Here is a 57,671-nt window from a genome sequence, read left to right as displayed (position 1 = left end):
CCTGCGAGCCGGATCAGCTCGGCGTGGCGACTATTTGTCTATCATCGGACGCAGCGTCTCGTTCAGCTCGACATCGGGTAACTCTGCGAGGGCAGCAACGAACGCGACGAACGCTACGATAGCTGCAAGTATAAGGGAGGTTGCGAGTATCGCTGGTCCAGCGTGCTGAGACCATCTCATCGTCCGTGTCAGTTTGGGCTTGGAGAGGTGGTTTTGACGCCAATCATTTCTGCTCGACAGTTTCAACACGGCCGTCGCGCCAGCCGGAAACCAGAAACCCAGGAACCGCATTGTCTTTCTTTGTATCGAACCGGACTGGCCCAATCACGGTTTTCGATCGCCGGTGAACGAAGTGCGCTAGCGGCGCGCGCAGCATTGAGGGAGCCGGTCCGGTTCATCTCGTCTGCCCGTGCTTGCACGGCGGCATAAGCGTAAAGCATGTTGCCTTCAGCGGACAGGCTGTACCGCTCCTGCTTCTGATGGCTGACGTGCAAACAAGCGATTTCGGTATGACAGCCGGCAATATAGACGACGCGCACCCCATCCTTCTCCATTCTTGTGATGAGCGCTGTGAAATCCTTTTCGCCGGCTACATAGCTCTCCCGAATCACTTGTTGACCGAACCTCTCAAGCTGTGCCTCAACCCGGTCGGCGATACCCTTGCCCGCGGTGCTCTTGTCGTCGAGCACTGCGATCTTGTCGTTGGGGTAATTCCTGTGAATGTACTCAGCGGCAGCGGTGCCATGTTGGTCGTCGCGGCCGCAGATCTGAAAGACGATTTGAAGGCCGGGTTCTGTTGGCTGAGGATTTGTCGAGCTAGGTGAAACCTGAACGATGCCTGCGTCGGCATAGATGTCGGAGGCCGGGATCGGCGAAGAGGAACAAAAATGGCCAATGACCAACCGGACCCGCTCTGTTGTGCGCATTTTCGCGACCGCGACAACTTGGCTCGGCTCGCACGGGTCGTCGGCGACACTCAACATCATCCTGGTATCGGGAAGTAGGCCTGAAGCGTTCAACGCGACGAGCGCCGCAGCCGCACCATCACGCATGTGCAAGCCGAAAGCAGCGCTGCTTCCGCTCATTGGCCCAGCCACGGCGATATTCACTTCGGAGCCGCGCGCAGCCGAGGCGATGGCGCAGAAGAGAAGCGCAGCACTCGCAGCAGAAGCGTAACTTTTATTCAACATTGTTGAGCCCCCAATGCTCATTTTAAGCGACACGCCAGCAGCTGTGATCAGGCGAGCCTGTAGGACGAGGCCGCCTGTCAAACGAAGCGTGCGTTAGGTCGACCAGATTGCGACCACGGTAGAGCCTACAATTTGACGTTACGTGCGGTTCAAGCCCGTTTGTAGGGAGGCTCGATCAAGGCGTCAGGGAGCCCGGATCGGCGAGGCCATTAGAACCGTCCGGTTGAATCCGGAAATCTGTCGGCCGCATCAGAGACGCCGATCAGCCAAAGTACGGCTGATCCTCCAACCCTCCAAGGGCGAGATCGAGATATTGCATGAGGCGGGGATCCCAACCAGCCAGACTGCGGGGGGCACTCAATCGTGCAAGTACCTTCAAGATGATCGAAACGCGTGAATCAGCGCCGGCGATTTCGCTGATCAGCAGGCGCGCCGCAATCGCGACAGCCTTTGCCCGCTCGCCGCAAGGGTGCTCGCCCCGATCCATACAATCACGCAAGTCGTCGCGGATCCGCCGCCACCGTTCCTCGCGATCTGCAGCCAGCTTGCAGGTGCATCGGGATGTCTGACTGCGCGTCTCGACTCGCGACATGGCACTCAGGGTGGCAGGCAGCTCATCCACACTGACCTGGATCTCACTGTCGATGGTCATGTTGCGAAGGCGATCTCGCAACAGAGTTGCTCGAGCAACTTGAAGTTCTATCCGCTCTAGATGTTTGCGCAGCAGGTCGGTGAGTGATGTCGTGCCCTCCATCGCTTTACGGATCTCGACAAGGGAGAAGCCAAGCTCTCGTAGCGCCCGAATCTGGTGAACCCGTTGAACGCTTTCACGGTCGTACATCCGGTGGCCGCCGTCAGTACGCTCTGAGGCGGCTAGGAGCCCCGTGTGTTCATAGTGATGCAGCGTGCGTACCGTTACTCCGGTCGCCTCCGCAAGTTCGCCAATGCGCCATCGACGCCTTCGTGGTGTAGCTTTGCTCATGTTGTTCAATTTCAAAGCCTACAACCTGACGTCACGTGTGATTCAAGCGATTTCAAAGCTCTAGCTGGATCGTCTTCCATTCCAGCGCAAGAGTGGTGACTATCCTCAGAATGGCGGGGGATCAACCCTTGGGGGAAATGGCGATCAACAAGTTCGTCAGGCATGCCAGTTGAGCCTCGCCAGCCGCTGTACGCTCCAGGATGAGTTTGGCGATTGCTGTGCGATTTTCCGGATTTCGCATCGATGGAGGTAGCGCGGTGACCGCGCCATCATAAAGGCTTCCCAGCACGGAAAGCTCTTCCGGATCGTACACCGCGCTACATTGCTGCAACTGTGAGCTCCTTGTTTGTCGTTGCGTCAGGGCAGCGCACGTCGTCAAGACGTTTGGCCGCGGTAGGGCCAAAAGAAGTCAGACCCGCGGCACAGAGCGAGGAAGATGCGATGTACCCCAGAGCGATGCGATAGGGCAACACGCGTGCGCAATGCTTGCTTCGACAGCGCAAAAGAGTCTTCGTTCATATGCTTGGTCGATGACCAGCACGCTCACTGTGGTGGTACTTCTCCGAAGAATCCAAACTGTCTCCGCTCATCGGGAGCCACTACTGATTCGGAGAGGTGACGGCGACAGCCCCGTGGTTGATCCTGCTGTATCGAGACAGGTGCGCCCGGCGGCCTGGTTGGGGCGTGCCTCCCTGTCTCTAAAACCAAGCCAATAGTCCAGTCGGCGCTCGCACATCGGGCCTAATGCGAACGTGCGAAGGAGCCACACAAAGCCGTCGTGTTAGCCGCCGGCGGCGACCTCTCTATCGAGCGACAATGTGTTCGAGCGAAGCGAGCCTAAATTGTGCGGCGTCGAAACATTCGTTGGGATAAGACGTTCGCGGAGTTTGCGAACGTGCTTACGACAACGGCGAACCAGGTGGTGCGAAAACGTTGGCAGTGTCCGCTCGTTCCGAAGTGCGGATGATGGACGACTATTGTGCGGCTGCCATGCGGGTCGCCTCCTGCAACAATATCTCTCGCATCCAGAGGCTTTCTGGGTCGCTGTTGTGAAGCACGGGCCATTGGACCGCCTCCGTGAAGGCGGGGAATGGCTGCGGAAGCTCGGCAATCCGAAGGGGCATCGTGCTTTGGAAATGCTTTGCGAGCCTTAGTGGCATCGTTCCTATGCGGTTCGTGCCTACCAGCAGCGGCGGGATCATGCTGAAGCTCTGCACGAGAACGTCGATGCGCCGATTGAGGCCGAAATCCAGCAAAAGGGATTCGTCGACCGAGATCTTGCGTGCACCTCCGAGCTTAACCGCTACGTGACCCATCGACATATACCGATCCAATGTAAGCCGCCGTAGTAGTTGGCTATTCATGCAGCAGCCTACGCACACGAGTCTCTCCTCGAACAGGGTGGCTCTGGGATGCGCGCTAGACAAGAAGAATTCCGGCAGGATAACAAAATCGACTTCGCCGCGGCGGAGAAGCTCATCGTGCTGATCTGTGAGCGGCACCAGTTCGAAGCTGACGGCGGGTGCTTCTCGCGCGGCGCGGTCCACAACGTTTCGGAAGAATACGATTGTTGTAAAATCAGAAAGGCCGATCCTGAATCTCCGTTTCGATTGAGCCGGGTCGAACACGGTTCGTTCGATGATAGAGAGTTCAATGTGCATCATGGCCTCGCGGACAGGAGCTGCGAGTCCTTCCGCGCGTGAGGTTGGGACAAGTTCCCGGCCCCTCATTGCAAACAGCTCATCGCGAAAATAGGTGCGCAGCCGGGCAACGGCCGCGCTCATCGCCGGCTGACTAAGGTTAATCTTGCGCGCCGCCGCCGTCAGGTTGCGCTCAGTCATTAGAGCGTCCAGCGCGACGAGTAGATTTAGATCCAAACCTTTGAAACGCATGTCTTGATATCCAACACAAACCATGCTTGCGGTGCATACATCGAGCGGCCACGTCTGCGTCTGAAGCGGTTTTATTGTTTCGCCCGAATCGACATCGAATCCACCGTGCGATCGCGGAGAAGACGCTCGCGAAATGATCGCAAGAACGGCAAACAAGCGGTAGGCGGACCCCCAGTGGCCGGAAACCGCCAGGAAATCCGAAGCGGATCGGTCTCGCCGCTTCCGGCGAGCCACGCAACAGCACCTGATCAGTTCGTTAGTGTTCGGCCAGCGCCGTGAGTTCGCCAAAGCGCCCTGTAGACGGGAGTCGTAGCGCAACGTTAGTCGCGACGGCCAACCTACAACCTGACGCAGTGTGGGGTTCAAGCGATTTTATTGGGCGAGCCAAACATTATTGCACTGTAACAAGCGTGCGCGACATTGCCGGGTGTCTCGGGTTTGCAGTGCAAGCGCGTCAAACGACAACTCCGACATCAGAACGCTGACAGCCGGCAAGTCTTCGCAATCGATCGCCGCCCTGCCGCGGCCTCTAGCAGCTTCGCGCCCGAGACGTTGAAATGAGAAAGCCGGCGAGCATACTGAAGGACTTAGCAGCGTATTTGGAATGTCGCGAGAGCGGATTTCTGGTGAGCCTAGCAGCGCCTGCGAGTTTGCGGCTTCTGAAGCCCAGATGCCATGTTGGATGCCTCCTCCAGCAATATCCGCCTCATCCAAATGCTCGCCGGGTCAGTATTGTGGGACGCGGGCCACTGCACCGCCTCGGTGAATTTGGGCAGGGCGAGCGGTGGTTCGACGATCCGCAGTGGCATCCGCTTCTCGAAGTGTCTGGCGAGCCGCAATGGCATCGTGCCGATACGGCTCGTGTCCAACAATATCGGCGGAATTAGGCTAAAGCCCTGCACAACGACCTCAATGCGTCGCTTGAGGCCGTGCTCAAGCAAAAACCATTCTTCCAGGTTTGGTCTCAGCGCCCGTCCGAACTTGGCCGTAACGTGCCCCATCGAAATGTATTTCTCGAACGTAAGCTGCCGCGATAGCTGCTTGTTCGCGGGGCATGCCACGCACACCAGGGTCTCGTCAAACAGCGTCGCCTTAGGGTGCGCGCTCGACATGAACAATTCCGGCAGTATGAGGAAGTCCACCTCGCCCCGGCGGAGCAGCTCATCGGGTTCATCCGAGAATGGCAGCAATTCGAAGCGTACCGCGGGGGCTTCTTGTGCAATACGGTCCATGATTCTTCGAAAAAAAACGATTGTCATGAAATCGGAGAGAATGACCCTGAAGCGTCGGCTCGACAGAGTCGGGTCGAACGCGTCCCGTGATATGATCGAGAGTTGGATGTGGAGCAGGGCCTCGCGAATCGGACCTGCAAGCGCCTCCGCGCCAGGTGTCGGGACGAGCTCCCGACCTCTCATGGTAAACAGTTCATCGCGGAAATAGGTGCGCAGCCGCCCGATCGCGGCGCTCATAGCGGGCTGGCTCAGGTTAATCTTGCGCGCCGCCGCCGTGAGGTTGCGCTCAGTCATCAGAGCATCGAGCGCAACGAGAAGATTTAGATCAAGTCCCTTGAACCGCATGTCGTGAGTCTATCCATCGTGTGGATGTGTTCTATCGAAACAATCGATTTTACCAGATTGCGGGATGTTGGATAGCAAACATCAGTTTGGAAAAGTAATCAGGCATACCACGATGGCTGCTGGTCGCTCGCTGGCTCAGAGAGAAACTCCTGGACGTGCGAGCATCCGCCGCATTCTTTGCAAGAACGGCTTTGCCCGTGCTGTGCGGGCCGCGTTGGGTCTTCTTGGTGCGAAGCGCGCTCGATCGGACGCCAAGCCGGTCCCCATAAACGTTTGTATGCGTATCTCATCCGTTTCCATATCGGTCGTTTACCGGCGTACACTTGAGAGCGCGTTCAACCTCAGTCTACGTTCGCGAAATAGCGGCAGGCGCGGGTTGCGGATGCCAAGTAGTGTCGGCGACTCTCTAAATGGTTCGCCTATCCACCGCATTCGGGGCGTGTCGAAGATGCATAAGAACCAGATTGATCTGATGCCACTCCGACACGCCATTATGGCTCCTCGCATCGATAGCCTGCCCTCAGACGTCAAAGCGTCGACAGCGATGTGGGACGAGGCGGAAAAGCTCCATGCCGCAGACAGGCTCTGGGTTGTCCAATCGCCTCGTCGGCATCTTCCGGCATATCTCGCGCGGGGCACTGGCCGGATGACGATCGCGAACTGTGCGATCGCTCCGTCGGGAACGAAGGCGCACGGCGCGCTACGAGCTAGAAGTGCCGAGCTCCGACGGGGCATGGCGGGGCATTTCAGCATTGATCGGCGGGTCGCCGAGTAGCGAGTTCACGTGACCATCTCCGCTCTAATTCCACTGGCGCAAGGAAGCCCGCCATGAACATTGCCGTATCCCCGACTGCTCCTTCTTCGCGCCCTCAAGTGCAGTGGACCCGTCGCTGGGAGAACGACCTAGGGCTCGCCGATCATGCCGAGCTTGCCGAGTTCTTCCGCAACAGTTACGGGCCGACCGGAGCGTTCAATGCGCAGCCATTTGAGGGCAACCGAAGTTGGGCCGGTGCAAGACCTGAGCTCCGCGCCATCGGTTACGACTCGCGCGGGGTAGCTGCTCACCTCGGGCTACTACGCCGCTTCATCAAGATTGGTGGGGTCGATCTCCTCGTGGCCGAACTGGGGTTGTATGCGGTGCGTCCGGATCTCGAAGGGCTGGGAATCAGCCACGCAATGCGCGTGATGTATCCCGCCCTGCAGGAGCTTGGGATTCCATTCGGCTTTGGCACGGTTCGGCCCGCGCTTGAGAAGCATATGACCCGACTCGTCGGAAGGCAGGGGCTGGCCACCCTCATGTCCGGCATTCGCGTCCGCTCCACGCATGCGGATGTCTATCCCAACTTGTCGCCGATCCGGATCGAAGACGTGATCGTGGTGGTTTTCCCGGTTGGACGCTCGATAAGCGAGTGGCCGACGGGGACGATCATCGATCGGAACGGGCCTGAGCTGTGAACGAGCTTGTCCCCGTATCCGCTGTGCGTTGCGACTACGCTGACGTGAGCGGAAGTCGGCCTATCTATCTGACCTTCGACGATGGGCCAAATCCATTTTGCACGCCAGAGGTGCTCGACGTGCTGGCGCAACATGGCGCTCCAGCGACATTCTTCGTGATTGGCACGTACGCGGCCGAGCAACCTGAACTCATTCGACGAATGATCGCGGAAGGGCACGAGGTCGCGAACCACACGATGACGCATCCGGATCTATCCAGATGCGGACCTGCGGAGGTGCTCGATGAAGTGCTGACGGCGAGCGAGGCGATCCGTTCGGCGTGCCCGCAGGCCTTGCCCAGGCACATGCGAGCACCTTACGGCATATGGACACGAGAGGTGCTCGCTATGGCAGCGAGCGCTGGTCTCACAGCTGTGCACTGGTCGGTTGATCCGCGAGATTGGTCCCGCCCTGGGGTCGATAGAATTGTGAATTCAGTGCTGGCCAGCGTGCGCCCGGGTGCGATTGTGCTCCTGCACGACGGATATCCTCCTGATGAGGGGAGGCTGTGCACTGATGCCACGCTGCGTGATCAGACCACGACGGCGCTGTCATATCTGATTCCGGCATTACAACGGCGCGGGTTTGTAATCCGTCCGCTCCCTCAACTTCACTGAAAAAAAACTGAGCACCTATGGACCTTCTCGCTACAACCAGTGCTGTCGCCGTTTCGTCGTATGCGCTGCTCTCGACTATCTACAAGAGCGCGCAAGCGCTTTATGCCCAGCCGGTGAGTAACTTATCGCTGCAGGACAACGCTGAGGTGGTTCTTCCCAGCGTAGACGTCATCGTGCCGTGCTTCAATGAGGATCCAAACACGCTGGCCGAATGTCTGGAGTCGCTTGCGAGTCAAGACTACGCCGGAAAGCTACAGGTCTATGTGGTCGACGACGGGTCCGCAAACCGCGACCTGGTCGCGCCTGTACATAAAATCTATGCGAACGATCCAAGATTCAGCGTCATCTTGCTGGCAAACAACCTTGGAAAGCGCAAGGCGCAGATCGCTGCAATACGCAGCTCATCCGGGGACCTGGTGCTCAACGTCGACTCGGACACCATACTTGCTGCTGACGTCGTCACGAAGCTTGTATTGAAGATGCGTGACCCGGAGATCGGTGCGGCCATGGGTCAATTGATAGCGAGCAATCGCGGCCAAACCTGGCTGACAAGGCTGATCGATATGGAATACTGGTTGGCATGCAACGAGGAGCGCGCGGCACAGGCTCGCTTCGGTGCGGTCATGTGTTGCTGCGGCCCATGTGCTATGTATCGTCGCTCCGCACTCGCTCTGCTGCTTGATCAATACGAAGCGCAATTCTTTCGTGGGAAGCCGAGCGATTTCGGCGAGGATCGCCATCTAACGATCCTCATGCTCAAGGCGGGGTTTCGAACCGAATATGTCCCTGACGCGATCGCAGCAACAGTCGTCCCGGACAGTCTTGCGCCATATCTCCGTCAGCAACTCCGCTGGGCGCGCAGTACCTTTCGGGACACGTTTCTTGCATTACGTCTGCTGCCCGAGCTCGATGGCTATCTGACGCTAGACGTGATCGGGCAAAATCTCGGCCCGTTGCTTCTCGCCCTTTCATCACTGGCTGCGCTCGCGCAGCTGTTAATAGCCGGATCGGTACCCTGGTGGACCGTGTTGACGATCGCAGCAATGACGATGGTCCGGTGCAGTGTGGCAGCCGTTCGTGCTCGCGATGTGCGGTTTCTCGGCTTCTCGCTCCATACACCGATCAATATTTGTCTCCTACTTCCTTTGAAGGCCTATGCGCTTTGTACATTGGGCAACAGCGATTGGCTATCGCGCAAGGTCGCCAATGTGCCGATCGTAGGGGAAAAGCAGCCTGTCGGCCCGCACCCGAGCACTGGACGAAGTTCTGCAAACATAGGAGGGCTGTGTGGTACGTTCTCGCACCATCCATCCAGCCTGGCGGCGACGGAGAGTGTTCGCGGCCGCGATCGCTCGACTGCCTGACAACAGGTGGTTGGCTCATGACCCTCGACACAAACCGTCAGCTGCTAGAGCGAGAGTTGGCCGTCGACGATCCGTGGCGCCTCGACAGTAGCTCGTTCGAGCAGGAGCGATACGCGCAAATGCTCAGGATGTCCCGTCGCGGCGGAGATGTTGCGTGCGCGCTCGAAGTAGGATGTGCAGCCGGTGCATTCACGGAGATGCTGGCGCCGCTTTGCGAGCGACTCACGGTGGTCGATATCATGCCGCAGGCGATCGAGCGAGCGCAACGACGGACCAGGAAGTGGTCACATATCAAGTGGGTGACCCGCGACATTCAACGGTTCTCGACGACTGAGAAGTTCGACTTGATTGTAGTGGCCGAGGTTCTCTACTACCTCAAGGACATTGTTGAGATGCATGCGGCCATCCGCAACCTGGTGAGTATGCTTGCGCCAAATGGAGCTCTGATTTTCGGGTCCGCACGTGATGCCGCGTGTCAACGCTGGGGCCGTGCTGCTGGCGCCGAGACGGTGATCGCTCTCTTCAACGAGAGTCTATCCGAGGTGGAGCGTATGCACTGCCACACTGAGTCGGCCAACGAAGACTGCTTGATCGTCCGGTTCCGGAAGCAGGGTCGCTCGTCAGAACAATCGAATGTCGGTCACTAGGTTAGGGGGTCGTATGCGCATCTGCGGCATCAAGTTAACACATGACGGCGCGATCGCGGTCGTCGAGGACGGGCGGCTTCTCTTTTGCACGGAGCAGGAGAAGCGCGGCAACAGTCCACGCTATCAATCAGTCGAGAATCTCGATGCAGTCGTCCTCGCCTTGGCGGAGCACGGCCTGGATCCGCGAGATATCGATCAGTTCGTCATCGACGGCTGGGATGGCGAGATCGAGTCGCAGTTCCAGGTCCTCAGTGGAGCTGTGCCGATCGCGCTGACGGGGGCGCCATACGTCGAGCGCCATGCTGAGGGGCTTCTTGATTCCGTCGACGGCTTTGGCCTGATCCTCGGCGACAAGGTGTTTCCATATGAGAGCTACCCGCACGTCACGGGCCACGTCGCGTCAGCATATTGCACCAGTCCTTTCGCCAGCGCGGGAAAACCGGCGTTCTGTCTGGTATGGGACGGCTGCATCTTTCCACGTCTTTACTATGTCGAACCTCGGGGCGCGCGGCTCATTGCATCCCTGTTTCCAATCATCGGCCACGCCTATGCCGCCGCGGGCCTTCACTTCGGGCCTTACAAGCAGCCGAACCGCTCCAGTTGGGATCTGGGCATCGCCGGCAAGCTGATGGCATACGTCGCCCTGGGCGCTGTCGACGAAAGCATCGTGGCAGTTTTTCAGGAGCTCTATGAAAAGCGCTTCGCGGCCGACACGGAGCAGGCTCGTCGCTACCGCGCGGACATTAACAATGCGGAATCGTCTCTTGCAGCTCTGCACGATTTCTTCGAGTCAAGCGCATGGCGCCTGACGGACAAGCGAGCCGAGGACGTTCTCGCGTCGTTTCATGTGTTCCTGGAACGTCTTCTTGTCAAGGAAATGGCGATGGTTCTGCTGCGACATTCGTCGCTTCCGGGAGCGCGAAATCTATGTATCGCCGGAGGTTGCGGTCTCAATATCAAGTGGAACAGCGCGCTTCGTGCGACGGGATTGTTCGATGATGTCTGGGTGCCGCCGTTTCCGAATGACAGCGGCTCGGCAATCGGCGCTGCTTGCGGTGCGATGGCGGCGCAGAATGGCTTCGGGGCGTTGGAATGGTCAGTCTACAGTGGTCCGTCCCTGCAGGACAGCGAGCTTCCTTCGGACTGGGAAGCCGCGCCGTGCAGTCTGCCTGAACTTGCGGCGATTCTCGCCGACAACAAGCCGGTCATCTTCCTTTCCGGGCGCGCCGAACTTGGGCCGCGGGCGTTGGGCGGCAGAAGCATTCTTGCAGCCCCGACATCCCCTGCAATGAAGGATCATCTCAACGACATCAAGCGTCGCGAGCACTTCCGACCGGTGGCGCCGATCTGTCTGGAGGATCGGGCGCCGGAGATCTTCAGCCCAGGTACCCCAGATCCTTACATGCTGTTCGATCACCAGACCCGGACGGAATGGCGTGACAAGGTCCCCGCTGTGGTCCATCTTGACGGCTCGGCGCGGCTGCAGACAATCTCGCGCAACTCTCCGCACGAAATTGCCGCGCTTCTCGTGGAATTTGAGCAACTCACGGGCATTCCGCTGCTCTGCAACACGAGCGCTAACCTCCACGGACGGGGATTCTTTCCGGATGCTGCGGCGGCCTGCCAATGGGGGCGTGTCGAGCATGTGTGGTGCGACGGCCTGCTCTGGACCAAAACGGCCGTTCAGAAGCCATCGTCGGCGGAACGACTTCTGTCAGCCTGAGATGAACATGTCCACGGTAGCGATCGACCTTGTCGGCGTGAAAAAGTCATTTGGCGACAAGGTCATCGTCAATGAACTGTCGTTCTCGGTTGCGCGCGGAGAGTGCTTCGGTCTGCTTGGGCCAAATGGAGCTGGCAAGAGTACGATTGCGCGTATGCTTCTCGGCATGATCTCGCCGGACGGAGGCGAGATTGCGGTCCTTAATGAGCCTGTGCCTTCCCGCGCTCGTGTGGCGCGTGCGCGCATCGGCGTAGTCCCGCAGTTCGATAACCTCGAACTCGAGTTCACCGTGCGAGAGAACCTGTTTGTTTTTGGCCGCTATTTCGGCATGAGCACTCGCGCGATCGAGGCTGTTGCGCCCTCGCTACTCGAGTTTGCGCGCCTCGAAAGCAAGGCGGACGTGCGCGTCTCCGAGTTGTCCGGTGGCATGAAGCGGCGGCTGACGTTGGCGCGCGCCCTGATTAATGATCCACATCTACTCGTGATGGACGAGCCCACGACTGGTCTGGATCCGCATGCGCGCCACTTGATTTGGGAACGCCTGCGAGTTCTGCTCTCGCGTGGCAAGACGATCCTGTTGACCACTCACTTCATGGAAGAGGCCGAACGCCTGTGCGATCGGCTGTGCGTGCTTGAGAGCGGATGCAAGATCGCCGAGGGCAAACCCGACGCCTTGATCAACGAGCATATCGGCTGCAACGTGATCGAAATCTACGGCGGTGATCCACATCAGCTCCGAGATCTGATCAGGCCTTATGCTCGGCACATCGAAGTAAGTGGAGAGACACTTTTCTGTTATGCGCCACGTCCGGAGCAGGTACGCGTGCATCTGCGCGGGCGAGCGGACCTTCGTATTCTGCAGCGCCCGCCCAATCTCGAAGACGTGTTTTTGCGATTGACCGGGCGCGAGATGGAGAAATGAGCGATGGGTGAAGGTTATGCGGCGGCAATGCCCGCTAATGCGTACAACTGGACCGCGGTATGGCGTCGAAATTTCCTAGCATGGAGGAAAGTCGCGCTTGCGTCGATTCTCGGCAACCTCGCAGATCCGTTAACCAATCTGTTTGGCCTCGGCTTTGGCCTTGGACTGATGGTGGGGCCCGTTGAGGGAACGCCTTACATCGCGTTCCTAGCAGCAGGCATGGTCGCGACCAGCGCCATGTCGTCCGCCACGTTTGAAACCATGTATGCAGCCTTTGCACGCATGGACGCCAAGCGCACCTGGGAAGCAATCCTCTCTACTCAGCTCACGCTGGGCGATATCGTTCTGGGTGAACTGGTGTGGGCGGCCAGTAAGTCCGTTCTGGCCGGAACAGCGATCGGGATCGTCGCCGCCACGCTGGGTTATGCATCATGGCCATCCATCCTCTATGCGATGCCAACAATCGCCCTTACTGGCCTTGTCTTCGCCAGCCTGGCGATGGTCGTCATATCTCTTGCACCAAGTTACGATTACTTCGTGTTTTACCAGACACTTATCATCACTCCTATGGTGTTTTTGTGTGGTGTTGTCTTTCCGACAAGCCAGCTGCCCGGCTCATTTCAGCACTTCGCCAGCTTGTTGCCGCTCGCACATTCGGTCGACCTCGTGCGCTTAGCCATGCTTGAGCGCGGCGCCGAAAGTGCAGCCCTGCACGTAGGTGCGCTCTGCGTCTATGCGATCTTGCCCTTTTTCGCATCGACAGCACTATTTCAGCGCCGCCTGCTGCGTTGACGTGAGTTGAGCGAAATGGGGAAGTCAAATCTATGCAGTGTCTCGGTGCTTTCTACCGTAACTCGGGAATGACCTGGTCTGTTACAGCAGCTTCGGCAATGGTCTCAAGAGGCCGCGATCGCGCCAGGGTCTACGGCCGGCTGTTCGGTCGATCAGGCCTGACGCCTGCACCCCTATTTCTGAGCGCCTGTCGTTAGGTGCGGAGACGGACCTGGTAAAGTTGTGTTGTGCTGTCTGGGCCGCGCACCCGGCGGTACGGATTAGATCGGCGCGATGGCCGTTGGCCTTCCCGTCATGATGAATGGAGAACGGAATGTTGTGCCTGGGAGTGAGTGGCGGTCTTGACAGAATCTATGAAAGCTCTCCGGAGCTGCCGACTACATTTCTTCACGATGGCGCTGCGGTTCTTGTGCAGGATGGCCGCGTGGTTGCTGCTGTCGAAGAGGAGCGCCTCAACCGCGTCAAGCATTCCAACAAATTCCCGAGCAATTCGATCCGATACTGCCTTTCTACCGCAGGAGTTGAGCTCGGTGAGATCGACCGTATCGCGTTCTACGCGACTGAAGCCTACTGCAAAACCATGCTCGAGCGTCTTTCTGTTTCGCAGCCCGTTCCGTTGGACGCCAAACTGATGCTGCGGCAGCTGCTGGCACGGGAGTTCGGGACCGAGATCGATCCGTCCCGGGTGTCCTTCGTGAATCACCACGAAGCGCATGCCGTGAGCGCGTTTGCCATGTCCGGCTTCGAGCAAAGTCTCGTTCTTGCGATTGACGGCGGTGGCGATTTTCTCTCAGGCTTATTGGCCGTGGGGTCTGGCACCGAGATTGCGCAACTTGTAAGCTTCCCGGAACAAAACTCCCTGGGGCTATTCTATCTCGAGACGATCCGATACCTTGGCTACGGGTTGTTCGACGAGTACAAAGTGATGGGGCTTGCACCGTATGGTGATCCCGATCGCTATCGCGAGCTCTTCGCGCAGTTCTACGAGTTGTTGGACAGCGGTGGCTATCGCGTTCACCTGGATCGAATCGGTCCGGCCCTGGTCCGCAACATCCAGGTTCGGCGAAGAGGAATGCCATTCACCCAACAGCATCGAGATGTCAGCGCTTCTCTGCAGGAAGCGCTGGAGCGGATCGTGTTTCACATCCTGCGGCACTATCGTGAAACGACGGGCATGACACGCTTGTGCCTGGCTGGGGGGGTAGCCCATAATTGCACGCTGAACGGTAAGCTGCTTTATTCCGGCCTGTTTGACGACATCTTTGTTCAACCCGCGGCGCACGACGCCGGTTGTGCACTCGGCGCTGCATTGATAGCATCAAGCGAGCTGGGCAGGCCAGCGCCGCGCGAGCGACTGCCGGACGTTTATTGGGGGCCCGATCTCGGGAACGAGCAAGCCGTAGAGCATGAGCTCAACGCATGGTCAGGCCACCTCGACATTCAACGAAGTGATGACATAGCATCCAGTGCGGCAGACTGGATGGCAAATGGCGCTGTAATCGGCTGGGTTCAGGGCCGCTCTGAGTTCGGCCCACGTGCGCTTGGTAACCGCAGCATCCTTGCGGACCCGCGGCCTGCGGAAAACAAAGACCGCATCAACGCGATGGTTAAGAAGCGCGAGAGCTATCGCCCCTTCGCGCCATCTGTACTGGAGGAGGATGCGAGCGAGTTCTTTGAGCTCCCGGATGGCACGCGGCAGCTCCCCTTCATGAACTTCGTGGTTCGTGTGCGCGAAGCCAAGTGTAACGTGCTCGGTGCGGTCACGCACGTTGATGGGACTGCTCGGCTGCAGACAGTATCGCGCAAGACAAATCCCACCTATTGGGATCTAATTAGTGCGTTCAAGAGGCGAACGGGCATCCCAATTCTTCTAAATACCTCATTTAACAACAATGCCGAACCGATCGTGCAGTCCGTGTCAGATGCGATCACGACGTTCTTGACGACTGACCTGGACGGACTTGTCATTGGGCCGTTCCTCGTCAGGAAGCGACCAGCATCACTGCAGGATTGGAGTGCCCTGGGCGTGTCATTGCCGCCATATGCATCCCTTCATCGTGTTCGCTCCCACACAGCGCCAGATCGTCAGGAAACGGTCTGCGAGATCCGCATGGGACATTCCACCCACTCTAGTATCCGTATCTCACACGAGCTTTTCGAGATATTGATGCGGATCGAGGGCGAAGCGTCGCTAGGCTGGCTTTTCGACGCCACCATGCAGGACGAGCCCAAGCGTGAAGATCTCGTGAAGGAATTGCGGCTTGTATGGGAGCTGCGGGGCGTTCGCCTGCATCCGCCGGGAGCGGCTTGCGGACACAATAGGGTGCAAAGCGAAACTTAGCCGGAGCTCATGAGCAGGGCCATGCCTATGCCTGCATGTGAGAGGCCAGGCCATTCGACGCACAGGGGGGCCATTGGGCATCCGACTTCGGGCACCTCGACGCAACACCGCTGAAGAAGAAACGGAAGAGTGTTGAGAGAACGCGGCAGATCAGGGACAGCGTTGCGATGAAGTTCTACCGACGCAGCTCGCCGGCACCGAGACTTCAGACGGTGGCGTCGGAGGAGATGATACGCGAGATGTCTGCAACGACGTCTCCTGTCCAACCAGGAGCCCGGGAAGAGGCAATGCAGATGCTTAGCGGTTCGAGAAATGACCGGTTTGTGGTTGCCCGGCGACGTACAGGATTCGGCGACTGCCTGTGGTCACTGGCCGCAGCCTGGCGTTTTGCAAAGCAGACAGGACGGACGCTGGTCATTGATTGGCGCGGGTCGTGTTATCTCGATGAGCCTTTCACTAATGCTTTTCCAGTCTTCTTCGAACCGGTCCAAGACATTGCCGGTGTGCGGGTGATTTGTGACGACGGAATCAATCAGTGTTCGTTTCCGGGGCCATTCTTCCCGGCATGGTGGAACAAGCCATCGATCGATTGCGTCTATCGTCCGGACGAGCAGATTTTCCGGGAACGCGACGAACTCGATCAACTGTTCCAAAGTGGAAAGGATAGTGAGGCCAACACGGTTGTGTGTGACGCCTGCCTGATGTGGCGCTGCGATCAGGACGCCGAACGAGAAATCTTTCGGAGCATCAAGCCACGACCTGAAATTCAGGCTCGGATCGATGCTATTTACCGCGAGCACTTTGAGCCGTACAGCGTCATCGGCATTCATGTCCGGCATGGCAACGGCGAGGATATTATGGGGCATGCTCCCTACTGGACCGACCCGGAGGGCGCCTTGCGACAGGTCTGTGATGCCATTGATGAGGCCAGGGGGTTGCCCCACGCAAAACCCGTGCTGGCTTTCCTGTGCACGGACAGCCCGCTCGTGCTTGAGAGGGTTTCGGCGATATTTCCTGATGTTTTCACGATCCCAAAAAGGTTCCAGGCGCCTCAGGCCGGCCCATTGCACAGCGCCAGACTCGGAGCCGAAGGCGGCTTTTCCGCCCTCATCGAAATGTATCTCCTTGCGCGCTGCGACACCGTGATCCGTTTTCCCCCGACAAGCGCGTTCACGCGCTATGCGCGTCTCTTTGCCCCACGCGTTATAGAATTCGATCTGAACGATCCGAGCCGATTGATCCTGATTGAAGAAACCTCGCAAGAGCTGGTGGTTTCATGAAAGCCGTAGCTCGCTTGATCGATCTCATTGTCGCTCTTTGCATCCAGCAGTATTGGCAGTGTTTTTCACGCAGGCAATTGCTGGCCAAAGGCGAAGCCGATGGTGTCCGAGCCGTCATGGGCGGTTCTGCCCGAATTTCCACGGGAGAACAGAACGATCCGGCGGCCGAATGCCTTCCGCTTAGGCTCGAGAACAATCGCCTTGACGTGCTGCCGCTCCGTTAAATTGGTGGAAACGTGTTCGTCTTCGCCTCGGGCGGACGGCAAGTCGAAGCTAACTGTTGGCTGATGGCGGATGAACATATCGTAGGTTCTCCATTCAGCCAGCGAGTTCCGTCGCCGCGGCCGGGCACTTGATGCGGACGGGCGCACTCGATATCCACGATTCTTGACTAAATCAGTCCCCCAAGCGGCGGTCCGCAATCAATCCACCGGGGAGTCGCCATTGCTGGACACAGCAGAGCAGGGCGCGATCGAGTCAGCATCAGTTGCCGACGAATCCTAACGTACGAAGCTGGTGACGTCAGTTTTCGAGTTGGCGCGGCGACTGGCCGCCGCACTATCCCGATCGATCGTTGGTCCAACGATAGGCGCTCTCCCATCGGCGCTCTTCCGATGGTGCGATCTGCGAGAGAGCGAGGATCGCATCCTCGTCTTGACGCAGGGCGAGTGTGCTCGCGACACGAGGTAGGTGATGCACCATCGCTGTCACAAAGCACACGCATGTTGTCTCGAACCCGCCAAGCATTCCGTGTGCGCGACATTAGGACGCAAAACCTGAGCGGATTTACGTGCATCGTATTGGCGCAAATCCTGCTACGCGTGCGCCGGCGCAACAGGAGAGGAGGCGCGCGTGGGTCTCGATCTGCCAAATGACGATCTGATCAGAGGGTCGCTGCCCGAAACGCAATTGGGTTGCCTCTTCCAGGCCTATAAAGCCCGTGTTCATCGCGGGAAACGGAAGACCATGTTGCTGACCGGCGCATCGCGCGGAATTGGCCATGCCACTGCCAAGTTGTTCTCGGAGGCGGGCTGGCGCATCATTTCTTGCGCGCGCCAACCGTTCGACAGCGAGCGATGCCCCTGGGAGGCAGCAAACGAGGATTATGTCCAGGTCGATCTCAGCGACCATCGAATGCTGCCCCGCGCGATCACCGAGGTCAAGAAACGCTTGGCCGGTGCTCCTTTGCACGCACTGGTAAATAATGCCGGTGTCTCGCCGAAAACGTCCACTGGCGATCGGATGACGTCGTTGACGACATCAACCGACACCTGGATGAGGGTGTTCCATCTCAATCTGGTGGCGCCGATCCTGCTTGCGCAGGGTTTGTTTGAGGAGCTAAGAGCCGCGTCAGGATCGATCGTGAACGTGACTTCGATCGCGGGCTCGCGGGTGCACCCGTTTGCGGGAAGCGCCTATGCGACCTCGAAAGCTGCGCTTGCGAGCCTCACACGCGAAATGGCGCATGATTATGCGCCGCATGGCGTTCGCGTGAATGCGATCGCGCCCGGCGAAATCAGGACGGACATGTTGTCGCCGGACACAGAAGCGCGTCTGGTGCCAACTATCCCGCTCCGCAGAGTGGGAACGCCGGACGAAGTGGCCAAGGTCATCTTCTTCCTGTGCTCGGACGCGGCGAGCTATGTCACCGGGGCCGAGGTGCCGATCAATGGTGGGCAACATCTTTGAATCGGCCAGGCTTGGCGACGCGGCTGACTTGAGCTGCAGCAGCGGTGCTCATCCTCTCCGCTGACGAGGCGCACACAACCCGCATAAAAATGAAATGAAGGCACACTGTAAGTTTACCGTGGTGCCATCAAAATATGTCACGGTTCTATGTCATCTCGGCAACACTTGGCGCTACACCCGAGAATGACACGCCAAACGAAGGTCGCCAACCCGAACAAGGTAGCAGGGAGGATGATCAAGACAACGGAGACCGCCTGATGCTGGACATCCCTTCCTCACGTGAAAGGCTTGCCGCGGAACCTGAGTCGGAGCGCAAGCTCTCGGACGAGCCGTTGCGTGAGAGCGCGCTGACCGGGATCTTCGAAATATCAAAAATACTGACCGCCCCTTGTCCGCTCGAAGTCACGTTGGCAAACGTTGTTGGTCTCCTGCAATCGTTTGTGCAGATGCGACACGGCATCGTCTCGCTGTTTGACGATGACGGCATGCCGGACATTACAGTGGGCGCCGGCCTGAGCGAAGGCAGCGATGATCGTTACCGGATGCGCCTGGCCCGGGGGCCAATCGACCGGATCGTCGCGACAGACAGGCCTCTTGTCGCCGAGAACGTGGCCGCCGAGCCGGCATTCAGCGCTGCCGACCGGGAAGTGCTCGGCGCCTCCGATGATGTCCCGGTGTCGTTTATCGGGGTTCCGATTCGCATTGATTCGAAGGTCGTAGGTACGCTGACCATCGACCGTATCCGGGACGATAGCTCAAGCCTCCGGCTCGATTACGATGCGCGGCTGCTCGCCATGATCGCCAACCTGGTGGGACACACAGTGAAGTTACATCGCTGGTTCGCCTGCGACCGCGAACGGTTGATGGCAGAGAAAGAGCGTCTACAAAACCAGATTGTTGAGCTAAGGCCGCCCGCTCGGGAGCGGAAGAAGCCAAACGTCCATGGGATCATTGGCAACAGCCCGGCGCTGCGCGGGCTCCTCGAGAAGATCGCGGTGATAGCTAAATCGAACAGCACGGTTCTGCTGCGTGGCGAATCCGGCACCGGAAAGGAACTCGTAGCCAAGGCCATCCACGAATCGTCGTCCCGCGCCAAGCGGCCGTTCGTTAAGCTGAATTGCGCGGCGCTTCCTGAGACCGTCCTGGAATCGGAATTATTTGGCCACGAGAAAGGTGCCTTTACCGGTGCGTTCAGCTCGCGCAAGGGACGCTTCGAACTTGCTGACAAAGGAACGCTATTTCTCGACGAGATCGGCGAGATCTCGGCTCAGTTTCAAGCAAAGTTGCTGCGCGTCCTGCAAGAGCAGGAGTTCGAGCGCGTCGGCAGCAACCAGACCATTAAGGTCGATGTTCGAGTGATAGCTGCGACTAACAAGAACCTTGAAGAAGCCGTGGCAAAGAGCGAGTTTCGCGCGGACCTGTACTATCGCATCAGCGTAGTTCCCTTGCTGTTACCAGCGCTGCGTGAGAGACGCAGTGATATTCCGCTGCTTGCCGGCGAGTTTCTCAAAAATTTCAACAACCAGAACGGCCGTACGCTGACGTTCGAGGCGAGTGCGATCGATGTACTGATGAACTGCGACTTTCCAGGAAATGTCCGCGAACTCGAAAACTGCATCGAGCGGACAGCGACGCTGTGCGCCGGATCGTCAATCGTGCGAAGTGACTTTGCCTGCTGCCAGGGCCAGTGTCTTTCGGCGAGGCTATGGAGAAGTACATCGGACGAAAGGAACCGTCCGGCACCTATCCCGCCGGTGCCCGCAAAGTCCATCACTCCGCTAGCTGAAGCGACCCCACCGCTCGCGTCCATCGACAACGAAGTGGGCCCACTGGCGCCTCCCGGCACTGTTCTCGTAAGTGGCGCGAAGACGGCCGATCGCGAACGGGTCATTGCGGCCATGGAGAAATCAGGCTGGGTGCAGGCAAAGGCAGCTCGCCTGCTCGGACTCACGCCGCGCCAGATCGGCTACGCGCTGAGGAAATATGGAGTCGAGATAAAGCGGTTCTGAACCACCAATCGGCAGGAACTGCCGCTATTAGACTTGAGCCAAGTAGCTATTTGCCGATCTCCGGTGACACTCTCATTGCAATTCGAAGGGAGTGGGTCCACCCTCGGCGGCGACTTGGCCATGGGCGAAACCAGCCGCGCTGCTTGCGAGCCTTCTGTTCAGACAGGCTCACCCGCTTCGGTGAGAGATGGACTTGGGCGCAGTGATATACAGAGCGTCACCTGCGCGCCATGCAAACGCGAACCGTCAGTTGCTCGATATCTCACCAGCTATCTTGCCTATCCGTAGATCCAGCTCGGGATAGTGACCGGCAATGCTCATCGACCGTCAACCGGTCGGCCGCCCGCTCGTGATTGGCGGCGGTAATCTGTCGCAAGCTGACCTGGCACCATTCAGCTGGCGCGCCTTTCGGAACAGCGCTGTCGCAGCCCCGACCTGTGTCGGCATTCGTTCGTCAGGAAGAGCCAGCTAGAGGGGCGCATCAACGGCCTAAGCCTTTGTGGGGGCCACATGATTGTAAAAGGGCGGCGATGGTACAACACTTGCTGTTGTCTTGGCAGCTGTCGCCACTTTTGGAGCAACACCGTGCACAATGTCGTCTGCATCAAACAGGTTCCGGACTCGGCCCAGATCCGCGTGCACCCCGTGACAAATACAATCATGCGCCAGGGAGTGCCGACTATCATCAACCCATATGACCTCTTCGCGCTCGAGGCCGCACTGGAGCTACGCGATCGGTTCGGCGGCGAAATTACCGTGCTTACAATGGGACCGCCATCGGCGGAAGATTCCTTGCGAAAGGCGCTTACTTATGGCGCCGATCGCGCCGTACTACTCACCGATCGCTGCTTTGCGGGATCGGACACCCTGGCCACAACATATGCACTTGCAACAGCCATCCGAAAAATTGGCAAGGAATATGGCCCGACAAACCTCATCTTCACAGGAAAGCAGACCATCGACGGCGATACCGCGCAGGTTGGGCCCGGCATCGCAAAGCGGCTGGGCGTACTGCAGCTAACCTACGTTGCCAAGGTCAGATCCTTAGATCTCGCCGCCCATACAATTGAAGCGGAGCGACGCTCCGAGGGTGGTGTCCAGGTGCTGCGCACGAGGTTGCCGTGTCTAATCACCATGCTGGAGGCAACCAATCAAATCCGGCGGGGCGCGATGGCAGATGCTTTGCGTGCCGCGCGGGCCCAAATCGTGAAATGGAGCGCGCACGATGCCGGTGTCGAAGACGTTTCAAAATGCGGCCTCAAGGGCTCGCCGACGGTTGTCAAGCGAGTGTTCGCTCCCTCTGCGCGGGCTGAGAAGGCGGCGCTGGTTGAGGCGGCCGAGCAACCGGCGCAGGCATTGATAGACGCGATCTTCAAGCGTCAGCCGAAGCTCGAAGCCGATCTTGCCGCGCTAGTCCGTGAGGCTTGATCTGTAGAGTCTTGGCAACGATAGATCGAAACAGTCAAAGGATGTACGAACGCCACGAGGCAACGGCGTCCAGTGAGCGCGCAACATGTAGCTACGCATCTCAGCCGGCGACCTGCGCATTCCGGTCCATGACCTTCTTAGATTGCTTGCGATCACCTCGGCACGCATCTTTCCATCGACTACATTGGCGTCGACCGGGGCCCGGAGCTCGCCGCGATTGTCAAGCGCATCGACAAGGGGCTACGCATGCATCCAGATTCAACTGTATGATCGTGTTCGACAGCGTTGAGGCCACGGAGTGGCGCGTAGTTGTTATGAATGAATACGGAATACGTCGGCGACAGCATCGCCATGCTAGTCCACCGCTTGCACGCCCAAAGCGCTGTCGCGCTGTTCCGGGCGCGAAGCCCACCTACGTGGCAGCTTTGAAGCAATCTCCGCGCTTCGACAGCGCCCTCTACCCGGCTGCGCACTGTTTGGTTTTCGACCGCGGTGCAATGCCTGTCAAGTTCAATACACTTTCCATGAGGGCGCGGCCGCGAGCACTTTTTCAACGTACTCAGAATGTTATGAGGGAGTGCACGAGTTGGCATGCTGATTGCTGTAAGCGTCCAAGAACACAGCCTGGTGGTGGTGCTCGCGAACGCGAAAACGAGCGGCGCTCTCTTTGGGACGCTTGTGCCGGCCAGCAGCCGGCTTTTCGCGCAGCTTGCGGCCGAAGGCCTCAACAGCCCGATAGATGCAGATTGGTTCTTGCAATGCTGTACCGAGCTCACAGCGATTCGATAAACCTGCAGGAGCAGCAACCGCAGGGCGTGGTCCATCAGGACAGATCGCGAAAGCTGGAAGCGCCCGGGCGACCAGACGCGCCACTCGGGGGATGTGAAGTTAACCTCCCGATGGCGTGCGCGGCGCAATATCTCACCATGTCTCTGCAAGCGAATGCTGGCCGTGCCGGGCATTCGCGCTATCGCACTACTAGTGGACCGGAATCCGACTGGATCGCCGCCGTTTCAAACTGATGAAAGCGTTCCCTTGATGCGCCTGAGCAGGAGTGAGACATGCCGCTGTCTGATACCGCGGCGTAACCACCAAGAATTCGCCTGGATGGCGAACGCTGATCATAGGCCTATCGAACCAATGAACTCCTCGAGCGTGCGGCGGCCAATAGTTGGCCCGGACGTGAGCTTGCTTCGCCAAGGGCCGTTCTCTCTTCATCGCCAGGGGTCAAATGACATCTCAAGCGTCTCGATTTACACACAATCAGCCTCCGCTTATATGCTGCGAGTATTTGACTGAACAAGCGCGGGCTCTGTTCGGCCCGCATCCGTTCGCCGCGGAGATGTCCGAAGACCAGGTCGCGAGCCTGCTGCCTGAATATCTGGCGATGTCACAGGCCTTTCCGTACCTCCAAGCCGGGTCGCAAAGGGATCTCGTATTCGACGCAATGCATCACAATCGGGATCTTGCGAGGGACATTGAACTGACCAGCGTGGTCGCGAATTTCATCTGTTGGGATGAAACGGGTGGGTATGGCCGAATTCTCCACGGCGGCAAGGCGGCGCTACCCGATATTCTGGCAACTGAAAACTTCCACTCAAACCTGTTTAGAAAGGATGCGTCGCGGCTACTCGGCAGAGCAATACGGCCCAACTACAGCTTCAGGACGAAACGTTACCTGCATTCTCTCTATGCCGGATTGTCATCGAATGACCCCTTAGTGCGTTGCGCCTACATGGTCGCGTTTGAGCTACATGCCGCGGACATGATCCAGTCGCTATGGACCACTCTGGTCAAAACCTTTAAGGCGCGGTCTGACGATCTTGAGTACTTCCGCAGTCACGTCGGCGGAGAAGATCCGGCGGAGAAGTATCACGGAGAAATGACAAGTCGTCTGATTGGTGAACTTGTCCCAGCGAGCCGCAATGGTCGGTTTCTGGATGAGTTCGATCGAGCCTATCGGCTCAGCTTACAATGGTGCCGCGATCTGCTCCGTATCGTCTCACTTGGGGGAGATGGTCACTCGGAGATCGAGCACCATGGCCGTTGTCATTGTGGTTCTGTCAAGTTCTGCGTCCGAGCGCCGCGTGAGCTCTCTGCGGTTCGATGCAATTGCTCAATCTGTCAAATGTCTGGATTTCTGCACTTGCTCGTACGTGAGGATAAGCTCGGCATTGAGTGCGGCGAAGAATTCCTCTCGACGTACCAATTTAACAAGAACATAGCTCGGCACAGGTTTTGCCGGGTTTGTGGCGTAAAGCCGTTCTATAGGCCGCGATCGAATCCCTCCGGATTCAGCGTAAATATTCGATGCCTGGATAAAGGGACCATCGAAGGCATAAGAATAAGCGAGTTCGATGGCGAGCATTGGGAGGAAGCATTCTGCTCGATGCACCAGGGCCTGGAGTCCTGCGTCGAGGATCAAAACGGTGGAGTGGACTCGAATGGCACGTGCAATGAATGATAAATCCCGTCTGCTTTCAGAAGAAGCTTTGACAAAGTACCGCATAGAGCTGTTGGTGAAGGGGACGGTCGTGATCGGCCCGCAGTTATTGTTCACCCAAGCTGACTTGGCCAAGATCGATCAGCTGCAGGCTGAGATTCCCGAAGAAGAAGTGCGGGAGGGAGATGCCGGCGACTCGCACAATGTCTTCGTCAAACGGGTGAGGGTCGACCCGCCCGGCCGCGCTCCTCGCAACGTGAGTGGTGCAGTTCCAGGGCAGATCATGGGGCTACTTGAAAGAGAAGACCGCAGCTTCGCGCTAAAAAAGATCTTGGGAGCCACCTCAGATTACATGATTCGCCGATGCCAAATGCATCGGATGCCTCCCGGTTCCTTTGTTGGCATCCATCTGGATGCCGCGAGCGACCCGGATTTCGAGTACTCGGTAATTGTGCAGCTCGCGAGAGACTTCGAGGGGGGCGAGTTCGTGGTATACCCAACCAGGTACGAACAGCAGTTATTCCGACCGCCACTTGGTGCAGTGCTTGTCACCACATGTAAGCTTCGGCATGAGGTGAAGCCCGTGCTGACCGGGGAGCGCCGATCGCTAGTCTACTTCTGTTCAAAGCGCAGCGGCCCGAACCGCCGGATCATCGAAAGCTCGATCGGGGACCTTTGAGCTGGCTGAAATGGCTTTCGAATGACTTGGCTAAGCTGAGCTCTCAGGAGACGTTCCTAAGCGTGGCCATCCCGGTCAGACTGGAGAGCTGCCACAATGCTGGTCGGGGGCGACTTCCCCCCCCCCCGCGGTGGAAGGGCATGCGGGCTTTGACGTAATCCGAGCAAAGGTTCCTCAGAGTCGTTGCGGCAAGCCATCCTCGTTGCTTCGAACCCGGAGGTGTGTCGGCGCGTGGCCCATGTTCTGTTTGCCAACGGCCTGCACCTGACGCTCAATCGTCAGAGCGACGTCTACCAGCGTGAAGGCATCGACCTCGACGTATCGACGCTCGCGGACTGGGTAGGTGCCTCCACGCAACCCCGATTGGTAGACGCGATCCGGAGCCACGTCTTCGCAGCCGAGCGTATCCACGCGGATGACACTACGGTGCCGGTCCTGGCCAAGGGCAAGACCCGGACCGGCTCTGGACCTACGTGTGCGACGACTGTCCGTTTGCCGGTCCAGATCCGGCGGCGGCCGTGTTCTTTTACTCGCCCGATCGTGGCGGTGCGCATCCGGAGCAGCATTTGGCGGGCTATGCCGGACTGATGCAGGCCGACGCCTACACCGGCTTTGGCAGGCTCTACGAGGTCAACCGCAAGGGCGGCCCGATCATCGAGGTCGCGTGCTGGGCGCACGGCAGGCGCAAGTTCTTTGATCTGGCGCGGCGCAGCAAGGCGCCGATCGCGGCCGAGCCGGTCAAGCGCGTCGATGTTCTGTTCGCCATCGAGCGCGAGATCAACGCTCTTACTGCGCAGGAGCGCTTGCGTGTGCGCCAGGAGCCTAGCCGCCACCTGATCGTCCAGCTGGAGGCGTGGTTGCGCGAGCAGCGCGCCAAGCTCTCCAGGGACAACGACACGACCAAGGCGATCAATTACTGCCTCAACCGCTGGGATGCACTTAGCCGCTTTCTTGATGACGGACGGCTTTGCATGTCGAACAATGCTGCTGAGCGTGAGGTACGGGCGGTTGCCGTGGGGCGAAAAAATTGGACTTTCGCCGGGGCCGATGAGGGCGGCCTGCGTGCGGCTGCCATCTACAGCCTCATCGTCACCGCCAAGCTCAATGACATCGACCCACAGGCTTGGCTTGCCGACGTGTTGGCGCGCCTACCGGATCACCCTGCCAAGCGCGGTGACGAACTGTTGGCTTGGAATTGGCGGCCTCAGAGCATCGCTCAAGCCGCTTAAGCCCGATGCGCCGCCGGGGGCCCGTATCCACCACCTCAAGTGCAGGCGATGCTGCGTGCCGAGCGAGCGGCCCGCTTGCCCGCGGAGCGGAGGCCCAGGCGGAGACATTGCTGATCGAGAAGCTCAAGCTCACGATCAAGAAGCTCAGGCACGAGCTGTTAGGACAATCCTCCGCGCGAGGCGCGTTGCTGGACCAGCTCGAGCTAAAGTTCGCCGACTTGGAGGCCGGCATGTGGCTGCGATCTACATCGCCACCGCCAAGCTCAATGACCTCGATTCACAGGCGTGGCTCGCTGACGTGCTAGCCCGCCTGCCGGATTATCCCGTCAAGCGCATCCACGGCCTCATGCCCCAGAATTGGCGCGCTCTAGAGCGCCGCACAGCATCGGTCCGGCGACGACTGCCTAGCGAGGTTTTATGGAGGATGAGGACATAGGCGTATGACTCACCTTATGCCTAGGCCGAAGGTTTCCCGACTTGAAGTCGTCTCGACGGGGGCACGGGGCCAATGGATGTTGCGAAAAGCAGCAGATCGTCCCGGAGAGCTATGACATGCCACTTCTGCTGTTGGCGATGGCCCGACGTGGCAGGCTACGTCTGAACTGCGACGACACAATGGGCGATTCCACACGTTCTGGCTTAGGCTTTGCGTTTGGTCCGGCCTAGGCCGCCCGGACCGCATTTTTGTAGGCACGTAAATTGCTGGATAAGGAGCAGGAGCTGGCGCAAAGAACGCAGGCAGCAGCGACTATCTTCGGAGTCCTAATGAGGCTGATCCAATTCATCTTCTTCGACTTGGCTTTGATGCTGCTTGCACCTGAACTTTCAGACGCAACGAGCGCTGCCGCTGGCGCAAGTCCTGCGCGCGTGAAAGCCGTGGCGACATTCAAGCAGAATGGTCCCCGAGAGGTGGTACCAAGCTCCAGGAATAGCGGCCCCTACGACAGCTCAACGACGCTAACCATACCCGGTCAACCGACGAACAACTTCCGCCGGGTCAAGCTGGCTGGCAATTCCGCGGGGCTGGAACCTAACTTTGCATGTCTGATCCGTACGCCCCAACGCCCGACTAGCAATATCCCCGATGCCGCTGATAGGCCGAACATCCCCCTTGTGACGCACGGGATGTGCAATCCTGCCGCCCCGCCATGTAACCTCCTGGCTGCAGAGACGCCGCGCTCAAGCGATACAGCTATGGTCCGCGGGATGCTGATCGTCGCCTTTCTGACTGTTCTTGTCGTTATTGTGGTGGAAATAAACGGCCCAGGTGCCGGCACGTGAGAGAAGCAGAGCTGGGTTATATCGCCTCGTCGCCGTTCAGCTGGTCTCCCGCGACTGTCCGCTAGTTGCGAATCAGCGCTCACGCCAAAAGGAATGACAGGAATTTGTCCTCGACGGTGCGGCAAGAGCACACTCCTACGCTGGATTGCCGGCATCCAGCGTCTGACGGGTGGAGTTTGCCGGGTCGACGGCGAGATTTGGTAGGATGAGGCGATCTCCCAGCCGCTTCATCTACGTCCCATCACGTGTGTATTTCAGCGGTCGGTTTTTCTGATTTGTCTATCAAGCCTATTCTCCTGTAGAACGCGCCAAGCCGGAGGCGGTACTAATCGAGGTGTGGTCGAAGGCTAGGCTTGGGGCCACTGCCTGACGGCGCGCGCGTCATATCTTTCTTTGGGCGCAGCAACAGCGAATTGCCCTATGCAGCGCGCCGTTGATCCCGACCTCGGCTACTTTTATCAAGGCCCAGCTCATTGGGCTCGACGGCGCCGCCAACAGCAAGCTCTGCCATGACCTTAAGGCGGGGCCAAGCTCCGGCACGATCTTCCTAAAGCTCGACGAGACCCATCAGGACGGGCGCTGCAGACATCCCTCAAGAGTCGCACGTATTTGATTGGGACCGACTAGGAAGACATCAGACCAAGCCGACATTCACGTCACGTTCTCAGGTGCGAGTTTCAAGCGCGTGATCGAAAGTAGGGGCAAAGTCGAAGTGGCCCTCACTATGTCAGCTCCAATGGCGATTATCCTTCGTCGGTCCTGAAGTTCCTGCCGATCGGCGATGAAGTGTCGATGAGCAAATTGAGCGGCCTAAGATATCGTCATACCAATCAGACTATTCTCAGTAGCCGGTGCTGCAGATCGCGGGCCGCGGGCCTGTCGCGCGCAATCACAAGGCACTCCACCGTGCCAGCCTCTTCGTCGGCGGCAAGCGGAATCACGCCCTCCTTGCGTGTGCGGTCGAACAGAAATCCTTCCTTGCGGAAACGATCATGCGCCGTTTGGACGGACGGGGATCGAACGTCTCTGACTGACGAAATAACGTTGCAACCGGAATAGTCGAAACCCAGCAGCCGGACGGCAATACTGTGCAACACCGAGCCGCCACCCCAGCGGCCGTTCGCCTCATTAAACAGCAACCGTCCATCGTTCGCGAAAATCGCGTCAATGTTGATCATTCCGCGATAACCCAGGTCTCGCGCAAGCGCCACAAATCGGTAGGCGTGCGCCTGGGCAGCCAACCATTGTTCGTTTCTCAGGCTGCTTGGAAGCTCAAGTCCTGTCCAGATCAGAGCTCTTTCGGTTCGATCTGTGCTTTTACGCAGACGTATGTTTCCACTGTTGATAAAAACGATTGAACCATCATCCTCGATTTCGTACTCAAGATAGAACAGAGACCGCGCCAGGTGGTACGACTCCACGACCAGCGTCTTACACGACGCTGTTGTTATCTCAGACCAAAGCGCGTCAGGATCAAAAGACCCCCATGAAATTCGTCGGGTTTCTCTTGCCCCAGGTAGTGGATCGCTTTCATTGCTGGTCAGGATGACATTTCCGACTCCACCGGCTCCATTGTCGAGCTTTACAATCACTCTACCTGTCTCGAGTCTGAGGGAAGTGACCGCTCTCAATAGTTCGTTTGAGTCCGTCGTGACAGATCCATTGGGCAGCGGAAGTGCGACACTTGTCGCCAATTGACGGAAGTGGCTCTTGCGGTTCAACAGATCAGGCCCTCGCTGCAGAGCGAAGCCGTCGCCGGTCTGCGGTATGCCCAGCATGGCCGCCAGGCGTGCAACACCTTCACTAGAGTAGCATGGATACAATCGCCAGTTTAATTTCTGACGAATATGTCTCTTGATCCGCTCAACGACAGTCTTAGACAGCAGTGTGCAGTCATCAAGCACCGGCGATTGGCGGCCGCCTTTAGGTACGAGCAGGAAAAGGCTCGATGCGTCGAAATTGAGTGTCGCTCCAATGGAGGATAACAGATCCGCGGGGATGACTACGGGGGAGACTATCACGTCGCCGTGCTGAGCAAACCACGCTGAACGGTGTGCCGAGTGGGCGGCCAGCGAAAGTTGATCGGGTGTCAGATCAGCGCCCGACATTTGAGCCGTACCGGCGTTCATGATCAAGATCCGCGGCATGTGCGACCTCCGGGTATCTAGACGCGATCAGGCAGGGATCGTCATGCCAACAATGATGAACTTGCTGCGCCGTGGCGCGGCGCCGCGAGAAGGTTGATTTCGCACCGTCTCGATGTCGCCTGCGATGTAGCGGGAGAGCACGGCCCGCCTCCAATCCGCCGATCTCAATTGATAGCTCCTCTCATGCTGATCGCGTGGCGATTGCCTTCAGAAACATAGGATCACAAGGCCTTGCAAACCGGTTCTTGATGGATGTCATGGGTTGCGAATAGTGAATGTTGCTCGAGTGATTTTGGGCGATTGATCACTCACTCTGTTTTGCTCGGCGGTGGTCGTGTGCATCTGTCGGTAGTGATAGGCACACCACGAAGACAGTTTCTTGTCGCGTTTTTGATATACAGGCTCACCGCACATATAGGGCGCTCTGGCATCTCCATCCTTGAAGCCGATGATGCAACGGCATTGACCTTCCATATGGTCGACTAGCAGGACCTTTTTGACGCCGTCGGGCTCTTTCAACTTGCTGCTCCAGAATGCCAAGCAATTATCTTCGATGCCGCGTGTTGGGCAGAGCGGCACTTGCAGCTCAGGCACTTTTAAAAGCTGCGCAGACCCGCGGTTTGTCGTACCAAATGCCTTTCAGCCTCGTGAAAGCAGGTTGAACAGAGCGGAAAGCCGGTTCGGCCAACTGATTTTGGCGCGCTGTCGCGCCGCAGGAGGGCTTTGGTTCAGATTCAGGAAGCAGCGCCCCCCGCAGGATTCGCATGGAGGTCTAGGTCGATCAATTCTGACCTCAACGGTTCTCTGGTGGCTCGGCCAAAGAGAGACACATAGTCTCCGTTCCAGAATGCCGACGGTTTTGAAGCTAGATGCGAAGGCTAGCGCCGTAGGCGGCACACGCCGCATAGCGCTTCGGAGCGACCCGCCATCGGGGATGAGGATCATGACCCACTGTCGGGGCGTGGATCTGACCAGCTGAGACATTCCCAATCCTTGACAATCCCGGCGGCAGACCAAGATCAGTGCCAACCTCAAGACCGTACAATTTAACGTTACGTCAGATTCAAGCCCCTTTTTGACGGCCTGTGAGAACATGGCCAACTCTCTGGTTTGCCGAAAAGGTCGGCCGGCTGGTCTGGTGTCGCAAGCAGCGTTGCGATTTGCGTCAAGAAAGTTCGTCTGTCGTTGAGATCAGAGTCCTTGCCGATGAGCTATTGTCGGAAAACGCTGCCTTGCCGGGACGAGCTGCTCGCTATCCATGCGGCCGATTGCGCGCCTGAAGTCCGCTTCGCCGTCATTGGATAGCTCAGTCACTTCTATCTGCCGCCAACCGAGCGATGCCAAAATGCGGCCGATCAATAGTTTTCGATGAGGTCGCCCTGATGGGCGCAGCCTTGTTGAGAAACGATCCGGCGAATGTGCCGGGGACCGTCATCCAGCGCACGTAATGGTCACCGACTTCGACTGGTGCCAGCACTATCGCAGCGTCTGATAGAGGCGGTACAGCAGCCGGGTCCGAGGTTCAATCGACGAGATGTAGATTTGCTCATGAGGCGTATGCGCGCCCTTGCCCTCGACGCCAAGGCCGTCAAGGGTCGCGGCATACGGCGCGGTGAAATTGCCATCGGAGCCGCCGCCGCTGAACGTGTCGAGCAGCTCGAATCCAAGCTCGGCAGCAAGCTTTTTGGCGTGTTCGTAAAGCGCCGCGCCGGCGCTGGTCTTCTCATATGGCGGACGGTTCAATTCGCCTGATACCTTCACCCCGACGCCTTCGGTGCGCGAGCTGATGCCCAGGATCTTCGGCAACAGCTCGTCGGCATGGGACATGGTTGGGACGCGCATGTCGACCTGCGCATAGGCCAGTTCCGCGATGACGTTTGGCCTGGTGCCGCCGCGGACGACGCCGACATTGACGGTGATACCGCGCGTGAGATCGTTCATAGCCTCCAGAGTCTGGATCACATGGCCGAGTTCCCGGATCGCGCTGCGGCCGTCCTCGGGCCGCGTGCCGGCATGTGCGGGCGCACCCCTGATGAATACGTTGAAGCGCGCAATGCCCTTGCGCCCGGTGACGACCTTGCCGCCCTTGCGCGCCGGCTCGGTCACCAGCACGTATTTGGCCTGCCGGCCTTCAGCCTCGATCAGCGAGCGCGAGGTTGGACTGCCGATCTCTTCGTCCGAGACGTAGAGCTGGGTAATACCGAGCGGCGGGCGTACGTCATCGGCGCAGATTTGCCGGAATGCCTGATAGGCAAGGTAGGCACCGCCCTTCATGTCGTAGATGCCGGGGCCGAACGCACTGTCGCCTTCGATTTTGAATGGTAGCCGTTCGATGAATCCCATCGGATGAACGGTGTCGAGATGGCTCAAGACCAGAATGCCCGGTACGCCTTCTTGCCCCCAAGAAGAGCGGATGACCAAATGATCGCCGCAGCCGTCACGTCCCGCAACGCGCTCGACGCTGGCCGGCAGGTCGCGATAGCCCGCTGCGACGACATCAGCCAGTTTGTTGACCTGATCCGGCCGCTCCGTCGGAGTTTCGATCACGACCCAGCGGCGAATACCCTCGAGAATCGGGGCGATTTCGAATGGGTTGCTGGACATGCTTGTCTGACGCCTTTGGATTCGATTGTTCTCGCTTCTGCAAGATCATGACATCACCCATGTACTCACATCAGTAGTATCGAATCCGAGGATCTAAAGAGTCGCCAACGGTTGCGACCAAAGGCGTGCCTCTGGATCCAATCTTGCTGCGCCAACTATGTACGCGACTGTCGATTTCAACTGAGCTACCAAAGCTGGTAGTTTTCGGCAGCATTATGCGGCCCCAGCAGAAGGCCGTTCTGGTGAGGTGTAATTATTCTTATCAGGACCTTCCTACGACATACGCCAAATCGTAGTGCCCTGACGAAGTGACCCCCAGGCGTTTAGACGCGGGCAGTTGCCAACCAGCACTGACATAGCACGCCCGGCCAAGCGCCAAAATCGCCGGAGCTGAGGAGACCTTTCAATAGGAAAACTAATCTGAAATTAGTTTTAGCCCGGGCGATTGTTCGATAACTGTCGCTGGAAGTAAAAGGGTCGATGGCATCCAGCTACTCCTCGCCCGACGGGATCTGCGCAACCCGCGCTCAGTCAAGCATTAAGGTTCGAAGCGCGCCCCGGAAGTTGATGGATTTGCCACGGCCTTGTCGGGGCGCGATAATTTGTCCGATAAAGATCCTATGTTCCAGGCACCTTGTGGTCATACAAGAGGCATTCGAGCGCGCAAAATGCGTTCGGAAATAGCGGTACATTGAGAACGCATGATTCCAGACGCAGTATCGAGGCGGTGAACGCATTTGGGCGCCTCCCCACCGCAAAAATGCGGGGCAAGGTCCTCGTCATCGCGGAGAAGGCTGACTCCAAAGCTGCCGCTGGCAAGGGATCTCATGATGTGTCTCAGAGCAGGCATTGATGCACCAGGCACGGCCGCTCGATGCCATGAACGTCATAAAATTCACCATCGGTCCACGCCCTCCGGCTGCGGTTCCGGTCGTCAGGATGGCGACACCGCTCGAGATTTCGCATGGCCTGACGGAAATCTGCCGGTTGGATAGACGACATTTGCCGAATGGCAGAAGAGAACTGATGGCTCATGATATGTCTCTCCAGTAGTACGCGAGTCCGACGTTCATCCGTATTCGGCGGCGTGTAATCGGTGCGCGGTGCCGGAATACGTGAAGAGCAAGTTCAGATCGAGATCGGGTGGGACTTCGATGTCCTCTGGACTACCTACAATCACGACCAGACGGACGTGCAGTATCTCGCCTTGTTACCCGGATCGGCGATTGCAGCGGCAGAACTGAGAATTGGCACCGCCACGAGTTTCAACAGGACGCTCGTCGAGCAGGAAACCGCGCTGAGCGGCTGCCGACGATAGAGTTGTGGTCGCGATCCGACCAGCTGGGCTGGAGCGTCGCGGGGCCGCCGCGCGGAGGGGGGATGCCCATTGTGGTACCGGCGCGCGCCTGCCAGACTGTCTCCGCCTGTAGAGGCATCCGCACCTAATGCACCTTCAGGAGAATACGTTTTTTCGCCTCGAGAAGATGCTTATCGAGCGTCGCGTGCAGCGCACCCCGTAGCTCCGGCGGGATCGAGCCATCTGTATCGATTAATTCCCGGAACTTCCGAATAATGTGTTCTATTACTGCAATAGATGCGAGTGTTTCAAGCTGCCGCCCGAACGTCATCCATTTTCTCCTTTGGCGCACAGCGCGCTTCGTCGCGGGTCGTCACCTTGGCGGGAACCGGGCTGCAACAGGCTCTCGTCGATAAAAAAGTCGGCTCTCGGGTCGGTTCTCAGCCCAACTTGCTTTGATCACGGCGAGCGCAGGCGGCGCACGCTCTTTGAAGTCCCGCCCAAGTGACCCGCGTTCGCCGCTGCAATACTTTCGCGCTCGTGAGCAGAAGTCTTGCTCGGAATACCGCGACATCGGTTAGCTCGCCGTCACGCGTTCGAAACCGCGATCAGGCGCTTCAGTCGAGCGGCCGCCGCGCCGCCATCAAGTGATTCTTGTCCAAGTGCTACGCCTTCTCGCAGCGTCGAGGCGCGCCCGGCCACGACCAATGCTGCGGCCGCGTTCAAAAGCGCGGCGTCGCGAAATCGACCTGGCGCGCCATCAAGCACATTTTTCAGCGCAACGGCATTAGCCTCGGCATCGCTGCTCTCCAGCGCGTCCCGGCCGCGGGGGAGCCCGGCGTCTTCAGGCGTCACTTCGAAGGTGCGAACTATACCTGCCTCAAGCGCGGCAACAGAGCTTGGACCGGTGAGGGTTAGTTCATCGAGCCCGTCCGAGCCATGAACAACCCATACCGACTCGGCACCAAGGTTCTTCAAGACGTACGCCAGAGGCTGGACCCATTCGGGAGAGAATACCCCAACGATCTGCCGCTTGACCCTGGCCGGACTGGACAGAGGCTCGATAAGATTAAAGATCGTGTGGGTTCCAAGTGCGGTCCGGATCTGGCCGACACGCTGCATCGCCGGATAGTGGGCTGACGCAAACAAGAAGCCGATGTCGGCTTCCTGTACACAACGTGCCAAAGCCTCAGGCTTGAGATCGACCTTCACGCCCAGGCGCGTCAACACGTCTGCGGCGCTTGAACCCGAAGACGCGGCGCGGTCGGCGTGCTTGGCGACAGGAATGCCGGCTCCGGCGACGATGAAGGAAGCACAGGTCGACACGTTGAGCGAATATACAGAGGTGTCGCTCATGCCAGCGATACCGACCGGTTCGCACGCCGCCTCGAGCCGCGGCATTCTATTCCGCATCGCCGACGCGGCGCCGGTGACTTCTTCGATCGTCTCGCCCCGGACGCGCATCCCCATCAACAAGCCACCGATTTGGGAGGGAGTCGCGTGACCCGACATCATGCTGTCGAAGGCTGACGCAGTTTCCTCGCGTGTCAGAGTGGCGCCGCCGGCAAGTTTTCCGATGATCGATCGAAGCGCTTCCATCGAACTTTACACGTTCCTTGTTCAAACCTCGGACCCGTCCGTCTAACGAGGCATGGTTGAAGAGACCGGGCCCGGGTGCCTTGACGCAGCTGCCCGACCCATCCGCCCGTGGCATGGCGTCATTGACGCTTGAGGCGGCAGTCGTTGACTGTGGGCACCCGCGGCGAGGCTACAACCTGACGCTACGTGAGGGTCAAGCTCGACCTTCGTGGTGCCGTCGAAAGGAGATCGTCGGCCAGTTAGAACATTGTGGTTTCTTGATGCCAGGACCGATAGAACTGTCTCGCACCCGCTGGCCGCGTCGGCAGCGGCCTCTTTACCGCGATGTTCCGGCCGGATCACCGCAAGCTTCATAGCCTTTTAGCTGCGCGCGCCGCCGCCGTCCTGGATCATTGAAGCGGCTTCCTCTACCTGCTTGGGGGGTATTGGTGCTGGGTGGATCGAGCCCGATCTCAGACGGCTCCACGAAATAACCCCACCTGATTGTAAATGAAGGTGCGCAAAACAGTCTTCATGGAGCGATCGACGCCTCCCGTTGGCCCGCCCGCATGAGGCGGTGAGCCACCGGTGTTCGGTCCTGCCTTACAATCGGAATACGCCGTACTGCGGCGCATCGATCGGCGCATTGAGCGAAGCGCTTAATGCGATTGCGAGGGCAGTTCTGGTATCGACAGGATCAAGAATGCCGTCGTCCCAGATTTCCGAGGTCGCATAATAGGCACTTGACCGCTCCCGATACTCTTCAAGAATTGGTACTCGAATGGCTGCCAATTCCTGCTCCGAGAGGCGCCCTCCGGCGCGAGCCAATTGTCTCGCCTTGACGTGGGTGAGAACTCCGGCGGCCTGCTCAGCGCCCATCGCGGATATCTGAGAATTCGGCCAGCTGAACACGAATCGAGGATCAAACGCGCGTCCCGACATAGCGTAAGTTCCTGCGCCGTGCGAGCTATTGCAAATGATCGTAAACTTCGGCACGGACGCTCCGGACACCGCCATGATCAGCTTGGCGCCGTCCTTGGTGATCCCACGCCGTTCATATTCGCGGCCAACCATAAAGCCCGTTACGTTCTGCAGGAAGAGCAGGGGCGTTCGGTTCTTGTCGCACAGTTGAATGAAGTGAGCCCCCTTTAGCGCGCTGTCGCCGAACAGCACGCCATTATTGGCAAGGATCCCAATTTGATATCCATGAAGTCGCGCGAAGCCGCACACGAGTGATGTGGCATAGCGCGGCTGGTATTCTTGAAATCGGCTGCCATCGACCAGACGGGCGATGATCTCTCGCATGTCGAACTGCGCTCGCGCGTCCTTTGGAATGATTCCGTAGAGTTCGGACGCACTATAGGCGGGCGGCTCGGGGGCTACTCGATCGATCGAGGTCTTCGCCGGTTGGTGGAAGCGAGCAACGACGTCGCGGGCAATCGCAATCGCATGGAGTTCGGAGCTTGCGAAGTAATCACTGGTGCCCGACACGCATGTATGCATCAGGGCGCCGCCAAGTTCTTCGGCCGACACTTGTTCGCCGGTGGCAGCCTTCACGACCGGAGGGCCGCCGAGAAAAATTGCTCCACTACCTTCGACGATAATGTTGTATTCACTAAGCGCCGGGACGTACGCCCCTGCTGCGGTGCAGTGGCCCATGACAATGGCGACCTGCGGCACCCCCATCTTCGAGAGAATGGATTGGTTGCGGAGAATTCGACCGGCATGGTAGCGATCAGCAAAGAATTCCGCCTGCAAAGGCAGGAATCCGCCGGCGCAGTCGCACAGGTGAACGACCGGCAGACGGTTTTCGATGGCTACATCCAGTGCCCGCACGATCTTCTTGACCGAGAGCGGATACCATGCGCCGCTCTTCACGCTGGCATCGTCGGCGTGAACAATAACCTCTCGCCCCGCCACAATACCGATGCCGACGACCTGGGCGGCGCCCGGCACCTCGCCGCCGTATGCCTTGTTAGCCGCTAGCGTCGAAAGCTCTAGGAAAGGAGTTTCCGGATCGAGCAAGGCCACGAGTCGCTCACGAACAAACAGTTTATTCTGCCGACGCAGCCGTTCGAACTCCCGCTCGGGCCGGTCGAAGCGGGCAACGCGCTGGCGCTCCTTCAATTCGGCGGCAAGTTGTCTGTTGTGCAGGTCGTTGCGACGAAATTCCTGCGAGTTCACGTTCGCCACGGAACCGATCCGCTGCATTTCAGCGCCCTTCTTCCTTAGAGAGCGTGACCAGCACAGCCTCATGCTCGAAGCTGTCACCTTCCTTGACGTGAATTCGATCGACGATTCCATCCTGTGGCGAGCGTATGACCGTCTCCAGCTTCATGCTTTCAATCAGCATCAGTGCCATTCCCGCCGAGACCGATTGACCAGGCGAAGCCGTGATCGCAACAACAAAGCCAGGCATTGGCGCCCGGGCCACCAGAGCGTCGGTCTCGTTATGCCCGCAAGCGCACTCTCGCAACGGATCATTGTAGCGCACAATGCGCGTCCTGCCGCGGACGTGGAGGTGAATGAGATCGCCCTCGATGGCGAACCTGACTGGTTCACTCTGGTCCGCAATGGTCAAGACGCCGCTACTGTCGCTGGAATGGGTGAAAGCGATAGGGGTAATCACCTGATTTTGCAGATGGAGCCGGTAGCCCTGATGGCTGGATGAAAGCCACAATTCATGATATACGCCGTCGGCCTCGAATGAGTGATACACGTCAATTCCTCCAACCGCCAAGTGCTGCGTGAAGCCCGGGCACGGCATCGGCCGACTCGCGGACCGGTTTCATCAGGAGAGCCGCAGATGCCAGGAACGCAGACATTTCGACTTCAAAGTTGTCCGCTGCGAGATGTGGGTTGTCTTCTAGGTATCCCGTATGAAACTGGCCGCTGAGAAATGCCTCGTCGCGAAGAATCCGGGCCAGCAAGTTCGCGTTGGTCTCGCACCCAAGTAGAACCAGTTGGCGTACGGCGCGATGGGCTTTCAGAGCAGCCTCCGTGCGGCTCGCTGAATGCACGATGATCTTGGCGAGCATGGGATCGAATGCCGGCGTGAGGTCCTGGCCTTGCATGATGCCGCTGTCGATTCGTACGCCATCCGGATACTCGAGAACAAGTACTTTGCCGGTGGTCGGGACGTATCCGCGTTCGGGAGCCTCCGCGCAAAGCCTGAGCTCGATTGCATGCCCATTTGAAACGATATCGGACTGCGAAAGTGCGAGTTCGCGGCCCGCTGCCGCATAGACTTGTTCGGCGACCAGATCGACGCCGGTGATCATCTCGGTCACCGGATGTTCGACCTGAAGGCGTGTATTCATTTCCAGAAAGTAGAACTCTTCGCCGCTGAAAATGAACTCGACGGTGCCTGCATTCTGATAGTTCGCCGCACGGGCGATGCCAACGGCGGTCTCGCAAATCCGGGTCCGCAATTCTGGTGATAGCGCTGGCGAGGGCGTTTCCTCGATGATCTTCTGAAAACGGCGCTGCACCGAACATTCGCGCTCGAAGAGATGGACTAGCTTCCCGAAGGAGTCACCGAGCACCTGTACTTCAATGTGTCGCGGGCTCTCGATGTATCTCTCAACATATACTCGGCCATCGCCAAAGTAGCGACGCGCTTCACTTCTCGCCTGCTCAATGGCTGTCTTCAACGTCGCAAGGTCGCGTACAATCCGCATTCCCTTGCCGCCACCACCACCTGATGGCTTCACGAGCAAAGGGGCTCCAATAGCCAGCGCTCTTGAAACGAATGTCGCCGGATCATCTTCCTCGATGGCGCAGGGTACGACCGGAAAGCCGGTGCGCTGAACGAAATTGCGGGCGCGAATCTTATCGCCCATTAGTGCGATAGTTTCTGGAGTGGGTCCGATGAACGCAATCCCGGCCTTTATCACTCTACTGGCGAATTCCGCATTCTCGGAAAGCATCCCGTAACCCGGATGTATCGCGCCGGCGTTCGCCTTCTGGGCGGCGGTGATGATCTGCGCGATGTCCAGATAGCTAGCGATCGGCGTGCGGCCGCTGATCGGAATAGCCAAGTCAGCCATCGAGACGGCAGGGGTTCCCGCGTCAATCTCATGGTAGGCAACTGCGGCACGAAGCCCAAGCTCGTGCAACGTTTTGATGATACGTGCGGCGATCTCACCCCTATTGGCGATCAGAACCGTGTCGAAAGGTAATTTATGCATTCCCCTATCCGGACAAGCGCGATTGAACCAGAGCGTCAGTCAATTGTAGGCGGCGATGCCTGACCTTTGGTGACCGTCCTGCAGGTCAGGCTTGAACCCCTTTCCGTGGATGAGGCAAACGAACAGGCCGCCACATGTTCACTTCGAGTCGCTGCGTTTCTTGCCAGCGTCTCGCACGGAGATCACGTACCGACACTGCTCACTGAGGTTCGCTTGCCTGGATCGGAGGCAGGCCGTGATAGCGGTGCGATCTGGTATGTGGCTGCTACAAAAGCGGAACACGTCCCCCATGCAGGCCTCTTTCTCCTCTGCGGTTGCCGCTTGATCGCGCGCGCTGGCTAGCCCGGGCATGACAGCTGTCATCGCGACGGCAAGAGCGAGAGCGCGGTAGTGGAGTTTGAGGACCGAAGGCAGCTGAGTTCGTTGAGTGTGCGTCATGATATCCCTTCAAGTCGATGGGGCTGGGGTTGTCTCTTCCTGCCCGAAGCGCCAACATGACTGTTAGTCGCGAAACAGGTTGAATTGCTTAAGTGCGGTGTCGGCAAGCTCGTTCTCCACTCTTGCGGCCTGACGGTACGGTGCTGGTCATCTGTCCGGCATGACAGAAACGGCACTGCCGTAGTGACGGAGCCCTGCGAAAGGGGAAGCGCTGGCGGCTGAGCTGGCCGAGCAACTGATCATGGGAGCTTCCGGTCTTGTGCAGTGAGTGCATGCATGCCGCGAGGCATCGCTTGGGCGGGAGTTTGCTTAGGTGCTTGGCTCAGCCCACAACCGACTAACGAGGCAGTAGCCGGTGCGACGAAGGGCTGAAGGGGCCCGGGCCACGACGCAGAGAGAGCAGGAAAAAGCCAGGTGCGCTCAGGTCATTGTTGATGATGCATTCGATCATGCAGAGAGGTCATGCCGGCGCGTGCCGCTATCTGGTGTAAATGCGCCTGTATTCCACCTTCTTATGTGAAGGCGTCCGGTAGGGCATCTGGGACGGAGCCTTCGTCTTGCGTCCGTTCCGGTGCAGCCATGGTGAAGGCAGCGTCTGCCGTGCAGATCTCGAAACGAGCGATGTCGTGTCGCCGCGACAGGAACAGCCTTCGATGAAGCGCGGACAAGCGAACATTTGGACGATCTTGTGGTCTCTATTGGGTCGTGCCAGGTGAGTTTCGATGTTTGAGACATTCGCAATTCTCATGACCCGTCAGGAAGCGTCTAAATTGTCGGAGGTGGTTCCCACTTGTCCAAGATCGTACAATCTAACGCTACGTGCGTTTCAACCCCTTTTCTTGCGTGCGACCGTGTGAGGATGTCGGAGCTGTGCATTCCTTTTAGGAGCTTCGGCGAGCGCGGACTTCACGAGTCTGAATGGCAGATGTGAATGGTGACTGCCCGCTTCGGCAACCAGGCCCGCGAGCGTCGCTGTTACGGGATTATACGGAGTTCCGGTGTCGCATTTCTTTGATCTATGAATTGCATGCTGTCGGCATGAATCCGAAAAGTATACTCTTTCAGTCCGACCACTGGCGAGGCCGTGCGGAGGCAACGCGAAAGAAGGCGGAAGCGCTTGCTGACGGCAAAGCGAGGGATAGGCTGCTTAAGATTGCCATGGAATACGACAAGCTGGCTCAGCGTGCCCACGTGTGGCGGACGCGCAGAAACGAGGACGATACGTGGCCTGAGCAAGAGCTGTAAGGCGCCGCTGCGGTTCGATAAGCACGCTCCAGCCTGTTGATCGCTTCGCGACAACGGCTAGGCAAATGTCGCTCAGCATGCAAGTCGGTGGCGCTTGCTCCGGCCTTGAGGCGGCACAGTCGAGCGAGGCATCCCCGGCGGTCCTGTGTCGAGCTCCAGATCGCGACCCGTACATCGAGGGCGAAGGAGGCCGCTGCCCAAGGGTCGCTTCAGGTCTGCTCGTCTCGTCAGCTTTTCGAAAGGTAATCCTCTTATCAGAGGACGCGCAACCCTAGGCCTCCATTGTGGTCAATGCTTTCTGAAGGTAGAGCGCGCCATGCCATCTGCGGTGGCCGTGTTGATCTGTTACAGGTCTGTGTTTGGCACTTCGTCGCGGCTGCAATCCCGGCCGGAAAGTTGGCAGCATATCAAATTCGAGACAGTTGCCTCATGCCTCAATATTCCGTTTGCATTGGCCGGAAGGGTGGATTCTATGTCGAGGTAGCCGCCCCAAGGGTTGGGTTGAACCAAGTCTGTGAAAAAGTCTTCCCCTCCGATTGATCGTGCGCATGCGTTGCGACCGCGTCATGCGAGAGACGTCGGAATGCCCCTCGTGCCCTTGCCATCCGCGAGATTATTCAGAAGAGGGCTGCAATGATCCAGCAGATACCAAGCCAAAGCAGCGCATTGACGAGGAGTGCGGCCAGAAGCCCCAGGTTCCACCTCTTCCGCGCTTGCCGGGGGCGACAATCCGCGCTCAAGTATATGACCGTTGGGTGCTTTGGTGCGCGCCAATGTGTCATTTCATCACGCGCCGCTCGGGTCCACGGAAAAAGGCGAGAGTGTGCATGCCTCGTATCACTCACAGGTTCGCGGTCCTCTTTCAAACCGCGAGCATCAGACCAGGTTTGTTGCGCGGCGAGCATCCAGTGGATGATATGCTCGCGCATCGTCGGTACAGGGAGGTCGCGTTCCCTCACCACAGCAATCTACATGCCACGACGCAGAAGTGCTGGCACCGCTTTGATGCAAGAAAAAAGGCGCGTTCGTCGGCGTTGGTGACACGGAGCCGCTGCAAGTGGTCGGATTCACGACGTGGACGTATGGAAGAGAACACTCGCGCTAGCAGCGGAAGGGTGAGCGCTTCGCGAGCGCCGCACCAGAAATAATGCGTTAGGAGTTGCATCGTAGTGACGCGGAAGAATCGGCCGACGGTCGAAGTTGCGGTCAATGAGATCGACGGATCATTGTCTCTGATCGCTAGCCTGCAGAGAGGCAGTAGTCGATCCGCTGTATGTTATCCGCTCGAAGACAGTTCATGCCAGTCGTCCGCGGCTCTTGTGCGACCCCGTTCGCTTTGCGCCCCATGCAATTCTATCGGGCTGACATAAATGGCGCATTGACACTGCATAAGAGCCGCGAGAAGGCGGCATCGCCGCGAAGCGTAACCTAGTGTCGCCACTGGTTTGGCGAGCCATCATACAATGTAAATGTCAAACGCCACCACAGGGATCATGCCATGATGCCGATCGATTGATTGAGGACGGTAACGGGCCAATTGCCGCGGACTTCATGTGCTCAAGCAGGTCGCCATGAGACACATGAATGAGCGCGGCCACGGACGCTTGCTTAAAGCGCGATGGTCGATATTGGTGTTGCGGACGCGCGCGCTCTGTTAGCCGATGTGCGTCCAGCACTGGCTGGCACCGATGAGCAAGATGCGCCGCATGAGAGCTGCTTGGACGGAGTTTGTCCGGTGAGCGAACCCGTCGGCCCACCATATGAGCTGGAATGTGTAGTCCGCGGGCTGAGGCGCCATCGGCGGATCGTGCACGGCTCTTAGTTAGGCAATCAGCGGCCCTTGACAGTGTTAAGCGGCGACAATGCGTGCGTTAGAAAGGCTAATAGGAGGAGAACGGCGATAATGGACATCTGCGGCTTTCTCGGATGGTTTGCTGAAGAGTGGTACAGGAACTTTGGGGGAAGGACCGAGCCGGTTGATGAGTTGCGAGACAACGTCATCTACGTCGAGTTCAAGGCGATCCGAGAGGCAAAGGAGGTCGCGTGCGAGCACAAATCATAGGGAAGCTGGAGGCCGGCCGCGTGCAAAGCGGCCGGTTTGCTACCCTTCCTGGATCCGGCCCTTGCGGCCTGTTCTTTGTGCAGGGGCCTTGCGGGTGCGAACTCAAGATAACTGCATTTGTCCGTCCTGGCTGGGAGCACGTCGCTGTCTCGACGCCGCGGCGCTGTCCGAATTGGGAAGAAATGTGCTTTGTCAAAGAGCTGTTCTGGGATGAAGAGGAGTGCGTCATGCAACTGCATCCGCCACATTCGCAGTATGTGAATAACAGCCGATACTGCTTGCACCTCTGGAGACCAATTCATCGGGACATCCCAATGCCGCCGCCGAGCTTTGTAGGCGTCGTTGGGTTGGGGCCATCAGAAGCAGCAACGTTGTTTGCCCGGATGAGCGCGGCAGAATGATGGGCTAAGTTAACGACATCCGAGCGATGAGCCGAGCAGATGCAGAAGCACCTGTTTGGCGTCGCCGGAAGGAGGCGTCACAAGCGGATATATGTCAGGACCGGTCGCCGGTTGCGCTGTGCGGCGGTGCTGAGTCTGAATCCACACTTTCGAAGGAGCCGCTGGCAGCGCACTGATCCGGTTCAAGAGATGTCTCGTATGCGCTTGGGACCAATTATGCTTGGGAGGAACAAAGATTGGAATTGGGGTCTTGGCGGCATTCAAACCAGAGTTGTGGAACCGTGCTGAACGTCGGTTTGGCGCTAACAACAACGTCTCATCCGGCCCACCGCCCACCAAAAGGCAACCACTGGACGATCCGACGGAGCGATTGTGCGCTCTTTGGAGCGAAAAGCATGTGCCGGCCGAACAGCATAACGCGAAAAGCCGAGATCGAAGCCAAAGCGACCGCCGAATACAGTTTGACGAAGGCGCTGTCCAGGAGCCGCGTCGGTCACGGGCCGTGGTCCGCCGTCACTCTGACCGCATCCGCAATTGCTCAAGCCAGGCCCGCGGGTGGCTGTGCAAGAGCCGTTAGCTCGCGGCCACTACTGCGCGCCTGGAGCGGGGCTGATGAGCAGAGACCGTCGGGCCACCAAATAGCCAACTCGGGCGGTAGCTTCTCCAAGCCTATTTGGTTGTCAGCTCGTCGTCAGCTTGCCGCAATAGCATTCGAGGGTAGGGCGTAAGCAGCCCGCCCTCGCTCTGAGGAAAAGTACGCTGAAGAGGCAGGCGAACCGCCATGTATAATCGAGTTAGTGGCCAATTCTCACGCCCGAATCAAACTAGCGAACCGAGTCAGCCGGCAGACAGCAGCGAGTTTGCGCAAACACTGACGGATCTCGCTCGACTGGAGAGCCCGACACCTGGGGAATTGCCCGACAAAATGGGGCTCTGCTGCAGCAAGCCGCATACTTCCGATGCAAACATTTACAGTCCAAGCACCTCAGATCTCGGCATATCCTCTCTGTCCTCTAGCTCAAATCCATCCTCTCCACCGAGGCCGGTCCGTGCTCTGTTCGAATACAGGACTGCTGAATTGCCCGAGGCCAATGTCAACGGCATCTGCGTTGGATTGGCAGCGGAGTGGATCCGCAATCTCCCAAGCAGCCCTAGATCGCGGATGAGTGCGCTGCGCCCGGGTACTCAGACTCACAGCTCAGCGGCAGGGCGCCAGCAGCGGTATGAAGAGCTCAAGACGGCGGGAGGTTCTCACAATCCTCAGGCAAGAAGCACGATGTTACGCGAAGCTGGCCTAGCGCCGTCCGCCGAACGAACGGGATATAGGTTTGGTACATCTTCGCGCATTGACCAGATCGTGAACGAGGTCACCCAAGACCCATCGATCTACTTGGTCAGCTTGCGTTTCACCGGAGGTGGCGCCCACACGATGGCAACGTCGACATCGAATGGAAGGACGACCCTCTTTGATCCTAACTATGGAGAATTTAATGTTCGGCCAGATCAGATGGGTGATCTGTTCAAAAGTCTTGCCGACCGTTACAGCAACCCGCCGAACCGACTTGAAATATCAACGGTCGTCACACAAAGGATGACGTGAGTGTTTGGGAGGTTCCAACGCGCTTGCCGATCCCGCTGGCGGACCCTTTCGTGATCGATTCGGACAGCCGCATCGCCTCCAAAAGTGCAAAACCTTGGTCGGGAACGCGGATTTTGCCGCCCTCAACGTGATGCCGGAGCTCACCGCGGCACTTCGGATGTTGGAGCGGTGCGCTGAACGGAAGCTCTCGGAAGCAGTGCAGAGGGGTCGAATGTTCGGAGATTGAGGCTGCCGATCACTCAGGTTGATTGTGCCATGGCGCGTTAGAGCCGGGATCGTCTGTGCTTGCATTCAAGGGGGCCCGGCGGCTCCGTTAGAGCTTGCCTGAAAGAAGATTAAGCTCCTCGTGTGGGTTTCGATGCGTTCCCCCTTTGCGATCAGGGCTAAGAGCGGGCACCAGGCATCTACCAAGACGACACAAGCTGTAGTTCGCCTGCTTCGAAAGCATCGCCGGCCTCTTTTCTACTGGCGTCGCCAGCCAACCAGCTGCCGCTGCGAATGCATGCCGTCGCACCACCGAACAGGCCTAGTCGACGCTCGCTACGCGCTCCGTACCAATCCGCGCCTTGTCTCGTCCCTGCACTTCCGCTGACGTCCGGCGCTGGTGAAGATCTCGCGACCCCGAACCGAGAGTGATAATAGTATGCACCGTGTTCGTTCTAAGCCTCACGGTTCAAACAGACCGACAGCGATGTCCCTAGCCTGATCTATAACTCTTTGGAACTGGTCCAGCTTTGCACTGAGCTGGACTACAAGGTCATTTTCCAATTTACTTCCCGAACAATGCGAGGTGACATTCTGAACTTGCGGCCCATACCTCTCTCCGGGTAGGGGGCGCAAGGTCGCTATTAAGAAGATTGTCGCCCGATGGCTTCGATATGATCCCAGTCTCACACCGGAAGTAGCGCGGGCGCGACTCGGCGCCAATCGGGCTGGGATGGATCAGTCGCTGTCCCTGCCACGCCCGCACTACTGGTCGAAGTTAGCAGAAAACGTGACTCGGCGCCCAAACACCCCACGCATACACGGGGTAAGCGCTGTCCCTACCACGCGCCGCTAACTTCAACGGCGTTATACGCGGGCCAGCTTTCCGAAAGCTGACGAGCCCGACGCGATTCACCTAACGAAGGATAGCCGGTGTGGGGCGGTTCCGCCCGTCTAGAACCCATCCATCTGGCCAACCTTCCTGATGCGGTTGTCAGGTCGATCAGCTTGCCTAGCTCACAAACGTCTCGGTAAGGATCGTCAACGGACGGCATCCGTGGTCTGAGATGAGCATGATTGGTTTGGATTTGGCCGAGAACGTATTCCAGCTCCACGGCGCTGGGCAAGACGGAAGGACCGTTCTCGGTAGGAAGCTCAACCGCAGCAGGTTGCTCGGTGGTCGCGATAAAGGCCTGCGCCAGCGAGCAGAAGCTGCCGGATTCCGGCAGTGCTCAGGCACGCCTTTGGCTTTCTGAAGCTATGTCGTCGCGCGTGGCATCACCACGCGGACAGTCCGCTAGGTGTCAGACATACTGCAGCAACGTGAGGTAATCATCTGTAAGGACTGGGGAGCGAATGTAACAAGCTACGTCTTGAAGGAAGGTGGCTAGAGTCCGACTCGCCGCGACTGCGGCCTTCGAAAGATTGCCGTGCCGGCGCGCGCGTACGGAGAGTTGCCAATTCGGAGCTGACCAGGTCAGCGGCTGCTGCCGGACAATCGGAGGTAGAAATGCAACCAGAAGACATGACAGCCTGGGCCAGTCCCAGTGTGGTGAGCCAACCTGCATAGATCAGCACGGCGCACCGTCTGTCTCATTAAGCGCAGAGAGTTCCTCAATTGCAGCAGCATGGATTGATGACGCACAAAGTGACCGAAAGAGATCGGTTACCTCGTCACGTGTGGCTTTGGAGAGGAGGCAACGGCCTAGATTCGATAGGAGCGCCTCAGTAGGCCCGTCGAAGATGCGCAGGGTGCGAGCATCTCGATACATTTTAGCTAAAGGCGTTCTCTCATTGTAACCACGGCCGCCTAGCAGGTTCAGCTGACTGAGGTCAGCGATCAGACTGGAGTATAGTGCAGCTGCACGGCCTTCAGCTGTGCGTTCCTGCGGCTCCCCGAAACGGGCGCAAACCTGAGGGTTTATAGCCATAAGGCCCACATGATCCCGGCCGCGCTTCGCGCCAATTCATCCCCGTGGCTCGCTCGGCTACACGTTGGTATAGTGTGGATGTGAGGGCAGTATAAGTCCGGGACCCGGAGTTATTGCGGCCGCCGCGCGGGCTCCCATCAAGATGCGTCTTTTCATTATGACCTACCGGAGTGCACGCTCGTTTTAGTGACGTCCCATTCTCCTCGAGATACTCAGCGTGGTCGATTGGTGTTTCGTCCCAAAGAGGGCCTCCTGTGGAGAGATCCGTCGTGCACCGATCGCCAGCATAGGGCGGCGATACGCGGCATATGGCGTTTATCATGTTCACTGCCATTGCGTGGCTGTTCGGATAGCGCAGACATACGCGCCGCGCCAACGAAGCGAATGATCTCAAGCCTGCGAGCAGATCGCTTTCATCGTGTTCACGGCCGCCGACCTTGATCTCTCAACGCGGGCACCCGGGACTTCGAACGGTGATGTCGGACAATGGTCAACGCAGGAACGCATTTCGAATGTGAACCGACACCGCGGATCATTCGCCGGGCTGGCCCCTGGTGCAGGACCCCTGATCATGTGCAGTTCAGCTAATCCTTGCCCGCGGACACCACTGCGCATCCGCTTTCAGGAGCCGCCTTGAAGACCTCCCTAAGCTCCGGGTCGAGCAGGACCTCCTCAGCGGCTGAATCGGTGTTGGGTGCTACGTCGCGCCTCCGCGGGTAGATTGCACGTGATGCCAAACGCGCTGATCGGGGCAGGGACTATCAGCCATCACCATGCGGTCGGCCTCGACCTGGTACGATCGGCAGCGGCGACCGGTTTTGCGATGTGCTACCCTTTCGGCCTAATAGCGCGTCGCGCAAATCATGCTCAAGCAAGAACCTGAGCCGCGATGGTGGTTGATCCCTTTCGCGCTGCTTCGCGGGCGTTTTATCTTCTCAGTCTGCCGCCAGGTAGATCACGTTCCATGACGCGGGCTTGAGCCTTGCCCGCAACTTCCCGCGTTCAAAGGCCACGCTTTGCAGGGGCGCCGGCTTGACCTTGTCCGGCATATTCTCGGTGTTCGCCGCCATCAGATCATCGTGCCGGAGCTCGAACTGCTCGTGAACGGCAAGAGAACCGAAGCTTCTTGCTTCGACGCTTACCTCCATCTCCTGCTTCAGATCACGATTGAGCAGAAAGAGCGACAAGCCGCCGCCTTGTTCGGCGACTGCCGCTATCTTGAGATATGGCACGTCAGGCACTGGAAAGGTCGGGGCCGGTCGAACGTCAGGATTGTTGTGCGATGCATAGTAGGATTCCGACTCGACTTGCGCGCGCAAAATCCTGCCGCGACCAAAGCGGCTCATATGCGCAAAAGGAAAGAAGATGGTTTGCCGCCACGCACCTCCGCCTGTCCTGGTCATGATCGGCGCGATGACATTTACGAGTTGCGCCAGGCAGGCAACTTTCACCCGATCGGCGTGATTCAGTAGGGAAATGCAGGCGCCGCCGAAGGCGAGCGCGTCCTCCATCGGGTAAAGCTCCTCGAGGATGGGTGGTGCCACTGGCCAGCAGCCTATCGGGACAATCTCGTTGCGCGTTCGATACCAGACGTTCCATTCGTCGAAGCTCAGCATGAGACGCTTTTTGGAGCGCCGCTTGGCCGCAACCGCATCAGCTAGGACGACGACCTCATCGATGAAGCTGTCCATCAGGTCGGTGCTCGCGAGAAACGACGCGGTGTCATGTCTGTAATTTTCAAGATAAGTATGGATCGAAATGTAGTCGACGTAGTCGAAGGTGTGTTCGAGGACGGTTTCTTCCCATTGGCCAAAACTAGGCATATCGCGCAACGATGAGCCGCACACCGCAAGCTCAATGCTAGGGTCCACCCGCCGCATCAACTTGGCCGCCTCTCTTGCAACTGCTCCGTAAGCGGCGGCGCTCTTTTGTTCTATCTGCCAGGGCCCATCCATCTCGTTGCCGAGGCACCACAGCTTGATCCCATGCGGCGTCTGCCAGCCGTGCTTGCGACGGAGTTCCGACCACGCAGTTCCCCCTGGATGGTTGCAGTATTCGACCAGATTACGAGCGGCATCACCGCTGCGGGTCCCCAGATTGACGGCCATCATCGGCGTGACATCGGCGGCCCTGCACCAGTCCATGAATTCATTGGTGCCGAAGCTGTTCGGCTCGGTGCTGAACCAGGCCAGATCGAGGCGCGCCGGCCTCGTCTCCTGTGGCCCAACGCCGTCCTCCCAATTGTATCCGGAGACAAAATTGCCGCCGGGATATCGAACGAGGGTCGGGCCGAGCTCCTTCACGAGCGCCAGCACGTCCTTCCGAAAACCCCTCTCGTCTGCGCTCCGATGGCTTGGCTCGTAGATGCCGCCATAGACGCATCGGCCCAGATGTTCAATGAAAGCACCAAAAAGACGAGGGTCGGTGCAGCCAATGGTGAAGTCGCGGTCGATCAGAACTGTGGCTTTCCTCATGTCCTTCTCGGGTGGCCTGGGGTAGATGACAGTCACGAGGTCGCTGCTGCTGCGCGACACAAACGGATCAAGATTCGTGCCGTTTGGGAGAGCCTCCATGAAGCCGATCCGCATCTATCGAGCGATTTGCCGAGTGCGAGCCTTCCGCGGCAGCGATGGCACGGACTGGAAAGAACCCGCAAGGAACGATCCCCGCTAACGATCCGCGCCGATCAGGGCAGCGAGTCCGCGTCGCGGAAACTTGACCTATGGGCTTGCCCGCGCCGGGGCACGCTGGAGTTTCTCGCAACCCGGCAAGCCAAACGCGGATGCGAGCATCGAGGTCTTCGACAGTCGCTTCCGGGCCGAATGGGTCAGATCCGATTCCTCTGCCTTTTCCAGACGCGGAGGTAAAGATGGAGAATTGGCGCAAATACCACGACGAAGAACGCCCCCCGGTGGACCGACGTAACTAGCGCGCGAACGCGGTCAGAGTCGTAAAACTCCATTTCTGGGCGGTCCAAACCGCGGTGTCGCTGCATCCGCAAAAGTCAATCCCCGTGATCTGCCTGGCCGAGTACTCAAAGACAACCTGCTGACACACACGCTCTCTAAACAAGATATCCATGATAGGACGCTGCGGGGGAGTTGAGAGGGCGTGTAGGCGAAGCGGAGCCCATGCGCGAGGACATGAAGCGTACATTGATCATGGCATTTCCGCAGGATACCTTGCGGTTTTTTATGATGAGCATTCTCCCTGGGGGTTTCAAACAAGGCCTGTGGCCATGAGATGTATGGCGAGCTTGTAGCTCCAGGAAAGCGCAGTTTGGCGCTTTGGACGACGCGTCAGAACAGGAAAGTAGGCGAGAAGATCGAGAGCGGGTAAGGCGGCAACGGACATGCCCCAGACGAAGGGTTCGAGCACTCGGATGAGCAGAGCAGCTCTATAAGAGTCAAGCACGACAGGGCCAGGTTCCATCGCAGTGCTGGCCCCGTTTTACCTTGGCCGAGGCCCTGTCGCCGCCGAAGAAAAGCCGTAAGCAAATAGGTCTGGCCCTACCGCGGCTCCTATGGGTAGGCCGATGGGTTGTGGCTTTGCGTTGCAAGCTCGCCCGAAACAAAAAACCCTGGCATTCCTGCCAGGGTTTGCATGTCATCGACACTTTGAGAGTGTGGATCAGAAGTCCATCCCGCCCATGCCGGCGCCCGGAGGCATTGCTGGACCAGCCGCGGCCTTCTTCGGCAGCTCGGCAACCATCGCTTCCGTCGTAATCAGCAGCGCCGCCACGGAGGAGGCGTTCTGGACCGCGATGCGAACGACCTTGGTCGGGTCGATGATGCCCTTGGAAACAAGGTTGCTGTACTCGCCTGTCTGCGCATCGAAGCCATAAGAGTACTGCTCGTTGTCGAGGACTTTGCCGACCACGATCGAACCGTCTTCACCGGCGTTGATCGCGATCTGGCGGGCCGGCCAGGACAGGGCCTTGCGCACAATCTCAACGCCGGTCTTCTGGTCGTCGTTCTTGGTGCGCAGGCCCTTGAGCTGCTCGGAGGCACGGAGCAGCGCGACGCCGCCGCCCGGCAGGATGCCTTCTTCCACGGCAGCGCGGGTCGCATGCATCGCGTCATCAACGCGATCCTTGCGCTCCTTCACCTCGACCTCGGTCGCGCCGCCGACGCGGATCACCGCGACGCCGCCCGCGAGCTTGGCGAGACGCTCCTGGAGCTTCTCACGGTCGTAGTCCGAGGTGGTCTCTTCGATCTGCGCCTTGATCTGAGCCACGCGCGCCTCGATGTCGGCCTTCTTGCCGGCGCCGTTGACGATCGTGGTGTTCTCCTTGTCGATCATCACCTTCTTGGCGCGACCGAGCATGTTGAGCGTGACGTTCTCGAGCTTGATCCCGAGATCTTCCGAGATCGCCTGGCCGCCGGTCAGGATCGCGATGTCCTGCAGCATGGCCTTGCGGCGATCGCCGAAGCCCGGAGCCTTGACGGCCGCGACCTTCAGGCCGCCGCGCAGACGGTTCACGACGAGCGTCGCGAGGGCTTCGCCTTCGACGTCCTCGGCGACGATGACCAGCGGCTTGCCACTCTGCACCACGGCCTCGAGCAGCGGCAGCAGTTCGTTCAGCGAGGAGAGCTTCTTCTCGTTGATAAGGATGTAGGCGTCGTCCATCTCAACGCGCATCTTGTCGGCGTTGGTGACGAAGTAGGGCGAGATGTAGCCGCGGTCGAACTGCATGCCCTCGACCACGTCGAGCTCGGTCTCGAGCGACTTGGCTTCCTCGACCGTGATCACGCCTTCGTTGCCGACCTTCTTGACGGCGTCGGCAAGGAACTTGCCGATTTCCGCATCGCCGTTCGCGGAGATGGTGCCGACCTGGGCGATCTCGTCGTTCGAGGTGACCTTCTTCGAGTTCTTCTCGAGGTCGGCCACGACGGCTTCGACCGCGAGGTCGATACCGCGCTTGAGGTCCATCGGATTCATACCGGCGGCAACCGACTTGGCCCCTTCACGGACGATCGCGGCGGCTAGGACGGTCGCGGTGGTGGTGCCGTCGCCGGCAGCATCTGCGGCCTTCGAAGCCACTTCGCGCACCATCTGGGCGCCCATGTTCTCGAACTTGTCGTCGAGTTCGATGTCCTTGGCGACGGCAACGCCGTCCTTGGTGATGCGAGGGGCGCCGAACGACTTGTCGAGCACCACGTTGCGCCCCTTCGGACCGAGCGTGACCTGCACGGCATTGGCGAGAATGTCGACACCGCGCAGCATGCGGTCCCGCGCGTCTACTCCGAATTTGACTTCCTTGGCTGGCATAAAGAATTCCCTCAGTACTTATTTCCTGTTCCTTCAAGGCGCCCGGTGGGCGTTCGTAGGACGTGAGCTGTGCGAGCGCTGGGTTAGGCGGCTTTCTTCTGGGAAATCTCATCGGTGAGAACGCCCAGGATGTCGCTCTCCTTCATGATCAACAGGTCCTGCCCGTCGATCTTGACCTCGGTGCCGGACCATTTGCCGAACAGCACGCGGTCGCCGACCTCAATGTCGATCGGAATCAGCTTGCCGGCCTCATCGCGGCCGCCCGGGCCAACTGCAATGACTTCGCCCTGCGAGGGCTTTTCCTTGGCTGTGTCCGGAATGATAATGCCGCCAGCGGTCTTCTCATCGGCGTCGATGCGCTTGACCACGACGCGGTCGTGAAGCGGACGGAAATTCATACAGGTCTCCTGAGCGTTCGAACAAGTTAGAGATAGGCACATAGTGACCAGCCCAGCTGTAGCAAGAGTCAGGCCAAATGAGCTGAACGATCCACGCCTGCAATTCTGATGAATTGCTGCCTGTGCCGCGCGTGTCTTTGTCTGAAATCAAACGCCCTCAGGTACACAGCCCGTCAAGCTGTTGCGTAAATGACATCGCATTTCGTCGAAACACCCGCATTGAGCCCCAGCGTTTCTCAACATTGCGCGGGCGCGCGTTACGCCGGTCGAGCGTGTTTCGACGACGGCGGCCAGACCGCACATAATTTGCTTCGTCTGACGGCTGCATGTAGCCTACCAACGGATGGCCCCCGGCTCCGCTGCGGAGGCAGCAGAAGTTTGTTCAGGCGCATCCATCGACGAAATTCGCGACTCGTGAGCCACCACGCAACGAGAAGAAGCATTGCGATGGACGATCGCGAGAGCCTAAGCCAACGCAAATGCGAGCGCAAAGATCACGTGCTCTTCATTCCCCAGTGTTGCAGGAACGCTGTAGGGGAATTGACGCAGCAGTTCGGCGGCGCGTTCCGCAGATTGGCAATGCAGAAGGGAATGCGGGGTCGAGGAGAAGCATTTGATGCGTGATCATGTTCACATGATCAGTTTTATCCCACTCGGATGTGCGGTGTCGTAAGTGGTGGTGTACATCAGGGGCAAGAGCCCTATCCATCTGGCGCGGGTCTATGGAGAGAGAAAGCACAACTTCTAGGGCAGAGTTTCTGTACCCGGGGATAGTTCGTCTCCATCGTCGGTCGAGACGAAGCGGTGATCGGGGAATACACCCGTAAGCAGGTGGCCCGACGATACCCGGATCGACCAAATGAACATGGGGCGCAAAGGCCGCCTTCGGTCGGGCAATAAAACCGGGAACGCGTCCCTCACGGCCGCTTCGAGCGGCTCAATCCCCAAGGCCCCCCTTCGGGCGATACTTACCAGCTGATGCCGGCGAAACCTACGGTGCACAAGACTCATCTAAGCGCGGCGCTCGATCAATTTGACTTAGCCTCGCATACCAGCAAGTACCAACTATCTCGAGGGGATTTTTCCGGCAAGAGGTGGCGTGCTTCAAGAGAAACCATGATCGATTTGTATCGAATTGTCGAGGTCCAGCCGCGGCACCGTCGCCAAGATCTGTTGAACTTACCCCGATCGTTTGTAGACCGATAGCCATAGAACAGATCTGCGGCGACCGCCGCGGAGGCTTGCTTGCGCGCAGCATCTGGGCTTTGAGCACGAACGCGCTTCTCCGAAGAGCAAGTGGTTCCGAGAATGGAATAGCCCGCAGCTGCTCGCAAATTGCGTCAGCGAATCCGAGATGGCGAACGGCAGTCGGCAGAGCATATTTCGCGCAACCGTGATCGAGCTGCTTGGCTATTGCTGTGCACGAGAGATCACTCTGCCCGGCACGCTCCAAGAGAATAGCCGACAGGTGACACTCGAGCGAAGCCGATCTTTCGGCCATCCCGAAACGAACCGCAGACAATGAGCTAGCTCACAGAGAGCGCGTCTGACGGCGTGGGTTCGAACTTGCATCGCGGGGCAGTCGCCGCACCTCTCGGTCCGACAGGTTTCCGTTTTGACATCGATGGCACCCGATAGCCGTCATGGATCAAGGGGACGGGCGGACATATGAATTGTATACCTTAATATGCGTTGTGCAGCCGCGTCTGGCGTGTGATTTCGGCTTCGAAGTCGAAATTCACCTGAGCTCCGCGCCCAATGGAACAAGCACCTGTGTCGCCTGTAGAAGTACACCAGCACATCGTCTCACTTCTTCAGAAGCCGAATCCCGTCATCCTGGATATTGGCTGCAATGACGGGACCGATACGCAACAGTTTCTCAACCTGTGCCCGGAAGCTCAGCTCTACTGCTTTGAGCCGGACCCCAGAGCGATCGCGCGCTTCAAGAAGAAGCTGGGCGCATCCCTCAACAGGGTGAACTTGCTTGAAATCGCCATCAGCAATCGAAACGGGATGATCGACTTCCATCCAAGCAATGCAGATGGTGATGCGAAAGAATGGGACCTCTCCGGCTCAATACGCCGCCCGAAGAATCATCTTACCGAGTATGATTGGGTTCGGTTCGATCGCCCTGTCTCGGTTGAAACGCGGCGGCTGGATGACTGGTGCAGCGAAGCCAAGCTGAACACGGTCGATTTCATCTGGATGGATGTCCAGGGAGCCGAAGCCGATGTTATCGCCGGCGGCATGCAGACGTTAAGCAACACGCGCTTCATCTACACGGAATATAGCGACCGCGAGCTCTACGAAGGGCAGCTGTCCCTGCAAGCCATTTTGGACCTGTTACCATCATTCGAAGTGGCTGCCCACTATCCACGCGCGGTGGAAGGTGATGTATTGCTCAAAAATGTGCGCTTCTAGTTTCTACTCATATATAGCGCCTCATCCGTCGCTGGAAGACCTCACCAATGTGCTCTATGCCACCCAAAGCTGCACAACTGGTGATTAGGGCACGGTGATCTCGATGGCCGGACGGGGACTCCGGTTTGTGTTACTGAACACCCCACGCAGGACGACCGCGTCGTGCGGTGGTAGGTTTCTGACAATCATTTATTTGGCGAGCCGGCACGACGACGAGTTTGCCGTCAGCCGCCACGCGGCATGCGCGTTTCCGCCGCGCTGCCGATCTTCTACCCCGGTGCTAACCGACGACTAGACCTTCAAGATCGCGCACGACTGAAATGTCCCAGCCGGTGACGCGCTATGAGGTCGCGTGACTTCCCGGCCAGGTACGGCGTGCAAGAGGCTGACGGTCGCTCACATGTAGGGTAAGACTTCCGGCCAAAGACCTCAATGCCTTGTAAGAGTCGCTCTGCTCCCACCTTCTCGCGGCGCATGGGAGAGGCGAATTTCACGATCTCTTTGAAGGGATCGACTCGTGTCTATGCTTGACCATACGCTTAAGTCAGACGTGACGGCGCGCCGACTGGAAGTGATCACGGAGACAGGACGCCGTCGTTGGTTCTCCAAGGACGACAAGGGCCGGACCGTCGAGGAGACGCTGGTACCAGGCGCGGTCGTTTCCGAGATTGCCCGGCGACACGGGCTGACCCCACAACAAGTGTTCACTTGACGGCGGCAAGCGCGCCTGCAGCCGGCGCCGGTGGCTGACAATCCGCCGTTTGTACCGGCGATGGTAGACGCCATGGTACCGGTCGCGGTTGCTTGCCATGAGCGCAAGCCAGCGCAACCCAAGGCCAAGCCGGATGTCCGGGCTCGCCGTTGCGATGCAGGGGCATCGAGATCGAAGCCGAAGGCCTCGCTATCCGGATCGGCCGAGGCGCCGACGTGGCGATGATTGCGGCCATCATCCGTGCGCTGAAGGCAAGCCGGTGATCGGCCGTCCGGAACTGATCGGGTGATGGTGGCAACCAAGCCCGATCGACTTCGCAAGGGAATGGACCGGCCAGCTTTGGGCCTATGCTGCCGACGACAGGCCCTGGGGCGGCCTCGATCCGCCCGGCATCGCCTATGTCTATGCACCCGACCGCAAAGCGGAGCGGCTGTTCAGCCATCTCGCCGGCTTCAAGGGCGTCCTGCAGGTCGATGGCTACAACGCCTACCCAAAGCTTGCCGACCGCAGCGAGGTCGAGCTCGCCTTCTGCCGGGTGCACATGCGGCGCAACTTCTACCACTCGCGACAGCCGGCCCCGCGCCGATCGCGAGCGAGGCGCTAAAGCACATTGCCGCATTCTACGCGATCGAGAAGGAGATCCGCGACCGCAGCCCGGAGGAGCGTCGTCTCGCGGCAGCAGGAAAGCCGGCCGCTGGCCGATACCTTCGAGGCTTGGCTAAGCGCCAAGCTAGCTCTCATCAGCCAGAAGATCAAGCTCGCCGTCGCCGTCCGCTACGCTCTCTCGCGCTGGCAGGGGCGCTTCGTTGATGATGGCCGCATCGAACTCGACAACAACACGATCCAACGATCAACCCGTGGCATCAACCTCAGTCGCAAGAACGCGCTGTTTGCCGGATCCGACGGTGGTGCCGAACACTGGGCTGCCGTCGCGTCCCTGATCGTGACTTGCAAGCTCAACGGCGTCGACCCGCTCGCCTATCTCACCGACGTCCTGGCCAGGATCGTGGACGGGCATCCAAACCGCGACATCGACCAGCTACTGCCCTGGGTCTATCGCCAGCCCTCAAAGCCGTGGCCTGAGCACGACGCTTAGGATGCCTTCAAGGCCGCACTCATCGCCGTATCGACTCGTCCGGAGTGTCCTCAAGCTGCACCGCCATTGTAGCGGCCGCCGCCGAAGCCGGGGCGGCCGAAAGCACCCCAAGGGTAGCACCGAGGAGCAGGGTCAATACACCAACCGCGCCAGTCGGCGCGCGATCCGGACCCATCGCGTCCTTTAGCGGCTGCCGATCAGCCTGGCAGAAGGCCATACACTTGCCTGACCAGCTTAGGTCGATGTTGAATTGGCGCAGCGTGCGCGACGATCGGCAGTAGCGACATGATGATAGCAACAGATAGACACAGAAGGAGAGACATGGATCGAGGATAGTCGATCGGTTACGCGGAGGCAATTCAAGCTCAAGTGCAAAGTTCTGCGCAACTTGCGCGGAATTATTCCCCAGCTGATTTGCGCGCGTCCTGATCAGAAAGCACCCATATTTGCTGCAGTCCCTACCTGCACGACGCCGAAGCCAGAAGCTGCCGCGCGAC

The 57,671-nt window shown here is 58.6% G+C and carries 38 protein-coding genes and 3 pseudogenes; 23 read left to right on the top strand and 18 right to left on the bottom strand.

What is annotated here, in order from left to right:
• Window positions 1-242: 242 nt before the first annotated feature.
• The 5 genes from I6F31_RS04820 to nodD1 form a co-directional block, all read right to left on the bottom strand.
• Complete coding sequence (locus tag I6F31_RS04820) at window positions 243-1,190, bottom strand: branched-chain amino acid ABC transporter substrate-binding protein (RefSeq protein WP_225184861.1); 948 nt, start codon at window positions 1,188-1,190, stop codon at window positions 243-245.
• Between the two features lie 262 nt (window positions 1,191-1,452).
• Window positions 1,453-2,172 carry a MerR family transcriptional regulator gene (locus I6F31_RS04815; RefSeq protein WP_225185138.1) on the bottom strand — a complete coding sequence of 240 codons (720 nt, stop codon included), beginning with the start codon at window positions 2,170-2,172 and terminating at the stop codon, window positions 1,453-1,455.
• Window positions 2,173-2,293: 121 nt separating this feature from the next.
• Window positions 2,294-2,503: a hypothetical protein gene (locus I6F31_RS04810; protein WP_225184860.1), complete on the bottom strand. Its 210-nt coding sequence runs from the start codon at window positions 2,501-2,503 to the stop codon at window positions 2,294-2,296.
• A 643-nt stretch (window positions 2,504-3,146) separates the two neighbouring features.
• Complete coding sequence (gene nodD2 / locus I6F31_RS04805) at window positions 3,147-4,064, bottom strand: transcriptional regulator NodD2 (RefSeq protein ID WP_225184859.1); 918 nt, start codon at window positions 4,062-4,064, stop codon at window positions 3,147-3,149.
• Window positions 4,065-4,696: 632 nt separating this feature from the next.
• Window positions 4,697-5,641: a transcriptional regulator NodD1 gene (gene nodD1 / locus I6F31_RS04800; RefSeq protein WP_225184858.1), complete on the bottom strand. Its 945-nt coding sequence runs from the start codon at window positions 5,639-5,641 to the stop codon at window positions 4,697-4,699.
• Between the two features lie 828 nt (window positions 5,642-6,469).
• Between nodD1 and I6F31_RS04795 the strand changes: the two genes are divergently transcribed.
• The 9 genes from I6F31_RS04795 (at window position 6,470) to I6F31_RS04755 (ending at window position 16,821) form a co-directional block, all read left to right on the top strand.
• Complete coding sequence (locus I6F31_RS04795) at window positions 6,470-7,096, top strand: NodA family N-acyltransferase (protein WP_225184857.1); 627 nt, start codon at window positions 6,470-6,472, stop codon at window positions 7,094-7,096.
• A 23-nt stretch (window positions 7,097-7,119) separates the two neighbouring features.
• Window positions 7,120-7,752: a chitooligosaccharide deacetylase NodB gene (gene nodB, locus I6F31_RS04790; RefSeq protein WP_225185137.1), complete on the top strand. Its 633-nt coding sequence runs from the start codon at window positions 7,120-7,122 to the stop codon at window positions 7,750-7,752.
• A 17-nt stretch (window positions 7,753-7,769) separates the two neighbouring features.
• Complete coding sequence (gene nodC, locus I6F31_RS04785; RefSeq protein WP_225184856.1) at window positions 7,770-9,116, top strand: chitooligosaccharide synthase NodC; 1,347 nt, start codon at window positions 7,770-7,772, stop codon at window positions 9,114-9,116.
• Between the two features lie 17 nt (window positions 9,117-9,133).
• Window positions 9,134-9,763, top strand: coding sequence for a nodulation methyltransferase NodS (gene nodS, locus I6F31_RS04780; protein WP_225184855.1), 630 nt, complete (start codon window positions 9,134-9,136; stop codon window positions 9,761-9,763).
• Window positions 9,764-9,776: 13 nt separating this feature from the next.
• On the top strand, window positions 9,777-11,486 hold the full coding sequence (nodU, locus tag I6F31_RS04775) for a nodulation protein NodU (RefSeq protein WP_225184854.1): 1,710 nt from the start codon (window positions 9,777-9,779) through the stop codon (window positions 11,484-11,486).
• A 1-nt stretch (window position 11,487) separates the two neighbouring features.
• Window positions 11,488-12,408, top strand: a complete 921-nt coding sequence (gene nodI / locus I6F31_RS04770; RefSeq protein WP_249788064.1) for a nodulation factor ABC transporter ATP-binding protein NodI — start codon at window positions 11,488-11,490, stop codon at window positions 12,406-12,408.
• Window positions 12,409-12,411: 3 nt separating this feature from the next.
• Complete coding sequence (locus tag I6F31_RS04765; protein ID WP_225184852.1) at window positions 12,412-13,200, top strand: ABC transporter permease; 789 nt, start codon at window positions 12,412-12,414, stop codon at window positions 13,198-13,200.
• A 313-nt stretch (window positions 13,201-13,513) separates the two neighbouring features.
• Window positions 13,514-15,541, top strand: coding sequence for a carbamoyltransferase (locus I6F31_RS04760; protein ID WP_225184851.1), 2,028 nt, complete (start codon window positions 13,514-13,516; stop codon window positions 15,539-15,541).
• A gap of 167 nt (window positions 15,542-15,708) precedes the next feature.
• Complete coding sequence (locus I6F31_RS04755) at window positions 15,709-16,821, top strand: nodulation protein NodZ (RefSeq protein WP_276573186.1); 1,113 nt, start codon at window positions 15,709-15,711, stop codon at window positions 16,819-16,821.
• 65 nt (window positions 16,822-16,886) lie between these two features.
• On the opposite strand, the gene I6F31_RS04750 is transcribed toward I6F31_RS04755, so the two are convergent.
• A complete protein-coding gene (locus tag I6F31_RS04750; protein ID WP_225184850.1) occupies window positions 16,887-17,123 on the bottom strand; it encodes a hypothetical protein in 237 nt (78 codons plus the stop codon).
• Between the two features lie 550 nt (window positions 17,124-17,673).
• On the opposite strand from I6F31_RS04750, the gene I6F31_RS04745 reads away from it, so the two are divergent.
• The 9 genes and pseudogenes from I6F31_RS04745 (at window position 17,674) to I6F31_RS04705 (ending at window position 27,579) form a co-directional block, all read left to right on the top strand.
• Window positions 17,674-18,510, top strand: coding sequence for an SDR family oxidoreductase (locus I6F31_RS04745; RefSeq protein WP_225184849.1), 837 nt, complete (start codon window positions 17,674-17,676; stop codon window positions 18,508-18,510).
• A 257-nt stretch (window positions 18,511-18,767) separates the two neighbouring features.
• Window positions 18,768-20,519 (top strand): nif-specific transcriptional activator NifA, encoded by a 1,752-nt coding sequence (gene nifA, locus I6F31_RS04740; protein WP_225184848.1) that lies wholly within the window; start codon window positions 18,768-18,770, stop codon window positions 20,517-20,519.
• Between the two features lie 585 nt (window positions 20,520-21,104).
• Window positions 21,105-21,947, top strand: coding sequence for an electron transfer flavoprotein subunit beta/FixA family protein (locus I6F31_RS04735; RefSeq protein WP_225184847.1), 843 nt, complete (start codon window positions 21,105-21,107; stop codon window positions 21,945-21,947).
• Between the two features lie 591 nt (window positions 21,948-22,538).
• Entirely contained in the window at window positions 22,539-22,736 is a 198-nt protein-coding gene (locus tag I6F31_RS04730; protein WP_225184846.1) for a hypothetical protein, read from the top strand.
• Between the two features lie 502 nt (window positions 22,737-23,238).
• Window positions 23,239-24,411, top strand: a complete 1,173-nt coding sequence (locus I6F31_RS04725; protein ID WP_225184845.1) for a GFA family protein — start codon at window positions 23,239-23,241, stop codon at window positions 24,409-24,411.
• On the top strand, window positions 24,392-25,069 hold the full coding sequence (locus I6F31_RS04720; RefSeq protein ID WP_225184844.1) for a 2OG-Fe(II) oxygenase: 678 nt from the start codon (window positions 24,392-24,394) through the stop codon (window positions 25,067-25,069). Before I6F31_RS04725 ends, I6F31_RS04720 begins: the two co-directional genes overlap by 20 nt.
• Window positions 25,070-25,300: 231 nt before the next feature.
• Window positions 25,301-26,298: pseudogene (locus I6F31_RS04715) on the top strand (IS66 family transposase); the annotation flags it as partial.
• Window positions 26,243-26,734: a transposase domain-containing protein gene (locus I6F31_RS04710; protein ID WP_225184843.1), complete on the top strand. Its 492-nt coding sequence runs from the start codon at window positions 26,243-26,245 to the stop codon at window positions 26,732-26,734. The pseudogene I6F31_RS04715 and the gene I6F31_RS04710, both read left to right, overlap by 56 nt.
• Before the next feature lie 263 nt (window positions 26,735-26,997).
• Window positions 26,998-27,579 (top strand): hypothetical protein, encoded by a 582-nt coding sequence (locus I6F31_RS04705; RefSeq protein ID WP_225184842.1) that lies wholly within the window; start codon window positions 26,998-27,000, stop codon window positions 27,577-27,579.
• A gap of 830 nt (window positions 27,580-28,409) precedes the next feature.
• On the opposite strand, the gene I6F31_RS04700 is transcribed toward I6F31_RS04705, so the two are convergent.
• From I6F31_RS04700 to I6F31_RS04685, 4 genes are all read right to left on the bottom strand, one after another.
• Complete coding sequence (locus tag I6F31_RS04700) at window positions 28,410-29,726, bottom strand: peptide ligase PGM1-related protein (RefSeq protein WP_225184841.1); 1,317 nt, start codon at window positions 29,724-29,726, stop codon at window positions 28,410-28,412.
• Between the two features lie 255 nt (window positions 29,727-29,981).
• Window positions 29,982-30,245 carry a hypothetical protein gene (locus I6F31_RS04695; RefSeq protein ID WP_225184840.1) on the bottom strand — a complete coding sequence of 88 codons (264 nt, stop codon included), beginning with the start codon at window positions 30,243-30,245 and terminating at the stop codon, window positions 29,982-29,984.
• A 957-nt stretch (window positions 30,246-31,202) separates the two neighbouring features.
• The gene (locus tag I6F31_RS04690) at window positions 31,203-32,330 is read right to left on the bottom strand and encodes a M20 family metallopeptidase (RefSeq protein WP_225184839.1); all 1,128 of its coding nucleotides are present in this window, start codon (window positions 32,328-32,330) and stop codon (window positions 31,203-31,205) included.
• A gap of 837 nt (window positions 32,331-33,167) precedes the next feature.
• The gene (locus I6F31_RS04685) at window positions 33,168-33,365 is read right to left on the bottom strand and encodes a hypothetical protein (protein ID WP_225184838.1); all 198 of its coding nucleotides are present in this window, start codon (window positions 33,363-33,365) and stop codon (window positions 33,168-33,170) included.
• 61 nt (window positions 33,366-33,426) lie between these two features.
• Here I6F31_RS04685 and I6F31_RS04680 point away from each other — a divergent pair, with 61 nt between their 5' ends.
• Window positions 33,427-33,648, top strand: coding sequence for a hypothetical protein (locus I6F31_RS04680; protein ID WP_225184837.1), 222 nt, complete (start codon window positions 33,427-33,429; stop codon window positions 33,646-33,648).
• A gap of 124 nt (window positions 33,649-33,772) precedes the next feature.
• Here the strand turns inward: I6F31_RS04680 and I6F31_RS04675 are convergent, their stop codons facing one another.
• From I6F31_RS04675 to I6F31_RS04655, 5 genes are all read right to left on the bottom strand, one after another.
• Complete coding sequence (locus I6F31_RS04675; RefSeq protein WP_225184836.1) at window positions 33,773-33,958, bottom strand: hypothetical protein; 186 nt, start codon at window positions 33,956-33,958, stop codon at window positions 33,773-33,775.
• A 257-nt stretch (window positions 33,959-34,215) separates the two neighbouring features.
• Window positions 34,216-35,226 (bottom strand): anthranilate phosphoribosyltransferase, encoded by a 1,011-nt coding sequence (gene trpD, locus I6F31_RS04670; protein WP_225184835.1) that lies wholly within the window; start codon window positions 35,224-35,226, stop codon window positions 34,216-34,218.
• 582 nt (window positions 35,227-35,808) lie between these two features.
• Window positions 35,809-37,416, bottom strand: coding sequence for a carboxyl transferase domain-containing protein (locus tag I6F31_RS04665; RefSeq protein WP_225184834.1), 1,608 nt, complete (start codon window positions 37,414-37,416; stop codon window positions 35,809-35,811).
• A gap of 1 nt (window position 37,417) precedes the next feature.
• Window positions 37,418-37,924 (bottom strand): acetyl-CoA carboxylase biotin carboxyl carrier protein subunit, encoded by a 507-nt coding sequence (locus I6F31_RS36625; protein ID WP_225184833.1) that lies wholly within the window; start codon window positions 37,922-37,924, stop codon window positions 37,418-37,420.
• Window position 37,925: 1 nt separating this feature from the next.
• Window positions 37,926-39,395: a biotin carboxylase N-terminal domain-containing protein gene (locus I6F31_RS04655; protein WP_225184832.1), complete on the bottom strand. Its 1,470-nt coding sequence runs from the start codon at window positions 39,393-39,395 to the stop codon at window positions 37,926-37,928.
• A gap of 4,927 nt (window positions 39,396-44,322) precedes the next feature.
• On the opposite strand from I6F31_RS04655, the gene I6F31_RS04650 reads away from it, so the two are divergent.
• On the top strand, window positions 44,323-45,141 hold the full coding sequence (locus tag I6F31_RS04650; protein ID WP_225184831.1) for a YopT-type cysteine protease domain-containing protein: 819 nt from the start codon (window positions 44,323-44,325) through the stop codon (window positions 45,139-45,141).
• Window positions 45,142-48,211: 3,070 nt separating this feature from the next.
• Here I6F31_RS04650 and I6F31_RS04640 read toward each other — a convergent pair.
• From I6F31_RS04640 to I6F31_RS04630, 3 genes are all read right to left on the bottom strand, one after another.
• Window positions 48,212-49,750 carry an alpha-N-arabinofuranosidase gene (locus I6F31_RS04640; RefSeq protein ID WP_225185135.1) on the bottom strand — a complete coding sequence of 513 codons (1,539 nt, stop codon included), beginning with the start codon at window positions 49,748-49,750 and terminating at the stop codon, window positions 48,212-48,214.
• A gap of 1,156 nt (window positions 49,751-50,906) precedes the next feature.
• Window positions 50,907-52,547: a chaperonin GroEL gene (gene groL / locus I6F31_RS04635; RefSeq protein ID WP_225184829.1), complete on the bottom strand. Its 1,641-nt coding sequence runs from the start codon at window positions 52,545-52,547 to the stop codon at window positions 50,907-50,909.
• A gap of 83 nt (window positions 52,548-52,630) precedes the next feature.
• A complete protein-coding gene (locus tag I6F31_RS04630; RefSeq protein ID WP_225184828.1) occupies window positions 52,631-52,945 on the bottom strand; it encodes a co-chaperone GroES in 315 nt (104 codons plus the stop codon).
• 447 nt (window positions 52,946-53,392) lie between these two features.
• On the opposite strand from I6F31_RS04630, the pseudogene tnpA reads away from it, so the two are divergent.
• The 3 genes and pseudogenes from tnpA to I6F31_RS04610 all read left to right on the top strand — a co-directional run.
• Window positions 53,393-53,819 (top strand): annotated as a pseudogene (gene tnpA, locus I6F31_RS04625) (IS200/IS605 family transposase); the annotation flags it as partial.
• An 899-nt stretch (window positions 53,820-54,718) separates the two neighbouring features.
• On the top strand, window positions 54,719-55,366 hold the full coding sequence (locus tag I6F31_RS04620) for an FkbM family methyltransferase (RefSeq protein WP_346656470.1): 648 nt from the start codon (window positions 54,719-54,721) through the stop codon (window positions 55,364-55,366).
• Window positions 55,367-56,406: 1,040 nt separating this feature from the next.
• Window positions 56,407-57,174 (top strand): annotated as a pseudogene (locus I6F31_RS04610) (IS66 family transposase); the annotation flags it as partial.
• Window positions 57,175-57,671 lie beyond the last annotated feature (497 nt).

The sequence above is a fragment of the Bradyrhizobium sp. NBAIM01 genome (assembly GCF_020194115.1).
GTDB lineage: Bacteria > Pseudomonadota > Alphaproteobacteria > Rhizobiales > Xanthobacteraceae > Bradyrhizobium > Bradyrhizobium yuanmingense.
Note: the sequence above shows the minus strand (reverse complement) of the source record. Positions and strands in the feature narration are given on the sequence as shown.

Coding starts and splice junctions, on each gene's coding strand:
- I6F31_RS04720 (WP_225184844.1), top strand. CDS start 24,392: ATGGCACGTGCAATGAATGATAAATCCCGTCTGCTTTCAGAAGAAGCT.
- groL (WP_225184829.1), bottom strand. CDS start 52,547: ATGCCAGCCAAGGAAGTCAAATTCGGAGTAGACGCGCGGGACCGCATG.
- I6F31_RS04795 (WP_225184857.1), top strand. CDS start 6,470: ATGAACATTGCCGTATCCCCGACTGCTCCTTCTTCGCGCCCTCAAGTG.
- I6F31_RS04750 (WP_225184850.1), bottom strand. CDS start 17,123: ATGTTCATCCGCCATCAGCCAACAGTTAGCTTCGACTTGCCGTCCGCC.
- I6F31_RS04640 (WP_225185135.1), bottom strand. CDS start 49,750: ATGAGGAAAGCCACAGTTCTGATCGACCGCGACTTCACCATTGGCTGC.
- I6F31_RS04815 (WP_225185138.1), bottom strand. CDS start 2,172: ATGAGCAAAGCTACACCACGAAGGCGTCGATGGCGCATTGGCGAACTT.
- I6F31_RS04730 (WP_225184846.1), top strand. CDS start 22,539: ATGCTGATTGCTGTAAGCGTCCAAGAACACAGCCTGGTGGTGGTGCTC.
- I6F31_RS04760 (WP_225184851.1), top strand. CDS start 13,514: ATGTTGTGCCTGGGAGTGAGTGGCGGTCTTGACAGAATCTATGAAAGC.
- nodD2 (WP_225184859.1), bottom strand. CDS start 4,064: ATGCGTTTCAAAGGTTTGGATCTAAATCTACTCGTCGCGCTGGACGCT.
- I6F31_RS04755 (WP_276573186.1), top strand. CDS start 15,709: ATGAAGTTCTACCGACGCAGCTCGCCGGCACCGAGACTTCAGACGGTG.
- I6F31_RS04650 (WP_225184831.1), top strand. CDS start 44,323: ATGTATAATCGAGTTAGTGGCCAATTCTCACGCCCGAATCAAACTAGC.
- I6F31_RS04675 (WP_225184836.1), bottom strand. CDS start 33,958: ATGACGTTCGGGCGGCAGCTTGAAACACTCGCATCTATTGCAGTAATA.
- nodD1 (WP_225184858.1), bottom strand. CDS start 5,641: ATGCGGTTCAAGGGACTTGATCTAAATCTTCTCGTTGCGCTCGATGCT.
- I6F31_RS04820 (WP_225184861.1), bottom strand. CDS start 1,190: ATGTTGAATAAAAGTTACGCTTCTGCTGCGAGTGCTGCGCTTCTCTTC.
- nodS (WP_225184855.1), top strand. CDS start 9,134: ATGACCCTCGACACAAACCGTCAGCTGCTAGAGCGAGAGTTGGCCGTC.
- I6F31_RS04690 (WP_225184839.1), bottom strand. CDS start 32,330: ATGTCCAGCAACCCATTCGAAATCGCCCCGATTCTCGAGGGTATTCGC.
- I6F31_RS04655 (WP_225184832.1), bottom strand. CDS start 39,395: ATGCATAAATTACCTTTCGACACGGTTCTGATCGCCAATAGGGGTGAG.
- nodI (WP_249788064.1), top strand. CDS start 11,488: ATGAACATGTCCACGGTAGCGATCGACCTTGTCGGCGTGAAAAAGTCA.
- I6F31_RS04685 (WP_225184838.1), bottom strand. CDS start 33,365: ATGAGCCATCAGTTCTCTTCTGCCATTCGGCAAATGTCGTCTATCCAA.
- trpD (WP_225184835.1), bottom strand. CDS start 35,226: ATGGAAGCGCTTCGATCGATCATCGGAAAACTTGCCGGCGGCGCCACT.
- I6F31_RS04665 (WP_225184834.1), bottom strand. CDS start 37,416: ATGCAGCGGATCGGTTCCGTGGCGAACGTGAACTCGCAGGAATTTCGT.
- nodU (WP_225184854.1), top strand. CDS start 9,777: ATGCGCATCTGCGGCATCAAGTTAACACATGACGGCGCGATCGCGGTC.
- I6F31_RS04630 (WP_225184828.1), bottom strand. CDS start 52,945: ATGAATTTCCGTCCGCTTCACGACCGCGTCGTGGTCAAGCGCATCGAC.
- nodC (WP_225184856.1), top strand. CDS start 7,770: ATGGACCTTCTCGCTACAACCAGTGCTGTCGCCGTTTCGTCGTATGCG.
- I6F31_RS04700 (WP_225184841.1), bottom strand. CDS start 29,726: ATGCCGCGGATCTTGATCATGAACGCCGGTACGGCTCAAATGTCGGGC.
- I6F31_RS04765 (WP_225184852.1), top strand. CDS start 12,412: ATGGGTGAAGGTTATGCGGCGGCAATGCCCGCTAATGCGTACAACTGG.
- nifA (WP_225184848.1), top strand. CDS start 18,768: ATGCTGGACATCCCTTCCTCACGTGAAAGGCTTGCCGCGGAACCTGAG.